Annotated in this window: 52 protein-coding genes (1 of these 52 cut by a window edge); 34 read left to right on the top strand and 18 right to left on the bottom strand. The window is 60.8% G+C overall.

Annotation, left to right across the window (positions count from 1 at the left end; translation table 11 throughout):
* The 3 genes from der to AAEZ05_RS22410 all read left to right on the top strand — a co-directional run.
* On the top strand, positions 1-1253 hold the 3' portion of the coding sequence (gene der / locus AAEZ05_RS22420; protein WP_045057729.1) for a ribosome biogenesis GTPase Der. 217 nt of this gene lie to the left of the window's left edge; 1253 of the gene's 1470 nt are visible here — the last part of the coding sequence; its start codon lies beyond the left edge, outside the window; the stop codon is at positions 1251-1253.
* Between the two features lie 224 nt (positions 1254-1477).
* Complete coding sequence (locus AAEZ05_RS22415; protein ID WP_350648930.1) at positions 1478-2626, top strand: pyridoxal phosphate-dependent aminotransferase; 1149 nt, start codon at positions 1478-1480, stop codon at positions 2624-2626.
* Positions 2614-3405 (top strand): amidohydrolase, encoded by a 792-nt coding sequence (locus AAEZ05_RS22410; protein WP_350648928.1) that lies wholly within the window; start codon positions 2614-2616, stop codon positions 3403-3405. The genes AAEZ05_RS22415 and AAEZ05_RS22410 overlap by 13 nt, the downstream gene beginning before the upstream one ends.
* A gap of 149 nt (positions 3406-3554) precedes the next feature.
* On the opposite strand, the gene leuA is transcribed toward AAEZ05_RS22410, so the two are convergent.
* The 3 genes from leuA to AAEZ05_RS22395 form a co-directional block, all read right to left on the bottom strand.
* The gene (gene leuA / locus AAEZ05_RS22405; RefSeq protein WP_350600819.1) at positions 3555-5234 is read right to left on the bottom strand and encodes a 2-isopropylmalate synthase; all 1680 of its coding nucleotides are present in this window, start codon (positions 5232-5234) and stop codon (positions 3555-3557) included.
* Between the two features lie 364 nt (positions 5235-5598).
* Positions 5599-6102, bottom strand: coding sequence for a L,D-transpeptidase family protein (locus AAEZ05_RS22400; RefSeq protein WP_205893958.1), 504 nt, complete (start codon positions 6100-6102; stop codon positions 5599-5601).
* 110 nt (positions 6103-6212) lie between these two features.
* Entirely contained in the window at positions 6213-6764 is a 552-nt protein-coding gene (locus AAEZ05_RS22395; RefSeq protein ID WP_045057734.1) for an NUDIX hydrolase, read from the bottom strand.
* A gap of 146 nt (positions 6765-6910) precedes the next feature.
* On the opposite strand from AAEZ05_RS22395, the gene AAEZ05_RS22390 reads away from it, so the two are divergent.
* The 5 genes from AAEZ05_RS22390 (at position 6911) to purT (ending at position 10176) form a co-directional block, all read left to right on the top strand.
* Positions 6911-7510, top strand: coding sequence for a CoA pyrophosphatase (locus tag AAEZ05_RS22390; RefSeq protein WP_350648926.1), 600 nt, complete (start codon positions 6911-6913; stop codon positions 7508-7510).
* 53 nt (positions 7511-7563) lie between these two features.
* Positions 7564-8088 carry a gamma carbonic anhydrase family protein gene (locus tag AAEZ05_RS22385; protein ID WP_075946640.1) on the top strand — a complete coding sequence of 175 codons (525 nt, stop codon included), beginning with the start codon at positions 7564-7566 and terminating at the stop codon, positions 8086-8088.
* Positions 8085-8288, top strand: a complete 204-nt coding sequence (locus tag AAEZ05_RS22380; protein WP_205893960.1) for a DUF1289 domain-containing protein — start codon at positions 8085-8087, stop codon at positions 8286-8288. The genes AAEZ05_RS22385 and AAEZ05_RS22380 overlap by 4 nt, the downstream gene beginning before the upstream one ends.
* A gap of 138 nt (positions 8289-8426) precedes the next feature.
* Positions 8427-8894 (top strand): VUT family protein, encoded by a 468-nt coding sequence (locus AAEZ05_RS22375; RefSeq protein WP_045057738.1) that lies wholly within the window; start codon positions 8427-8429, stop codon positions 8892-8894.
* Between the two features lie 100 nt (positions 8895-8994).
* Positions 8995-10176, top strand: a complete 1182-nt coding sequence (purT, locus tag AAEZ05_RS22370; RefSeq protein ID WP_350600821.1) for a formate-dependent phosphoribosylglycinamide formyltransferase — start codon at positions 8995-8997, stop codon at positions 10174-10176.
* A 115-nt stretch (positions 10177-10291) separates the two neighbouring features.
* Here purT and AAEZ05_RS22365 read toward each other — a convergent pair whose 3' ends face one another.
* From AAEZ05_RS22365 to AAEZ05_RS22355, 3 genes are all read right to left on the bottom strand, one after another.
* Entirely contained in the window at positions 10292-11608 is a 1317-nt protein-coding gene (locus AAEZ05_RS22365; RefSeq protein ID WP_205893962.1) for an MFS transporter, read from the bottom strand.
* Positions 11609-11819: 211 nt separating this feature from the next.
* On the bottom strand, positions 11820-13064 hold the full coding sequence (locus AAEZ05_RS22360) for an HlyC/CorC family transporter (protein WP_350648924.1): 1245 nt from the start codon (positions 13062-13064) through the stop codon (positions 11820-11822).
* 12 nt (positions 13065-13076) lie between these two features.
* Positions 13077-13889 (bottom strand): cytochrome C assembly family protein, encoded by an 813-nt coding sequence (locus AAEZ05_RS22355; RefSeq protein ID WP_045059143.1) that lies wholly within the window; start codon positions 13887-13889, stop codon positions 13077-13079.
* A gap of 195 nt (positions 13890-14084) precedes the next feature.
* Here AAEZ05_RS22355 and ffh point away from each other — a divergent pair, with 195 nt between their 5' ends.
* From ffh to AAEZ05_RS22305, 10 genes are all read left to right on the top strand, one after another.
* Positions 14085-15461 carry a signal recognition particle protein gene (gene ffh / locus AAEZ05_RS22350; protein WP_007897558.1) on the top strand — a complete coding sequence of 459 codons (1377 nt, stop codon included), beginning with the start codon at positions 14085-14087 and terminating at the stop codon, positions 15459-15461.
* A 249-nt stretch (positions 15462-15710) separates the two neighbouring features.
* The gene (rpsP, locus tag AAEZ05_RS22345) at positions 15711-15962 is read left to right on the top strand and encodes a 30S ribosomal protein S16 (protein WP_045059142.1); all 252 of its coding nucleotides are present in this window, start codon (positions 15711-15713) and stop codon (positions 15960-15962) included.
* A 5-nt stretch (positions 15963-15967) separates the two neighbouring features.
* On the top strand, positions 15968-16504 hold the full coding sequence (rimM, locus tag AAEZ05_RS22340; RefSeq protein ID WP_008014731.1) for a ribosome maturation factor RimM: 537 nt from the start codon (positions 15968-15970) through the stop codon (positions 16502-16504).
* Positions 16486-17259 carry a tRNA (guanosine(37)-N1)-methyltransferase TrmD gene (gene trmD / locus AAEZ05_RS22335; RefSeq protein WP_154503229.1) on the top strand — a complete coding sequence of 258 codons (774 nt, stop codon included), beginning with the start codon at positions 16486-16488 and terminating at the stop codon, positions 17257-17259. Before rimM ends, trmD begins: the two co-directional genes overlap by 19 nt.
* Positions 17260-17304: 45 nt before the next feature.
* A complete protein-coding gene (gene rplS / locus AAEZ05_RS22330; RefSeq protein WP_003175895.1) occupies positions 17305-17655 on the top strand; it encodes a 50S ribosomal protein L19 in 351 nt (116 codons plus the stop codon).
* A gap of 196 nt (positions 17656-17851) precedes the next feature.
* Complete coding sequence (xerD, locus tag AAEZ05_RS22325) at positions 17852-18748, top strand: site-specific tyrosine recombinase XerD (RefSeq protein ID WP_045059141.1); 897 nt, start codon at positions 17852-17854, stop codon at positions 18746-18748.
* A 253-nt stretch (positions 18749-19001) separates the two neighbouring features.
* The gene (gene dsbC, locus AAEZ05_RS22320) at positions 19002-19733 is read left to right on the top strand and encodes a bifunctional protein-disulfide isomerase/oxidoreductase DsbC (RefSeq protein ID WP_205893963.1); all 732 of its coding nucleotides are present in this window, start codon (positions 19002-19004) and stop codon (positions 19731-19733) included.
* Between the two features lie 133 nt (positions 19734-19866).
* Positions 19867-21171, top strand: coding sequence for a homoserine dehydrogenase (locus AAEZ05_RS22315; RefSeq protein ID WP_045059147.1), 1305 nt, complete (start codon positions 19867-19869; stop codon positions 21169-21171).
* Between the two features lie 66 nt (positions 21172-21237).
* Complete coding sequence (gene thrC, locus AAEZ05_RS22310) at positions 21238-22647, top strand: threonine synthase (RefSeq protein WP_045059139.1); 1410 nt, start codon at positions 21238-21240, stop codon at positions 22645-22647.
* A gap of 221 nt (positions 22648-22868) precedes the next feature.
* Complete coding sequence (locus AAEZ05_RS22305; protein ID WP_045059146.1) at positions 22869-23156, top strand: DUF3509 domain-containing protein; 288 nt, start codon at positions 22869-22871, stop codon at positions 23154-23156.
* A gap of 257 nt (positions 23157-23413) precedes the next feature.
* On the opposite strand, the gene AAEZ05_RS22300 is transcribed toward AAEZ05_RS22305, so the two are convergent.
* Both AAEZ05_RS22300 and AAEZ05_RS22295 read right to left on the bottom strand, forming a co-directional pair.
* Positions 23414-23548 (bottom strand): hypothetical protein, encoded by a 135-nt coding sequence (locus AAEZ05_RS22300; RefSeq protein WP_269082889.1) that lies wholly within the window; start codon positions 23546-23548, stop codon positions 23414-23416.
* Complete coding sequence (locus AAEZ05_RS22295) at positions 23529-24728, bottom strand: CaiB/BaiF CoA transferase family protein (protein WP_045059138.1); 1200 nt, start codon at positions 24726-24728, stop codon at positions 23529-23531. Before AAEZ05_RS22295 ends, AAEZ05_RS22300 begins: the two co-directional genes overlap by 20 nt.
* Positions 24729-24873: 145 nt before the next feature.
* On the opposite strand from AAEZ05_RS22295, the gene AAEZ05_RS22290 reads away from it, so the two are divergent.
* The 3 genes from AAEZ05_RS22290 (at position 24874) to AAEZ05_RS22280 (ending at position 28618) form a co-directional block, all read left to right on the top strand.
* Positions 24874-25416 carry a YaeQ family protein gene (locus AAEZ05_RS22290; RefSeq protein WP_007897614.1) on the top strand — a complete coding sequence of 181 codons (543 nt, stop codon included), beginning with the start codon at positions 24874-24876 and terminating at the stop codon, positions 25414-25416.
* Between the two features lie 66 nt (positions 25417-25482).
* Positions 25483-27192, top strand: a complete 1710-nt coding sequence (gene recJ / locus AAEZ05_RS22285; RefSeq protein WP_045059137.1) for a single-stranded-DNA-specific exonuclease RecJ — start codon at positions 25483-25485, stop codon at positions 27190-27192.
* Positions 27193-27511: 319 nt separating this feature from the next.
* The gene (locus AAEZ05_RS22280; protein ID WP_045059136.1) at positions 27512-28618 is read left to right on the top strand and encodes an NADH:flavin oxidoreductase/NADH oxidase; all 1107 of its coding nucleotides are present in this window, start codon (positions 27512-27514) and stop codon (positions 28616-28618) included.
* A gap of 69 nt (positions 28619-28687) precedes the next feature.
* Here AAEZ05_RS22280 and AAEZ05_RS22275 read toward each other — a convergent pair whose 3' ends face one another.
* Positions 28688-30313: a glucan biosynthesis protein D gene (locus AAEZ05_RS22275; RefSeq protein WP_205893964.1), complete on the bottom strand. Its 1626-nt coding sequence runs from the start codon at positions 30311-30313 to the stop codon at positions 28688-28690.
* A 389-nt stretch (positions 30314-30702) separates the two neighbouring features.
* Between AAEZ05_RS22275 and AAEZ05_RS22270 the strand changes: the two genes are divergently transcribed.
* The 3 genes from AAEZ05_RS22270 to AAEZ05_RS22260 all read left to right on the top strand — a co-directional run bounded on the left by AAEZ05_RS22270 (position 30703) and on the right by AAEZ05_RS22260 (position 31678).
* Entirely contained in the window at positions 30703-30888 is a 186-nt protein-coding gene (locus tag AAEZ05_RS22270) for a hypothetical protein (protein WP_045061012.1), read from the top strand.
* Between the two features lie 137 nt (positions 30889-31025).
* The gene (locus tag AAEZ05_RS22265) at positions 31026-31277 is read left to right on the top strand and encodes an AbrB/MazE/SpoVT family DNA-binding domain-containing protein (RefSeq protein WP_045061013.1); all 252 of its coding nucleotides are present in this window, start codon (positions 31026-31028) and stop codon (positions 31275-31277) included.
* The gene (locus AAEZ05_RS22260) at positions 31277-31678 is read left to right on the top strand and encodes a type II toxin-antitoxin system VapC family toxin (protein ID WP_045061014.1); all 402 of its coding nucleotides are present in this window, start codon (positions 31277-31279) and stop codon (positions 31676-31678) included. Before AAEZ05_RS22265 ends, AAEZ05_RS22260 begins: the two co-directional genes overlap by 1 nt.
* Before the next feature lie 227 nt (positions 31679-31905).
* Here the strand turns inward: AAEZ05_RS22260 and AAEZ05_RS22255 are convergent, their stop codons facing one another.
* The 9 genes from AAEZ05_RS22255 to AAEZ05_RS22215 form a co-directional block, all read right to left on the bottom strand.
* Positions 31906-33768, bottom strand: coding sequence for an NAD(P)-binding protein (locus AAEZ05_RS22255; RefSeq protein WP_350648919.1), 1863 nt, complete (start codon positions 33766-33768; stop codon positions 31906-31908).
* A gap of 63 nt (positions 33769-33831) precedes the next feature.
* A complete protein-coding gene (locus AAEZ05_RS22250; protein WP_045061015.1) occupies positions 33832-35313 on the bottom strand; it encodes an APC family permease in 1482 nt (493 codons plus the stop codon).
* Positions 35314-35565: 252 nt separating this feature from the next.
* The gene (locus tag AAEZ05_RS22245; protein WP_122841731.1) at positions 35566-36990 is read right to left on the bottom strand and encodes a gamma-aminobutyraldehyde dehydrogenase; all 1425 of its coding nucleotides are present in this window, start codon (positions 36988-36990) and stop codon (positions 35566-35568) included.
* Positions 36991-37160: 170 nt separating this feature from the next.
* The gene (locus AAEZ05_RS22240) at positions 37161-37988 is read right to left on the bottom strand and encodes an ABC transporter permease (protein ID WP_045060782.1); all 828 of its coding nucleotides are present in this window, start codon (positions 37986-37988) and stop codon (positions 37161-37163) included.
* The gene (locus AAEZ05_RS22235) at positions 37978-38925 is read right to left on the bottom strand and encodes an ABC transporter permease (protein ID WP_205894152.1); all 948 of its coding nucleotides are present in this window, start codon (positions 38923-38925) and stop codon (positions 37978-37980) included. The genes AAEZ05_RS22240 and AAEZ05_RS22235 overlap by 11 nt, the downstream gene beginning before the upstream one ends.
* 1 nt (position 38926) lies before the next feature.
* The gene (locus tag AAEZ05_RS22230) at positions 38927-39964 is read right to left on the bottom strand and encodes an ABC transporter ATP-binding protein (RefSeq protein ID WP_045060780.1); all 1038 of its coding nucleotides are present in this window, start codon (positions 39962-39964) and stop codon (positions 38927-38929) included.
* A 201-nt stretch (positions 39965-40165) separates the two neighbouring features.
* Positions 40166-41317: a putative ABC transporter substrate-binding protein YdcS gene (gene ydcS, locus AAEZ05_RS22225; RefSeq protein WP_045060779.1), complete on the bottom strand. Its 1152-nt coding sequence runs from the start codon at positions 41315-41317 to the stop codon at positions 40166-40168.
* An 89-nt stretch (positions 41318-41406) separates the two neighbouring features.
* The gene (locus tag AAEZ05_RS22220; RefSeq protein WP_045060778.1) at positions 41407-42864 is read right to left on the bottom strand and encodes a gamma-aminobutyraldehyde dehydrogenase; all 1458 of its coding nucleotides are present in this window, start codon (positions 42862-42864) and stop codon (positions 41407-41409) included.
* A 132-nt stretch (positions 42865-42996) separates the two neighbouring features.
* The gene (locus AAEZ05_RS22215; RefSeq protein WP_045060777.1) at positions 42997-43911 is read right to left on the bottom strand and encodes a LysR family transcriptional regulator; all 915 of its coding nucleotides are present in this window, start codon (positions 43909-43911) and stop codon (positions 42997-42999) included.
* 184 nt (positions 43912-44095) lie between these two features.
* Here AAEZ05_RS22215 and AAEZ05_RS22210 point away from each other — a divergent pair, with 184 nt between their 5' ends.
* The 10 genes from AAEZ05_RS22210 to lysS all read left to right on the top strand — a co-directional run bounded on the left by AAEZ05_RS22210 (position 44096) and on the right by lysS (position 56280).
* A complete protein-coding gene (locus AAEZ05_RS22210; protein ID WP_045060776.1) occupies positions 44096-44818 on the top strand; it encodes a tellurite resistance TerB family protein in 723 nt (240 codons plus the stop codon).
* 143 nt (positions 44819-44961) lie between these two features.
* Positions 44962-46584: a methyl-accepting chemotaxis protein gene (locus tag AAEZ05_RS22205; RefSeq protein ID WP_045060775.1), complete on the top strand. Its 1623-nt coding sequence runs from the start codon at positions 44962-44964 to the stop codon at positions 46582-46584.
* Positions 46584-47120, top strand: coding sequence for a chemotaxis protein CheW (locus AAEZ05_RS22200; RefSeq protein WP_350648916.1), 537 nt, complete (start codon positions 46584-46586; stop codon positions 47118-47120). The genes AAEZ05_RS22205 and AAEZ05_RS22200 overlap by 1 nt, the downstream gene beginning before the upstream one ends.
* The gene (locus AAEZ05_RS22195) at positions 47117-48388 is read left to right on the top strand and encodes a CheR family methyltransferase (protein ID WP_350600677.1); all 1272 of its coding nucleotides are present in this window, start codon (positions 47117-47119) and stop codon (positions 48386-48388) included. The genes AAEZ05_RS22200 and AAEZ05_RS22195 overlap by 4 nt, the downstream gene beginning before the upstream one ends.
* The gene (locus tag AAEZ05_RS22190) at positions 48385-49068 is read left to right on the top strand and encodes a chemotaxis protein CheW (RefSeq protein WP_350648914.1); all 684 of its coding nucleotides are present in this window, start codon (positions 48385-48387) and stop codon (positions 49066-49068) included. Before AAEZ05_RS22195 ends, AAEZ05_RS22190 begins: the two co-directional genes overlap by 4 nt.
* Entirely contained in the window at positions 49065-51362 is a 2298-nt protein-coding gene (locus AAEZ05_RS22185; protein ID WP_350648912.1) for a hybrid sensor histidine kinase/response regulator, read from the top strand. The genes AAEZ05_RS22190 and AAEZ05_RS22185 overlap by 4 nt, the downstream gene beginning before the upstream one ends.
* Positions 51359-52369 (top strand): chemotaxis response regulator protein-glutamate methylesterase, encoded by a 1011-nt coding sequence (locus tag AAEZ05_RS22180; RefSeq protein WP_350648910.1) that lies wholly within the window; start codon positions 51359-51361, stop codon positions 52367-52369. The genes AAEZ05_RS22185 and AAEZ05_RS22180 overlap by 4 nt, the downstream gene beginning before the upstream one ends.
* 48 nt (positions 52370-52417) lie before the next feature.
* Positions 52418-53419, top strand: a complete 1002-nt coding sequence (locus AAEZ05_RS22175) for a diguanylate cyclase domain-containing protein (RefSeq protein ID WP_350648908.1) — start codon at positions 52418-52420, stop codon at positions 53417-53419.
* Between the two features lie 137 nt (positions 53420-53556).
* A protein-coding gene (prfB, locus tag AAEZ05_RS22170) for a peptide chain release factor 2 (RefSeq protein ID WP_122837662.1) occupies positions 53557-54652 on the top strand; the annotation gives its coding sequence in 2 pieces (ribosomal slippage) (positions 53557-53628 and positions 53630-54652; 1095 coding nt in all).
* A gap of 125 nt (positions 54653-54777) precedes the next feature.
* Positions 54778-56280: a lysine--tRNA ligase gene (lysS, locus tag AAEZ05_RS22165; RefSeq protein ID WP_045060768.1), complete on the top strand. Its 1503-nt coding sequence runs from the start codon at positions 54778-54780 to the stop codon at positions 56278-56280.
* The last annotated feature ends 82 nt before the right edge of the window (positions 56281-56362 follow it).

Genomic DNA, 56362 nt, shown 5'->3' with positions numbered 1-56362 from the left:
AGCAGTCGCTGCTGGCCATTGAAGAAGCGGATGTGGTGTTGTTCCTGGTAGATGCCAAGGCCGGTTTCACCGCCGCCGACCAGATGATCGCCGAGCATTTGCGCAAACGTAACAAGCGCTCCTACGTGGTTGCCAACAAGGTCGACAACATCGACCCGGAAATGGCCCGCGCCGAATTCGCCCCGTTGGGCATGGGTCACGCGATCCCGATCGCTGGCGCCCATGGTCGTGGCATTACCCAGATGCTGGAAATCGCCCTCAGCGACTTCCCGAGAGACGAGGAAGAGCCGGAAGACGGCGAAGAAGAGATCGTTGCCGAAGGTGAGGAAGCCAAGCGCATTCCTGGCCCAAGCGAAAAAGACGGGATCAAGATCGCTATCATCGGCCGTCCGAACGTCGGCAAGTCGACCCTGGTCAACCGCATGCTCGGTGAAGACCGGGTAATCGTCTATGACCAGCCGGGTACCACTCGCGACAGTATCTACATCCCGTTCGAGCGTAACGACGAGAAGTACACGCTGATTGACACCGCGGGTGTGCGCAAGCGCGGCAAGATCCACGAAGAAGTTGAAAAATTCTCCGTGGTGAAAACCCTGCAGGCGATCAAAGACGCCAACGTGGTGATCTTCGTCATGGACGCCCGCGAAGGCGTGGTAGATCACGACCTCAACCTGCTGGGCTTTGCCATCGAGTCGGGTCGTGCGCTGGTTATCGCGATCAACAAGTGGGACGGCATGACGCCGAGCGAGCGCGACTTCGTGAAGATCGAGCTGCAACGTCGACTGTTCTTCGTTGACTACGCCGACATCCACTTCATCTCGGCGCTGCACGGTACCGGCGTGGGTAACCTCTACGCTTCCGTACAGAACTCGTTCAAGTCCGCGGTTACCCGCTGGCCGACTAACCGCCTCACCCAGATCCTGGAAGATGCGGTCGGCGAGCACGCGCCACCGATGGTCAACAACCGCCGGATCAAGCTGCGCTATGCCCACTTGGGTGGTGCCAACCCGCCGATCATCGTGATCCACGGTAATCAGATCGAAAAGGTGCCGAAGTCTTACGTTCGTTACCTGGAAAACACTTATCGCCGTGTCCTGAAGCTGGTCGGTACGCCGATCCGCATCGAGTTCAAAGGCGGCGAGAACCCGTACGAAGGTAACAAGAACTCGCTCACTGACCGCCAGGTCAACAAGAAACGCCGGATGATGTCGCACCACAAGAAGGCCGACAAGAAGCGCCGCGACAAGCGCTGATTCAAGGCTTGTCCGGCTCCTGTGGGAGCGGGCTTGCCCGCGATGAACGAAAACGCGGTGTATCTGTTACATCGTGGTGCGGCCATCGCGGGCAAGCCACGCTCCCACAGGATCGGGTTCCAAAAAGGGCGCTTATGGCGCCCTTTTTTTATGGGCGCCGTATGGGCTATCCTCGGGCTCTCCCGCGCCGCCGTTAGAGCCGGGTGCAGAGCAGGGAACCACCGATGATCACCAGTAAGCTGCCGAATGTCGGCATCACTATCTTCACTCAGATGTCGCAGCTCGCGGCGCAAACCGGCGCGTTGAACCTGTCCCAGGGTTTTCCCGATTTCGATGCCCCGCAGGCGCTGTGCGACGCGGTCGGCCGGCACATCGCCCAGGGCCACAACCAGTATTCGCCAATGACCGGCCTGCCGGCCTTGCGCCAGCAGGTCGCCACCAAGATCGCTCGCAGCTACGGTATCAACGTCGATGCCGACAATGAGGTGACGATTACCCCGGGCGCCACCCAGGCGATCTTCTGCGCGATCCAGGCGGTTATCAACAGCGGCGACGAAGTCATCGTATTCGACCCGTGCTACGACAGTTATGAACCGTCGGTCGAGCTGGCCGGCGGTCGTTGTGTGCACGTGCAGCTGGGCCTGGATGATTTCGCCATCGACTTCCAGAAACTCGCTCAAGCCATTACGCCGCGTACGCGGATGATCGTGCTCAACACCCCGCACAATCCGAGCGGCGCACTGATCAGTCGCGCCGAGCTGGATCAACTGGCCCAGTTGATCCGTGATCGTGATATCTACCTGATCAGCGACGAGGTCTACGAGCACCTGGTGTTCGACGGCGTGCCCCATGTCAGCGTGCTGGCGCATGAAGAGCTGTACCAGCGCGCCTTCGTGATCAGCTCCTTCGGCAAGACCTATCACGTCACCGGTTGGAAAACCGGCTACGTGGTCGCTCCACCGGCCCTCACCGCGGAAATGCGCAAGGTTCACCAGTACGTCAGCTTTTGCGGCGTCACTCCGCTGCAGTTTGCCCTGGCCGACTTCATGGCCGAGCACCCTGAGCATGTCGAGGAGCTGCCGGCGTTCTATCAGGCCAAGCGCGACCTGTTCTGCGATTTGCTGGCGCCCTCGCGCTTGAGCTTCAAACGGGTCGCGGGCACTTATTTCCAGCTGGTCGACTATTCGCAGATTCGCCCGGACCTCAATGACGTCGACATGGCGCTTTGGATGACTCGCGAACAAGGCGTGGCCAGTATCCCGATCTCGGTGTTCTACCAGAGCCCGCCTGCAGGCCAGCGCCTGATACGCCTGTGCTTCGCCAAACGCGAGGAGACCCTGCGTGAAGCAGCGGAAAAACTATGCGTGATCTGAGTGCCTTGCCGAACCTGACCATCGCGTTGATCCAGACCACGCTCGCCTGGCATGATCGCCAGGCCAACGTGGAGCACTTCGAGCAATTGCTGGAGCAGGCGCGGGGCGCCGACCTGATCATCCTGCCGGAAATGTTCACCACCGGTTTCTCCATGGAATCCCAGACCCTGGCCGAGCCGGAGAACGGCCCCACCAGCAAATGGTTGCGGCTGCAGGCGGCGAAGTTCGACGCGGTGATTACCGGCAGTGTCATCGTGCAAGCCAGTGATGGCAGCCATCGCAATCGCCTGTTGTGGGCGCGCCCGGACGGCGAGGTGCTGCACTACGACAAGCGCCATCTGTTTCGCATGGCGGGTGAGCACAACCACTACACCCCGGGCGAGCGCCAGGTGCAGTTCGAATTGAAAGGCTGGCGGGTGCGGCCGCTGATTTGTTACGACCTGCGATTCCCGGTCTGGAGCCGTGACGCGCAGGACACCGACCTGTTGCTGTACACCGCAAACTGGCCTGGTGCACGGCGCCAGCACTGGAACCGCTTGCTGCCGGCGCGGGCGATTGAAAACCTGTGTTATGTCGCGGCGGTGAATCGCGTGGGCACCGACGGCAAGGGCTTTGCCTACACCGGGGACAGCCAGGTGCTGGATTTCCAGGGTGAGACGTTGCTGGGCGCGGGGGAGGCCGATGGAGTGTTTCAGGTGGTGCTGGATGCGGCGGAGCTTGCGGCGTACCGCACGCGGTTTCCAGCGAATCTGGATGCGGATACGTTCGAGTTCACCTGATACCCGAAAAGATCGCAGCCTTCGGCAGCTCCTACGGGGGACCGCAAGGTAGGAGCTGCCGAAGGCTGCGATCTCTTGATCTTCAAACAGCACAAACAAAAAGGCCCCCAGGTTCTCACCCAGGGGCCTTTTGCATTACAGCCAAAGCCTTACGCCGCTTTCGCTTCCGGCTGGCTCAGCGAGCGGTTCAGCGCGCTGAACAGGGCCTTGAAGCTGGCGGTGGTGATGTTCTCGTCGATACCCACACCGTGCACAGCACGCTCACCATTGACTCGCAGTTCGATGTAGGCCGCTGCCTTGGCATGGGTGCCCGCGCCGATCGCGTGTTCGTTGTAGTCCATGATTTCCACCGGAATCGGCAAGCCGGCCACCAGGGCTTCCAGGGCGCCGTTGCCCTTGCCGTTCCAGCGCAGGTTGTTTTCACCCTGGCCTTTGCTCGACACTTCGACTTCCACCGAGCTGTTGCCGTTCTCTTCCTGCAGGCGATGGCTGACCAGCGCATAAGGGGTGTTGGCTTGCAGGTATTCACGCTGCAGCAAGGCGTAGATCTGTGGTGCGGTCATCTCCAGGCCAACGCGGTCGGTTTCGGCCTGGACAACCTGGCTGAACTCGATCTGCATGCGACGCGGCAAGCTGATGTCGTATTCCTGTTCCAGCAGGTAGGCGATACCGCCTTTGCCCGACTGGCTGTTGACGCGGATCACCGCCTCATAGCTGCGACCAATGTCGGCCGGATCGATCGGCAAGTACGGCACTTCCCACAGGGTGCCTTGTTTCTGCTGGGCAAAGCCCTTGCGGATAGCGTCCTGGTGCGAGCCGGAGAACGCGGTGTGGACCAGATCGCCGACGTACGGGTGACGCGGGTGCACCTGGATCTGGTTGCATTCCTCGACGACCTTGCGCACGCCGTCGATGTCCGAGAAGTCGAGCTCAGGGTGTATGCCCTGGGTGTAGAGGTTCAGTGCCACGGTCACGAGGTCGACGTTACCGGTGCGCTCGCCATTGCCGAACAGGCAGCCTTCGACGCGATCCGCGCCGGCCATCAGGCCCAGTTCGGTAGCGGCAACGCCGGTGCCGCGGTCGTTGTGGGTGTGCAGGCTGATGATCACGCTGTCACGACGGTTGATGTGACGGCCGAACCATTCGATCTGGTCGGCATAGATGTTCGGGGTGGCGCATTCGACGGTGGCCGGCAAGTTGAGGATCATCTTGTGCTCGGGCGTCGGGTTCCAGACCTCGATCACGGCGTCACAGACGTCCTTGGCAAACTCCAGCTCAGTGGCGCTGAAGGTTTCCGGCGAGTATTCGAAGGTCCACTCGGTGTCCGGCTGCTGGGCGGCGTATTTAACGAACAGCTTGGCCGCGCTGACGGCGATTTCCTTGATGCCGTCCTTGTCCTGGTTGAACACGATGCGACGGAAAGACGGCGAAGTCGCGTTGTACAGGTGAACGATGGCTTTTTTCGCCCCGCGCAAAGATTCGAAGGTGCGCTCGATCAGGTCTTCACGGCCCTGGGTCAACACCTGGATGGTGGTGTCGTCCGGGATGTGGTTGCCTTCGATCAAGGTGCGCACGAAGTCGAAGTCGGTTTGCGAAGCGGCCGGGAAGGAGGCTTCGATTTCTTTCACGCCGACCTGCACCAGGGTTTTCCAGAAGCGCAGCTTTTTAACCGCGTCCATAGGCTCGATCAGCGACTGGTTACCGTCGCGCAGGTCCGAGCTGCACCAGATCGGCGCCGCGGTGATGGTCTTCGACGGCCAGGTGCGGTCCGGGATGTCGATGGTCGGAAACGCGCGGTACTTCGAAGACGGGTCTTTGAGCATGCTCATCGGGAAATCCTTGTTGTAGGGGCCGAAAAAAGGCGGCCTGCCGGTGGATCAAAAGTTCTGGGGATGAAGCGTAGGACGAGGCACCGCGGTTCAGCCCGGCAGTCGTGCACTGACAAGGCACAGACTGCGGTGCTGGCGAAGCTGAATGAGGGTGTGAGAGGTTTTCATGCCTTCAACCCTAACCGCGAGGGTGAAGGTTGGCAAGCGGTCGAAAAAAATTGAGAGAAATACTCTTGGGTAAGCCTTTAGCGAGATTTAATTGCTTGGATCAGCCCTGATTGTCCTAATGATTGCTGGCGGTTTAAACACCGCGCAATCGAACTGGCGTGCTTTGCAGTCTCCAGGTCCGGGTTGCAATGGGCCGTTACGGACGAATCTCGATCATCGTTCCATCCGGCACCAGGCCCCACACTTCTCGCATGTCCATATTGCGCATGGCGATGCAGCCGTCGGTCCAGTCCAGGGTATGAAACAGGTTCTCCGGGTAGTCGTAGGAATCGGGCGTGCCGTGGATCATGATCATGCCCCCCGGTGGTACGCCTTCGCGCAGCGAGCGCGCAGAGTCGGCCGCATTCGGGTAGGAGATGTGCATGGCCAGGTTAAAGCGGTCGCTGACCTTGCGCCAGTCCACCCAGTAGAAGCCTTCCGGGGTGCGCTTGTCGCCTTCCATCAGCTTGGCGCCCTTCGGTTGCTTGCCCAGGGAAATGCGGTAGGTTCGCAGCGCCTGGCCGTCGGCAATCAATTGCAATTGATGAGCGGATTTAAGCACCAACACTTTTTCGATCGGTTTGCCATCCAGGGTCACCACGGTGGAAGCCTGGGACACGGCAATGAACGACAGGCAGAACAGGGCAAGCAACCAGCGCATTAAAACGATATCCCTAAGAGGTGTTGCGACTATCTAATTGTAGGTGTTGCCTCAGGCTTGAGCCGCAGGCGGACGATCTTTTGCTTTTGCAAAAAATTTCACATTCCGAATCAAACAATAACCGGCTGGGCCAACGGCGGAATCGATTCCGACCGCACGGGGTAGACCTCCGACCGCCGGTCAGCGAAGAAGTATTCTAAAGTACGCCCCACCGTGCGGAAAGCCAGGTCTGACCAAGGGATGTCCGCTTCTTCAAAAAGCTGGACTTCGAGGCTTTCTATGCCTGCTGCGAAATCCAGGTCCACCAGTTCGGCGCGGTAGAACACATGCACCTGGCTGATGTGCGGCACGTCGATCAGTGTATAGATGCAGAGGTCGCGGACCCTGGCACAGGCTTCTTCGGCGGTTTCGCGAATGGCGGCCTGTTCGATGGTCTCGCCGTTCTCCATGAACCCGGCGGGCAGGGTCCAGTAGCCCAGTCGCGGCTCGATGGCCCGTCGGCACAACAATACCTTCGAGCCCCAGGTGGCCACGCAGCCGGCGACGATGTTGGGGTTCTGGTAGTGGATGGTGTGACAGCTGTCACAGACAAACCGCAGGCGCGAATCGCCCTCGGGAATGCGTTGTGTCACCGGGTTGCCGCACTGGCTGCAAAATTTCATGCTTGGGTTCCTGAATGCTGTGCCTATCTTGGCGTGCGGCGGTGTCGGTCGGCAAGTTGTCGTTTCGCGACAGACGGCCGTTCGGGGCTTGGGCGGTCGGTGTGATTGGTGCATGATGCAGGGTAAGGCACAGATCGAGATCACTCATGCTGGACGAGCTACTGCATCGGGTAAGCAACCACACGCCGCGAACCCTGGAAACCGACAAACGTTTTCCCGAGGCCGCCGTATTGGTGCCCATCACCCGCAGTGACGAACCGGAACTGGTTCTGACCCTGCGCGCCAGCGGGCTCTCGACCCATGGCGGCGAAGTGGCGTTTCCCGGAGGCCGCCGCGACCCTGAAGACCCGGACCTGATTTTCACCGCCCTGCGCGAAGCCGATGAAGAGATTGGCCTGCCACCCGGGCTGGTCGAGGTGATCGGGCCTCTGAGCCCGCTGATCTCGCTGCATGGCATCAAGGTCACGCCTTATGTCGGGGTGATCCCGGATTTTGTCGAGTATCGGGCCAACGATGCCGAGATCGCGGCAGTGTTCAGTGTACCGCTGGAGTTTTTTCGCGAGGACCCGCGCGAACACACCCACCGCATCGATTATCAGGGCCGCAGCTGGTATGTGCCGAGCTATCGTTACGGCGAGTACAAGATCTGGGGCCTGACGGCGATCATGATCGTCGAGTTGATCAACCTGCTGTATGACGCGAAAATCAGCCTGCACCAGCCGTCCAAAAGCTTTATCAATACCTGAAGCCATCATTCGTATGGCAATACCCGAGCCGGCCTGGCCCTGAGGACAACAAGATGAAATACCGCCTGGGCGACGCCCGAGTCGAAACCCACCCGCAGAGCTGGGTAGCCCCCAACGCCGTGCTGGTGGGCAAGGTCAAACTGGAAGAGGGCGCCAACGTCTGGTTCAACGCGGTGCTGCGTGGCGACAATGAATTGATCCTGATCGGCAAGAACAGCAACGTCCAGGACGGTACGGTGATGCACACCGACATGGGCTACCCGTTGACCATCGGTACCGGCGTGACTATTGGCCACAATGCCATGCTGCATGGCTGCACGGTCGGGGATTACAGTTTGATCGGCATTAATGCGGTGATTCTCAACGGCGCGAAAATCGGTAAAAACTGCATCATCGGTGCCAATTCGCTGATCGGCGAGGGCAAGGAAATTCCCGATGGCTCCCTGGTGATGGGCTCGCCGGGAAAAGTGGTGCGCGAGTTGACCGAACAGCAAAAGAAAATGCTCGAGGCCAGCGCTGCTCATTACGTGCACAACGCCCAGCGCTATGCCCGCGACCTGGCTGAGCAGGAAGAATGACCACTGCAGAACCACCGGTTCGCTCACCGTGCGTGAATGTCTGTGCGCTGGATGACGATGACCTCTGCACCGGTTGCCAGCGCACGGTCGAGGAGATCACGCGCTGGAGCCGGATGGATAATGACGAGCGGCGCAAGGTTTTGGGGCTTTGCCATGAAAGGGCGAAGTCCAGCGGGCTGGTGTGGATGCTTGGCAAGTAACTCCGGACATTCATCGCGCCCCTTGTAGGAGCGAGCTTGCTCGCGAAAACCTGAGGGCGCTGCGGGGTACCTGATTTTACGCGTAATCGTTAACGTCCTTCGCGAGCAAGCTCGCTCCTACAGGTGTCTTTTCGTCCCATGCTTTTTTTGATCGCCTACATCAGCAGCGTCGTGCTGATCAATTACGCCTTTTCCACCGCCCCGCACCTGGACATCATCTGGTCGGCCTGGGGTGGCCTGGTATTCGTGCTGCGCGACATGGTGCAAACGCGCTTTGGGCACGGCGCAATCATCGCCATGCTCGCCGCGCTGGTGTTGTCCTATGTCACCTCCGATCCATCCATCGCTCTCGCCAGTGCCACGGCGTTCGCGGTCTCCGAGTGCATTGACTGGCTGGTGTTCAGCATCACCAGGCGCCCGCTGCACGATCGCCTGTGGATAAGTTCGGCGCTGAGCATCCCCCTTGATACGTTCATCTTCTTTGGCATGATCGACGCGTTCACCCCAGCCGTGATCCTCACCGCCATGGCCTCGAAGTTCGCGGGCGTGACGGCCGTCTGGTTGATCATGGCGTGGCGCCTGCGCAAACAGGCTGTCGCCAGCTGAAGCCAAAACCGCAGGTTCATGTAAAATGCCGCGCTTTCTCCCCATGGGAAGCGCGCCTGGCGCTGCCTCCCTCGATGATCCGCTTCTTTGAGGACTTGAGATGACCCGTATCGGAACTCCATTGTCGCCGACCGCGACCCGCGTATTGCTGTGTGGCTGTGGCGAGTTGGGCAAGGAAGTGGTGATCGAGCTGCAACGCCTGGGCGTTGAAGTGATCGCGGTGGACCGTTATGCCAACGCACCCGCCATGCAAGTGGCGCATCGCAGCCACGTGATCAACATGCTCGACGGTGCCGCCCTGCGTGCGGTCATCGAAGCAGAAAAACCGCACTTCATCGTGCCGGAAATCGAAGCCATCGCGACCGCCACCCTGGTCGAACTGGAAGCCGAAGGTTTCACTGTGATCCCTACCGCGCGTGCCGCGCAGCTGACCATGAACCGCGAAGGCATTCGCCGCCTGGCAGCTGAAGAGCTGGACCTGCCCACTTCGCCGTACCACTTCGCCGACACTTTCGAGGATTACAGCAAGGCGGTCGAAGACCTCGGCTTCCCGTGTGTGGTCAAGCCAGTGATGAGCTCGTCAGGCAAGGGCCAAAGCCTGCTGCGCAGCGTCGATGACGTGAAGACCGCGTGGGACTACGCGCAAGAAGGTGGCCGTGCCGGCAAGGGGCGAGTGATCGTCGAGGGCTTCATCGATTTCGACTACGAAATCACCTTGCTCACCGTGCGCCACATCGGCGGCACCACGTTCTGTGCTCCGGTGGGGCATCGCCAGGAGAAGGGCGATTACCAGGAGTCCTGGCAGCCACAGGTCATGAGCCCGATCGCGCTGGCGGAGTCCGAGCGTGTCGCCAAAGCCGTGACCGAAGCCTTGGGTGGCCGCGGCCTGTTTGGCGTCGAGTTGTTCATCAAGGGCGACCAGGTGTGGTTCAGCGAAGTGTCGCCGCGTCCACACGACACGGGCCTTGTGACTCTGATTTCCCAGGACCTGTCGCAGTTCGCGCTGCACGCCCGGGCCATTCTTGGCCTGCCGATCCCGTTGATCCGTCAGTTCGGGCCTTCGGCTTCGGCGGTGATCCTGGTGGAAGGGCAGTCGACCCAGACGGCGTTCGCCAATCTTGGCGCTGCGCTGAGCGAGCCGGATACGGCGTTGCGGTTGTTCGGCAAGCCTGAGGTCAACGGCCAGCGCCGCATGGGCGTGGCGCTGGCGCGGGATGAGTCGATTGAAGCGGCTCGGGCGAAGGCTACCCGTGCTTCCCAGGCCGTCGTAGTAGAGCTCTAAACCGAGGCGCGGCATTCGCGGGCAAGCCCGCTCCCACATGGGATTGGGGTCGTACACACAATTTGTGGACAACCCGAAATCCTGTGGGAGCGAGCTTGCTCGCGATGGCGGTCTATCAGGCCACCCGATTCAAATCGTTATCGCGCGTTTCCTTCAAGCACAGCACCGCAATCAGGCTTAACACCGCCGCCCCCGACACATACCCCCCGACATAACTCAGCCCGCCCATCGCCACCAGCTTCTGCGCGAAGAACGGCGCCGCCGAGGCTCCGACGATGCCGCCCAGGTTGTAGGCCGCCGACGCGCCGGTGTAGCGCACATGGGTCGGAAACAGCTCGGGCAACAGCGCCCCCATCGGCGCAAACGTTACGCCCATCAGAAACAGCTCGATGCACAGGAACAGCGCAACGCCCCAGGTCGAACCCTGGGTCAGCAGCGGTTCCATCAGAAACCCCGACAAAATCGCCAGCACGCCGCCGACAATCAACACCGGTCTACGCCCGTAGCGGTCGCTGGCCAAGGCAGAGAGCGGCGTCGCGGCTGCCATGAACAGTACGGCGAAGCACAGCAGGGCCAGGAAGGTTTCGCGGGTGTAGCCCAGTGTCGATACGCCATAGCTCAGCGAAAACACGGTCGAGATGTAGAACAGCGCGTAGCAGACCACCATCGAACCGGCACCCAGCAACATCGGCGCCCAGTACTGGCTGAACAGCTCCACCAGGGGGATTTTCACCCGTTCCTGGCGCGCCATGGCATTGGCAAACACCGGGGTTTCGTGGAGTTTGAGGCGTACATACAGGCCCACCATGACCAGTGCCGCACTCAGCAGGAAGGGAATCCGCCAGCCCCACGAGCGGAACTGCTCGTCGCTCAGGGTCATCGCCAGGGTCAGGAACAGGCCGTTGGCAGCAAGAAAGCCGATCGAAGGCCCCAGTTGGGGAAACATGCCGAACCAGGCTCGTTTGCCTTTGGGCGCATTTTCCGTCGCCAGCAGTGCTGCGCCGCCCCATTCGCCGCCAAGCCCCAGGCCCTGGCCGAAGCGCAGGACGCAGAGCAGGATGGGCGCCCAGGCGCCGATGCTGGCGTAGCCCGGGAGTACGCCGATCAGCGTGGTGCACACGCCCATCAGCAATAGCGAGGCCACCAGGGTCGATTTGCGCCCGATGCGGTCGCCGAAATGGCCGAACAGCGCTGAACCCAGGGGCCTCGCCAGGAAGGCGATGCCGAAGGTCAGGAAGGCCGACAGCATTTGCGCAGTGCCGGAGGTCTGGGGGAAAAATACCGGACCGATCACCAGCGCCGCAGCGGTGGCATAGACATAGAAGTCGTAGAACTCGATGGCGGTGCCGATAAAGCTCGCCGTGGCCACCCGGGTGGCGGAGTTGGTGGGTTGTGCTGGCGTGGTTTCGCTGTAAGTCGTGCTGGTTGTCATGCGTTTATCCCTGACAGTCATGTGCCCCAGTGGAGCGAATTATTATGGTTGAACACCCAGGGATGTGGGTTTAACGCGGAGTGCGGGTAGCACTGGGGTGGGGCGGCGCTTGGGTAAGCGGCTCGATTATAGGAAGGTGGCTAACGATTCAACAAGAGGCAAAAAGATCGTCCGATCGCGGCCCGAGCCTTCGGACGATCTTTTTGGTTATCTAGCGCACGGCCACGACCGCAGGCACCGAGCTGGTGTGCCAGACCAGCACCTGGGTCACGCGGTTATCCTCGGTCTCGAGAATCTCCAGCCGATAACGGCCGATCTTCAGGCATACCGAGCTCTCCGGAATGGTCTCCAGGGCTTCGGTTACCAAGCCGTTGAGCGTCTTCGGCCCGTCGCTGGGCAGGTGCCAGCCCAGGCTCTTGTTCAGCTCACGAATCGACGCGGCGCCTTCGATCATCAGTCGGCCATCAGGCTGTGGATGAACGTGGGGGTTGTCCAGGCTGTGCTGGCTTTCAAACTCGCCAACGATTTCTTCGAGGATGTCTTCCAGGGTGACGATGCCGAGCACTTCGCCGTATTCGTCCACCACCATGCCCAAGCGTCGCTGTTGCTTGTGGAAGTTCAGCAGTTGCAGCTGCAGCGGCGTGCTCTCCGGCACGAAATAGGGCTCGTGACAGGCCGCCAGCAGCGCTTCGATCGTCAGGCTGGCATCGGCCAGCAGATGGCGGATCTGCCGGGTATTGAGCACCGCTTCAACCTGGTTGATATCGCTGTGGAACACCGGCAGGCGTGTGCGCCGGTTGTTGCGCAGCTGCTCGATGATCTCCTGGAGATCGTCGTCGAGGTTGATCCCGTCGACATCGCTGCGTGGCACCAGGATGTCGTTGACCGTGATGTTATCCAGCGCATGGATGCCCGCCAGCACGTGCGGGCGGCAGGATGCGTGTTCCTGGTCTTCGTGCCTATCCGAGGTGGCTTCGTCTTCGCTCTGCTGAACCACTTTGATTTTGCGAGCGAACGGGCGCATCAGCAATTGGCTGAGGCCATTGAGCAGCCAGGCGACTGGGTAGACGATTTTCAATGGCACGCCGAGCAAGGTGTTGCCCAGGCTCAGGACGGCATCTGGATAACGCACGGCGAGGGTCCGCGGCAGGTATTCGGCGAACACCAGCAGGATCGCGCCCGCGCCGAGGCACGCTGCCCAAGGGCCATTCTCGGCCCAGGTGAAGATCGCCAGCAGGGTGCTGATCACCATCACCAGCGCGCGGCACAGGGTATTACAAAGGATCAGGCTGTTGAGTGCGAAGCTCAGCCTGGCCACGGGCTTGTCGCTCGAGCGCGAAGCGGTGCGCTGGGCCAGCAGGTGCTGCTGCGCGACTTCAATGGCGGTGAACAGCCCCGACCACAAAATCAGCAGGGCGATCACTGCGAGCATCGGCCCTATGGGCAAGTCGTCCATTATTGCCGCCCGTCAGATGTGCAGAATGTATTCACGAACCAGCTTGCTGCCGAAGTAGGCCAGCATCAGCAGGCAGAAGCCGGCCAGGGTCCAGCGGATGGCCTTGTGTCCGCGCCAGCCGAGGCGATTGCGGCCCCACAGCAGCACGCTGAACACGATCCAGGCCAGGCAGGCCAGCAGGGTCTTGTGCACCAGGTGCTGGGCAAACAGGTTCTCGACGAACAGCCAGCCGGAAATCAGCGACAGCGACAGCAGCGTCCAGCCGGCCCAGAGGAAGCCGAAAAGCAGGCTTTCCATGGTTTGCAGCGGCGGGAAGTTCTTGATCAGGCCGGAGGGGTGCTTGTGCTTGAGCTGATGGTCCTGGACCAGCAGCAGCAACGCCTGGAACACCGCGATGGTGAACATTCCGTACGCCAGGATCGACAACAGGATATGCGCCAGGATACCCGGCGCTTCGTCGATGATCTGCACGGTGCCGGCGGGGGCGAATTGCGCGAGCAGCACCGTGGCGGCGCCCAGCGGGAACAGCAGGATCAGCAGGTTCTCCACCGGGATGCGCGAGCAGGCCAGCAGGGTCAGGGCAATGACCGCTGCAGCAATCAGGCTGGCGGCGCTGAAGAAATCCAGGCCCAGGCCGATCGGCGTCAACAGGTGGGTCAGCAGGCTGGCGCTGTGGGCCAGTACGGCCAGTACGCCGAGCGTGACCAGCAGGCGTTTGTTCGCCTTGGCGCCGGACGCCAGGCGAGTGCCCTGATATATGGTCGCAGCGGCATAGAGGCAGGCGGCGGCGAGGGTAGTTAGCAAGCTGGGTGACAAGGGGAGCATAAATCCTGTTAGGCAAGCCCGAAAGGCGCTGAGTTTGGCATAGAACCCTCATCACACGAAAGTGCGAGGTGTCCGCCAGACGCAGTCTTCGCTATAATCCGCGACCTGCCCACGCCGCAGGCTCGCCGAGCACATGTTTATTCCGGTCTGGGCCGCCATTATCCCGGTCTACACAGGGCCTGAAAGGATCGCGCAATGTTTGAAAACTTAACCGACCGTCTCTCGCAGACGCTGCGCCATGTTACCGGCAAGGCCAAGCTGACCGAAGACAACATCAAGGACACCCTGCGTGAAGTGCGCATGGCGCTGCTCGAGGCCGACGTGGCCTTGCCGGTGGTCAAGGACTTCGTCAATTCGGTCAAGGAACGTGCCGTCGGCACCGAAGTGTCACGCAGCCTGACCCCGGGCCAGGCGTTCGTGAAGATCGTCCAGGCCGAACTCGAAAGCCTGATGGGCGCGGCCAACGAAGACTTGAACCTGAGCGCCGTGCCGCCTGCTGTTGTGTTGATGGCCGGTTTGCAGGGTGCGGGTAAAACCACTACCGCCGGTAAACTTGCGCGCTTCCTTAAAGAGCGCAAGAAGAAGTCGGTGATGGTCGTGTCTGCGGACGTTTACCGTCCGGCAGCGATCAAGCAGCTGGAAATGCTTGCCGGCGAAGTGGGCGTGACCTTCTTCCCGTCCGACCTGAGCCAGAAGCCGGTCGAGATCGCGCAAGCCGCTATTAAAGAAGCAAAGCTCAAGTTCATTGATGTGGTCATTGTCGATACCGCCGGTCGCCTGCACATCGACGAAGAGATGATGGGCGAGATCAAGGCGCTGCACGCCGCGATCAACCCGGTTGAAACCCTGTTCGTGGTCGATGCCATGACCGGCCAGGACGCCGCCAATACGGCCAAGGCCTTCGGCGACGCATTGCCGCTGACCGGCGTTATCCTGACCAAGGTTGACGGCGACGCCCGTGGCGGTGCCGCACTGTCGGTCCGCGCCATCACCGGCAAGCCGATCAAGTTCATCGGTATGGGCGAGAAGAGCGAAGCGCTCGAGCCGTTCCACCCCGAGCGTATTGCTTCACGCATCCTTGGCATGGGCGACGTGCTCAGCCTGATCGAGCAGGCCGAACAGACCCTCGACAAGGACAAGGCCGACAAGCTGGCCAAGAAGCTGAAGAAGGGCAAGGGCTTCGATCTCGAAGACTTCCGCGATCAGTTGCAACAGATGAAGAACATGGGCGGCCTCGGCGGCCTCATGGACAAGCTGCCGAACATCGGCGGTGTGAACCTGGCGCAGATGGGTAATGCCCAGGGCGCGGCAGAGAAGCAATTCAAGCAGATGGAAGCCATCATCAATTCCATGACCCCGGCCGAGCGCCGCGACCCTGAGCTGATCAGCGGTTCGCGCAAGCGCCGGATCGCCATGGGTTCCGGCACCCAGGTGCAGGACATCGGTCGCTTGATCAAGCAGCACAAGCAGATGCAGAAGATGATGAAGAAATTCTCCGCCAAGGGCGGAATGGCCAAAATGATGCGCGGCATGGGCGGTATGTTGCCCGGCGGCGGCATGCCCAAGATGTAAAGAATCTGCGCAAGGGCTTGCCCTTGCGCTGCCCACAGCGATGTGGGATCAACAGCAAACCCGCACTTGGCGGGAGCTGACTGGCCGTTTTAAACGACGGCTCTATAGCAAATCTGCATGGCGTCCGATAGGCCGCCGGAAAAAGACATTTGCAAAAGTCCGGATATTCCTTAGAATATGCGGCCTTTCGGGCACCTATGCCCGCTGTGCCTTTAGATTTGCAGCACCGACTACAGGAACGATGTTCACATGCTAACAATCCGTCTTGCCCTTGGCGGCTCCAAAAAGCGCCCGTTTTACCACTTGACCGTAACCGACAGCCGCAACCCGCGCGACGGTTCGCACAAGGAACAGGTTGGTTTCTTCAACCCTGTTGCTCGTGGTCAAGAAGTCCGTCTGTCCGTGAACCAAGAGCGCGTAGCCTACTGGCTGAGCGTTGGTGCACAGCCTTCTGAGCGTGTTGCTCAGTTGCTGAAGGACTCGGCTAAGGCTGCGGCCTGAGCAATATGAACGCGACGCCTGCTGTTGCTGATGATTTGATCGTTATCGGCAAGATCTACTCTGTTCATGGCGTTCGCGGCGAAGTGAAGGTGTATTCCTTTACTGATCCGACTGAAAACCTGTTGCAGTACAAAACCTGGACGCTCAAGCGCGAAGGCAATGTGAAACAGGTTGAGCTGGTCAGTGGACGCGGGAACGACAAGTTCCTGGTCGCAAAGCTCAAAGGTCTTGATGACCGTGAAGAAGCTCGTCTTCTGGCCGGTTATGAGATCTGTGTGCCGCGCAACCTGTTCCCTGAATTGACCGACGGCGAGTACTACTGGTACCAGCTCGAAGGTCTGAAGGTTATTGATCAACTGGGGCAATTGCTCGGGAAGATCGATCATCTTCTGGAAACCGGCGCCAATGATGTAATGGTGGTCAAGCCTTGCGCTGGCAGCCTGGACGATCGCGAACGCCTGTTGCCCTATACGGAGCAATGCGTGTTGGCCGTTGACCTTGCCGCAGGCGAGATGAAGGTGGAATGGGATGCGGACTTCTAAGCGTGGCTAACTTGCGCGTAGAAGTGATCAGTTTGTTTCCCGAGATGTTCTCCGCCATCAGCGAGTACGGCATCACCAGTCGTGCGGTGAAACAGGGGCTGTTGCAGCTCACCTGTTGGAATCCGCGAGACTACACGACGGATCGACATCACACTGTGGACGATCGCCCATTTGGCGGTGGCCCGGGCATGGTGATGAAGATCAAGCCCCTGGAAGATGCTCTGGTTCAGGCCAAGGCAGCAGCCGGGGAGGCGGCGAAGGTGATTTACCTGTCCCCCCAAGGCCGTCAACTGACACAGTCGGCGGTACGCGAGTTGGCGAATTTGGATGCATTGATCCTGATTGCCGGCCGCTATGAAGGCATTGACGAGCGTTTTATAGAGGCTCATGTCGATGAAGAGTGGTCGATTGGCGACTATGTACTGTCTGGCGGCGAGCTGCCGGCGATGGTCCTGATCGATGCGGTTACACGACTGCTGCCTGGAGCTTTAGGGCATGCGGACTCCGCCGAGGAAGATTCCTTTACGGATGGTTTGCTGGATTGCCCGCACTACACCCGACCTGAGGTGTATGCGGATCAGCGTGTTCCCGACGTGTTGCTAAGTGGCAATCACGCGCATATCCGGCGTTGGCGTTTACAGCAGTCCCTTGGTAGGACCTTTGAACGACGCGCCGATCTTCTGGAAAGCCGCTCGCTTTCTGGAGAAGAGAAGAAGCTGCTCGAGGAATACATCCGCGAGCGGGACGATAGTTAACAACGTATCGATGGTAAGTCCGTTGATTTACCTTAGGAGCACAGCATGACTAACAAAATCATCCTTGCACTCGAAGCAGAGCAGATGACCAAAGAGATCCCTACCTTTGCCCCGGGCGACACCATTGTCGTTCAGGTGAAAGTGAAGGAAGGCGACCGTTCGCGTCTGCAAGCGTTCGAAGGTGTTGTAATCGCCAAGCGTAACCGCGGCGTAAACAGTGCTTTCACCGTTCGTAAAATCTCCAACGGTGTTGGCGTAGAGCGTACTTTCCAGACCTACAGCCCGCAAATCGACAGCATGGCCGTTAAACGTCGCGGTGACGTACGTAAAGCCAAGCTGTACTACCTGCGTGACCTGTCCGGTAAAGCAGCTCGCATCAAGGAAAAACTGGCTTAAGTCCAGCTTCCGATGCAAAAAAAGCAGCCTGCGGGCTGCTTTTTTGTTGCCTGCGATTTACGGGTGGGAGCGTGCGATGCGGCCATCCGACTTGCACGCGAATCGATCGACCAGGCAGCGCGTTGACATCAGGTTCTATAAACCCCCAGCAGTCTATGAAAGACTTACCGACAGTTTATCTGTCACCTGAGCCTTTATGCCCGCCATCGAACATCCATTGATAGACCAATTCCTCGACGCGTTGTGGCTGGAGAAAGGCCTGTCGGACAACACGCGCGATGCGTATCGCAGTGACCTGGCCTTGTTCAACGGCTGGCTGCAGGAGAAGGGCCTGGAGTTGATCAACGCCGGCCGCGAGTTGATCCTCGATCACCTGGCCTGGCGCCTGGAGCAGAACTACAAGCCACGGTCCACGGCGCGGTTCCTCTCGGGAGTGCGTGGCTTTTATCGCTATTTGCTGCGGGAAAAGTTGATCGCTGTCGACCCGACCTTGCGTATCGACATGCCGCAACTCGGCAGGCCATTGCCCAAATCCTTGTCAGAGGCCGATGTCGAGGCGCTGTTGAAAGCGCCGGACCTGAGCGAGGCCATCGGCCAGCGCGACCGCGCCATGCTCGAGGTGCTGTATGCCTGTGGCTTGCGGGTAACGGAGCTGATCAGCCTGACCCTGGAGCAGGTCAACCTGCGCCAGGGCGTGCTGCGGGTGATGGGCAAGGGCAGCAAGGAGCGGCTGGTGCCGATGGGGGAGGAGGCGATTGTCTGGATCGAGCGCTACATGCGCGACGCTCGAAGCGAGTTGCTCGGCGGGCGTCCCAGTGATGTGCTGTTTCCCAGCCTGCGCGGTGAACAGATGACCCGCCAGACGTTCTGGCATCGCATCAAGCACCAGGCGAAGGTGGCCGGTATCGGCAAGTCGCTGTCGCCGCACACCCTGCGCCACGCGTTTGCTACGCACCTGCTCAACCACGGCGCTGACCTGCGGGTGGTGCAGATGTTGCTCGGCCACAGCGACCTGTCGACCACCCAGATCTACACCCACGTCGCCCGTGCCCGCCTGCAGGACCTGCACGCCAAACACCATCCCAGAGGCTAGACACAATCCCTGTGGGAGCGGGCTTGCCCGCGAATGCGATATGTCGGCCAGCATCAGTATTGAATGTGCCGGCCCCTTCGCGGGCAAGCCCGCTCCCACAGGTTCGGCGTTGGCCCCAAGTCTTGCGTCAGGCGCATTCGGCCCCACGAGCCTTATGTGGTAGGCTTTGCCGGTTTGCACGGTGGGCGGTTGTGACCCGGTGCCTTGGCACGGGCGTTCTGATCGTCCCATTTGTCCGCCTTCAGGAGTTCTCATGCGTCTGACCCAGATTTTCGCCGCCGCAGCCATTGCGTTGGTCAGCACCTTTGCCGTCGCCGATGACGCGGCCGATAAAGCCATTCGTAAAAGCCTGGAGAACCTCCAGCTTGAGGTTCCGGTAGAAAGCATCTCCGCCAGCCCCCTGGCAGGCCTGTACGAAGTCAGATTGCAGGGCAGCCGGGTGCTCTATGCCAGCGCCGATGGCCAGTACGTGGTTCAGGGCTACCTGTTCCAGCTCAAGGACGGCAAGCCGGTCAACCTGACCGAAAAAACCGAGCGCCTGGGCGTCTCCAAGCTGGTCAATGCCATTCCGGTCGCTGAAACCGTGGTCTACCCGGCCATCGGCGAAACCAAGTCGCACATCACCGTATTTACCGACACCACCTGCCCGTACTGCCACAAGCTGCACGCCGAAGTGCCTGAGCTGAACAAGCGTGGCATCGAAGTGCGTTATGTCGCGTTCCCGCGCCAGGGCCTGGGCTCGCCGGGCGACGAACAGCTGCAGGCGGTCTGGTGCTCCAAGGACAAGAAAGCGGCCATGGACAAGATGGTCGATGGTAAGGAAATCAAGGCCGCCAAGTGCGAGAACCCGGTTTCCAAGCAGTTCGCGCTCGGTCAGTCGATCGGCGTGAACGGTACACCGGCTATCGTTTTGGCTGATGGCCAGGTCATTCCGGGCTACCAGCCTGCGCCACAAGTCGCCAAACTGGCGCTGGGCGCGAAGTAAATTCGCATCGTCACGGTCAGCCTTTGACGATCATGGTCCGGCGGCAGTTGCGTCGGGCCATTAATAGAGAACCGCGAGCATGCGGTTGTTTTCACGGCCGACCTTGCGTCGGCCGTTTTATGGGGAGTTCACAGTGAAACCGGTCAAAGTAGGCATCTGTGGGTTAGGAACCGTCGGTGGCGGTACCTTCAACGTACTTCAGCGCAACGCCGAGGAAATTGCTCGTCGTGCCGGGCGTGGGATCGAAGTGGCACAAATTGCCATGCGCACGCCAAAGCCTCAGTTCCAAACGACCGGTATTGCGATTACCAACGATGTCTTCGAAGTGGCCACGAACCCTGAGATCGACATCGTCATAGAGCTGATGGGCGGCTACACCGTTGCCCGCGAGCTGGTACTCAAGGCCATCGAGAATGGCAAGCATGTGGTCACCGCGAACAAGGCACTGATTGCCGTTCACGGTAACGAAATCTTCGCCAAGGCACGCGAGAAAGGCGTGATCGTGGCGTTCGAAGCAGCAGTGGCCGGTGGCATCCCGGTGATCAAGGCCATCCGTGAAGGCCTCTCGGCCAACCGCATCAATTGGGTCGCCGGTATCATCAATGGCACTGGCAACTTCATCCTCACGGAAATGCGCGAGAAGGGTCGCACCTTCGAAGACGTGCTCGCCGAGGCGCAGGCACTGGGTTACGCCGAAGCCGATCCGACTTTCGACGTCGAAGGCATCGATGCAGCCCACAAACTGACGATCCTGGCCTCCATCGCGTTCGGCATTCCGCTGCAATTCGACAAGGCCTACACCGAAGGCATCACCAAGCTGACCACCGCTGACGTGAACTACGCCGAAGCGCTGGGCTATCGCATCAAGCACCTGGGTGTCGCCCGTAGCACTGCAGCGGGTATCGAGTTGCGCGTGCACCCGACGCTGATTCCGGCCGATCGCCTGATCGCCAACGTCAATGGTGTGATGAACGCTGTGATGGTCAACGGTGATGCCGCCGGTTCGACCCTGTTCTATGGCGCGGGTGCCGGCATGGAGCCGACTGCATCGTCGGTGATCGCCGACCTGGTGGACGTGGTTCGCGCCATGACCTCCGACCCGGAGAATCGTGTGCCGCACCTGGCCTTCCAGCCGGACTCGCTGTCGGCCCACCCGATCCTGCCGATCGAAGCTTGCGAAAGTGCCTACTACCTGCGGATTCAAGCCAAGGACCACCCGGGCGTACTGGCCCAGGTGGCGAGCATCCTGTCGGAGCGCGGCATCAACATCGAATCGATCATGCAAAAAGAAGTCGAAGAGCATGACGGCCTGGTGCCGATGATCCTGCTGACTCACCGTGTGCTGGAACAGCACATGAATGATGCTATCGCTGCCCTGGAAGCCTTGGCGGGCGTGGTCAGTCCGGTTGTACGGATCCGCGTCGAGCACCTGAACTAAGCCGTTATCGTTCACCGGGCTCGCGTGCGGGCCCGGGTTTGCGAACACTGTCTATTGGAGCCAGTCATGCGTTATATCAGTACCCGCGGCCAGGCACCGGCCCTGAATTTCGAAGATGTCCTGCTGGCCGGTCTCGCCACCGACGGCGGTCTGTACGTCCCGGAAAACCTGCCACGTTTCACCCAGGAAGAAATCGCTTCCTGGGCCGGCCTGCCGTATCACGAACTGGCTTTCCGGGTGATGCGCCCGTTCGTGACCGGCAGCATTCCCGATGCGGATTTCAAGAAGATCCTGGAAGAAACCTACGGCGTGTTTTCGCACAGCGCCGTGGCGCCGCTGCGTCAGTTGAACGGCAACGAGTGGGTTCTGGAACTGTTCCACGGCCCGACCCTGGCGTTCAAGGACTTCGCCCTGCAGCTGCTCGGGCGTCTGCTCGACTACGTGCTGGAAAAACGCGGTGAGCGCGTGGTGATCGTCGGTGCAACTTCCGGCGACACCGGCTCGGCCGCCATCGAAGGCTGCAAGCACTGCGAAAACGTCGACATCTTCATCCTGCACCCGCACAACCGCGTGTCCGAAGTACAGCGTCGGCAGATGACCACCATCTTCGGCGAGAACATCCACAACATCGCCATTGAAGGCAACTTCGACGACTGCCAGGAAATGGTCAAGGCCAGCTTCGCTGACCAGAGCTTCCTCAAAGGCACTCGCCTGGTGGCCGTGAACTCGATCAACTGGGCGCGGATCATGGCCCAGATCGTTTACTACTTCCACGCGTCCCTGCAGTTGGGCGGGCCGGCCCGTTCGGTATCGTTCTCGGTGCCTACCGGTAACTTCGGCGACATCTTCGCCGGCTACCTGGCGCGCAACATGGGCCTGCCGATCAACCAGTTGATCGTCGCCACCAACCGCAACGACATCCTCCACCGCTTCATGAGCGGCAACCAGTACGTCAAGGAAACCCTGCACGCCACGCTGTCGCCGTCGATGGACATCATGGTTTCGTCGAACTTCGAACGCCTGCTGTTTGACTTGCACGGTCGTAACGGTGCGGCGATTGCCGGGCTGATGGACAGCTTCAAGCAAGGTGGCGGTTTCAGCGTCGAAGAAGAACGCTGGAGCGAAGCGCGCAAGCTGTTCGACTCCCTGGCCGTGGACGACGCACAAACGTGCGAAACCATTGCCGAAGTCTACGAACAGACTGGCGAGTTGCTCGACCCGCACACCGCGATCGGCGTCAAGGCCGCCCGCGAGTGCCGTCGCAGCCTGGACATCCCGATGGTGATCCTGGGCACCGCGCACCCGGTCAAGTTCCCGGATGCGGTGCTGAAGGCCGGCGTCGGCAAGGCCCTGGAACTGCCGGTGCACCTGACCGACCTGTTCGAGCGCGATGAGCGCTGCACCGTGCTGCCCAATGACCTGAAAGCCGTCCAGGCGTTCGTCAGCCAGCATGGCAATCGCGGTAAACCGCTGTAAGGGTCAAAGCCTCGAACTGAAAAGCCCGTCTTCTGACGGGCTTTTTTGTTCATGCACTGCGCCGCTGTTTTTTTCCTGTCATCTTCGTCATGCATGCTTCAACTAGCAGAGGCGTCGACGTCCCTGCGGATACCATTCAGAACTTTCTTCTGAGGCCGATGGTCATTTACAGTAGACCTGCCCCAGGCACTTTGTTTTCGGACTAATGAGTGGTGATCGATTTGGAAAGTATCAGTCTATTGCTCGCAGAGGCGCTGAGCCCGTATCAAGTTACGCTGACCCCATCGGGTCTGCACGGTGAATGCCTGGTGACTCTGAAGAGTTCAACCGGCGCGATCGTGGTCGAACGGGCTTTCAACCAGGCTCAGTTGAGCGACAAGCGCTTGCTCACGGACGTGGTCGACGGTTTACGCCGCGACTTGATGATTGCCGAAGGTCGTCTGGAACCTTGTGTTATCGCGGCGTTGCGCAACGCTGCACAGGACAAGCTGCTCGCCAGTCGAAATTGAATTGCATCTTGCGGGAACCTAATCCCGGGATCGCCAGTCAGAGTATGTAACAGCAGGAACAAGCATTGTGCTCCGGTGCTTGCGGCTTGCTGTTACTGGTCTTTATGTAGGCCACGTTTAACCCCGAGTCGTCTCCCCACTTCTCGGGGTTTCTTTTTGCCTGCGATTTGTCACGGCAGCGCCGGGTGCTGGAAAAATGCTCGAGTGTCCTTCAGGCTGCCGGTGGCCACATTGCCATGGTGGAAGGCGCGCAGCACCTAGATCAGCGTGTCCCTGGCCTGCGCGAGGTTGGGCGAGACCAGCCCGGCCAGTAACGCAGGAGCCGCCAGGGCCAGGCGGTTGTGCGGGGCGGGTGGCAACAGACGTTTGAGGTTAAATGGCTCCGTCTTCACGCAGTTTGGTGATCTGGGCCTGGTCGTAGCCAAGGTCGTTGAGTACCTGCGAGTTGTGTTCGCCCAGTTGGGGGCCGACCCATTCTGCGGATCCCGGGGTCTCGGAGAGTTTTGGGACGATCCCGGGCATCTTGAAGTCTTTGCCATCTGGCAGTTTGGCCTGGAGGAACATCTCCCGGGCCAGGTATTGCGGGTCCGCGAACATGTCTTCGGCACTGAAGATTCGGCTGGCCGGTACTTCGGCCTGATTCAGTTGCTCGATGATGGCGTCCAGGGGCAGTGAGTTGGCCCAGCGGTCGATGACCCCGTAGAGCTCGTCGCGCCGGGTATCGCGCCCGTCGTTGCTGGCCAGGATTGGGTCATTGGCCAGGTCCTCGCGGCCGATGATCAGCATGAAGCGCTTGAAGATCGCATCGCCGTTGGCGCCGATCTGCACGTGCTTGCCGTCGGCGCTGGTGTGGATCGAGGAGGGCGTGATGCCCGGCATGATGTTGCCGGTACGTTCGCGGATGAAGCCGAACACGTCGAACTCCGGCACCATGCTTTCCATCATGGCGAAGATCGCTTCATACAATGCCACGTCGACTACCTGGCCCTGGCCACCGTTGACCTCACGATGACGCAACGCCATCAGCGCGCCGATCACGCCCCAGAGGGCGGCGATCGAGTCACCAATGGAAATGCCGGTGCGCACGGGGGGGCGATCCTCGAAGCCGGTGATGTAACGCAGACCGCCCATGGACTCGCCAACCGCACCAAACCCTGGCTGATCTTTCATTGGCCCGGTCTGGCCGAATCCCGACAGCCGCACCATCACCAGCTTGGGGTTCAAGGCGTGCAGGACATCCCAGCCCAGGCCAAGCTTTTCCAGGACGCCGGGGCGGAAATTCTCGATGAGGATGTCTGCTTCGCCGAGCAGCTTTTTCAGGACGGCCAGGCCCTCGGGGTGCTTGAGGTTCAGCGTCAGGGACTTTTTATTGCGCGCCTGGACGAACCACCACAGCGAGGTGCCTTCATAGATTTTGCGCCATTTGCGCAAGGGATCACCGCCATCGGGCGATTCGACCTTGATCACCTCAGCGCCGAACTCGCCGCAAATCCGCGACGCAAAGGGCCCGGCGATCAGGGTGCCCAATTCGATGACTTTCAGACCTGAGAGCGGTTTGGCGGTGAACGGCATGCTGGATCCTGTAGGACAAGGGCTGGCTGGTAGAGCGTTTTAGCATAGCCCGGTGTCAGTCGCCCAAGGTTCATCGCTACAATTCGTTGATTGGTGGTCGCATCGGTTAGACTTGCCGCCTTTCCTCGTATCAAGAAGCCCGTTCATGGCCCAGCCGTCCACGACCTACAAGTTTGAACTGAACCTTACCGACCTCGACCGCAGCGTTTACGAGAGCGTGAAGCAGACCATCGCCCGTCACCCTTCGGAAACTGAAGAGCGCATGACTGTGCGACTGCTGGCCTACGCCTTCTGGTACAACGAACAGCTGTCTTTCGGTCGCGGTCTGTCGGACGTAGATGAGCCTGCCCTGTGGGAAAAGAGCCTGGACGATCGCGTTCTGCACTGGATCGAAGTCGGCCAGCCAGACGCCGATCGCCTGACCTGGTGCTCGCGTCGCACCGAGCGCACCAGCCTGCTGGCCTACGGCAGCCTGCGGGTCTGGGAAACCAAGGTGATCCCGGCGATCAAGAACCTGAAAAACGTGCACATCGCTGCTGTTCCGCAGGAAGTTCTCGAGACCCTGGCCAAGGACATGCCCCGCGTCATCAAGTGGGACGTGATGATCAGCGAAGGGACAATTTTTGTCACCGACGACCGTGGTCAGCACGAAGTCCAGCTGCAGTGGCTGAGCGGCGAACGCGGCTGATTGGCCTCGGCCTGTCGCGATAATCGGTTTTTTTCCCAAGTATTCAAGAGAAGCACCCGTCACCCCATGCGCATCGAACCTCGCCAGCTGCCCGACATCCTGCCTTTTCTCGGTGATATCCCGCCCCTGTTGACCCGCTTGTACGCGGCACGGGGCGTGCAGTCCGAGGCCGAACTGGACAAGAGCCTGGCGCGGCTGATCCCGTTCCAGCAACTCAAGGGCATCGACGCAGCGGTGGAGTTGCTGGTGACTGCCCTGGAGCAGCGCCAGCGCATCCTGATCGTTGGCGACTTCGATGCCGATGGCGCGACCGCCAGCACTGTAGGCGTGCTGGGGCTGCGCCTGCTGGGCGCCGCCCACGTCGACTATCTGGTGCCCAACCGTTTTGAGTACGGCTACGGCCTGACGCCGGAAATCGTCGAAGTGGCGTTGACCCGGACCCCGCAGTTGCTGATCACCGTGGACAACGGCATCTCCAGCGTTGAAGGCGTCGCGGCGGCGAAAAAGGCCGGGCTGCAGGTGCTGGTCACCGATCACCACTTGCCCGGCGATGAGTTGCCGCTGGCCGATGCCATCGTCAATCCGAATCAGCCAGGGTGCACTTTCCCGAGCAAGGCGCTGGCGGGTGTCGGGGTGATTTTCTACGTGCTGATGGCCCTGCGGGCGCGGTTGCGCGACCTCGGCTGGTATGCGACCAAACCGCAGCCGAACATCGGTGAATTGCTGGACCTGGTGGCGCTGGGCAGCGTCGCCGACGTGGTGCCCCTGGATGCCAATAACCGGATCCTGGTGCATCAGGGCCTTGAGCGGATTCGCGCCGGGCGCGCGCGGCCAGGGGTCAAGGCGATTCTCGAAGTGGCCAAGCGCGACCACGCCCGCATCACCTCCACCGACCTCGGTTTCATCGTCGGCCCGCGCTTGAACGCGGCGGGGCGACTGGATGACATGAGCCTGGGCATTGAGTGCCTGCTGACCGACAGCCAGGCCCTGGCCCGGGAAATGGCCGTGCAGCTCGACGGCATGAACCAGGACCGTAAATCCATCGAGCAGGGCATGCAGCGCGAGGCGCTGGCCCAGCTCAAGGATCTGCCGGTGGAGTCCATGCCGTTCGGTTTGTGCCTGTTCGATCCCGAGTGGCACCAAGGCGTGATCGGCATCCTCGCGTCGCGGATGAAGGAGCGTTACTTCCGTCCGACCATCGCTTTTGCCGATGCCGGTGATGGCCTGCTCAAGGGTTCGGGGCGCTCGGTGCAGGGGTTTCACATCCGTGACGCCTTGAGCGTGGTGGCGGCGCAGCATCCGACACTGATCAGCAAGTATGGTGGCCATGCCATGGCGGCGGGTCTGACCCTGCCCGAGGAAAATTTCCCGTTGTTCGCCGAAGCGTTTGACGCTGAAGTGCGTCGACAACTGCGCGAAGAGGACCTGACTGGCCGCCTGCTGTCGGACGGCACCCTGGCGGTCGAGGAGTTTCACCTGGAACTGGCCCGGGCCCTGCGTCATGCCGGCCCATGGGGTCAGCATTTCCCCGAGCCGCTGTTTCACGGAGTGTTCCAGCTGGTGGAGCAGCGTGTGGTCGGTGAACGTCACCTCAAGGTGGTGCTCAGGAGCGAGTGCGGCTCGGTGAAACTCGATGGCATCGCCTTCGGGGTCGATCGCGACATCTGGCCCAATCCGACCATCAAGTGGGTGGAGCTGGCGTACAAGCTCGACCTCAACGAATTCCGTGGCAACGAAACCGTGCAGTTGATGATTGCCCACATCGAACCGCGTTGAGCCCATCGCGAGCAGGCTCGCTCCCACAGGATTTGTGTCCATCAAGTGACCAGTATGGGCAGGCTGGAACCGGGGTTTGTGAGCTCCACATGTCCAGTGTGTGAGCGAGCCTGCTCGCGATTCGATCTTTCTGACACCCATTACATCTGAACCCTCCCCGATCCCCCGTTGTCGACTAGGCTCTAAGCACTGCTTGATTTTCCTTGTGACGTCTTGTCGAATTTTTTGCCCGCGGGGGCGGGTGCTGCATCTCTTTACTGTCACTCGTCGACTTTCAAACAGAACCCTGGAGCCTGCCCACTGATTTGAGAGGTGCCCCATGAGTCTGCTGCTTGAACCCTACACGCTGCGCCAGCTAACCCTGCTCAACCGCATCGCGGTATCACCCATGTGCCAATATTCGAGCGTCGATGGCCTGGCCAATGACTGGCATCTGGTTCACCTTGGCAGCCGCGCGGTGGGTGGCGCTGGCCTGATTTTTACCGAAGCCACGGCCATCACCGCCGATGGCCGTATCACTGCTGAAGACCTTGGCCTGTGGAATGACGAACAGATCGAACCCTTGCAACGCATTACCCGCTTTATCGCCGCCCAGGGCGCGGTGGCGGGCATTCAGCTGGCGCACGCCGGGCGCAAGGCCAGCACTTATCGGCCGTGGCTCGGCAAGCACGGCAGCGTAAAACCGGACGACGGCGGCTGGGTGCCTGTCGGCCCTTCGCCAATCGCCTTCGACCCGCAACACACCCAGCCCACGCAGCTGGATGAGGGGGCCATCGCCGACATCGTCCAGGCCTTTGTCGATTCGGCAAAACGCGCCCTGGTGGCCGGTTTCAAAGTGGTGGAGGTACATGCTGCCCATGGTTACCTGCTGCATCAATTCCTGTCGCCGCTGAGCAACCAGCGTCGGGATCAATATGGCGGGTCGTTCGAGAATCGCATTCGCCTGGTGCTTCAGGTGACTGAAGCGGTAAGGGCGGTGTGGCCGCAAGAGCTGCCGCTGTTTGTGCGAGTGTCGGCCACCGACTGGGTGGAAGATGGCTGGAACCCGGATGAGACCGTCGAGCTCGCGCGCCGCCTGCAGGCACTGGGGGTGGACCTGATTGACGTGTCTTCGGGAGGGACCGCGGTCAACGCGGAAATTCCGATCGGCCCGGGTTACCAGACCCGCTTCGCCGAGCGAGTGCGCAAGGAGTCAGGCATCGCAACGGGTACTGTAGGAATGATCACCGAACCTGCGCAAGCTGAGCACATCCTGCGCACGTGCCAGGCGGATATCATTTTCCTGGCGCGGGAGCTGTTGCGAGATCCGTATTGGCCGCTGCATGCCGATGATGACCTGGGAGGTCGCAAGGCCGTCTGGCCCGCGCAATATCAGCGGGCTACGCATCGGGATCAGCCGATTCATGAGTCGGATTTACGCGACTGAATGAGGCTGTAAAAACAAAAAGCCCCGGCCGGTTGGGTCGGGGCTTTTTAACGTTTGATTTTTGCTACATCAGGTGTACTTGCGCTTGTCCGGCGCAGGCGGGAAGTACTGATACAGCCAGGTCTCGCTCAAGGTCCGGTCATTGGTACGGATGAACAACCGCAGCTCCACCGGCTCTACGCTGTCGTTGGTCGGGTACCAGTCAAAGAGAATGCGAAAACCCTTGATGTCATCCAGCACCAGCACGCTGAAGTCCTTCACCTCGCCATTCGAACACGTCACCACCGGCTCGATCCCGGTGCCCTCCGGCAGGCGATCCAGACCGCCGCCATTGAAGTCCACGGCAAACCGTCGCGCCCAGACTTGCGGGTAATGCTCGCCCGGCGCCCAGCCCTCGGTGAAGCCGCCCATGCCCGAGCGGGTCGCATTGACTCGCGCCAGTGGCGTGCCCACCGGTGGCAAGGCGCTCCAGTAGAGCTTGTAGCCGTAGTTCATCGAGTCCCCGGCGGCCACAGGTTTCTTCGGCGTCCAGAACGCGACAATGTTATCCAGAGTCTCGCCGGTCGTAGGAATTTCCAGCAAATCGATAGAGCCTTCGCCCCATGAGGTTGTAGGTTCTACCCACAGGCTTGGACGCTTGCTGTACCAGTCGACAGTGTCCTGGTAACTGGCGAACTCGTGATCGGTCTGCACCAGGCCGAAGCCCTTGGGGTCGGTGTCGGCAAATGCGTTGAATTGCAGGGTCGCCGGGTTGTTCAGTGGCCGGCAGATCCACTCGCCATTGCCGCGCCACATGGACAGTCGATCGGAGTCGTGAATCTGCGGATGAATGGTGTCGCACATGCGCCGCTCATGGGTGCCGCAGCTGAACATGCTGGTCATCGGCGCAATGCCCAGTTGTTCGATGGCGGTGCGGGCGTTGATGTAAGCGTCCACGGCCATGACCACCTGAGTGGCCTGGCAGTCTATATCGAACCGATAAGCACCGGTGGCGCTCGGCGAGTCCAGCAGGGCGTAGACCACAAAACGGGTGCTGTTCTTGTCCGGGGTCTCGAACCAGAACTTGGTGAAATCGGGGAATTCCTCACGCTTTTTGGCGTAGGTGTCGATCGCCAGGCCGCGTGCCGACAAGCCGTACTGGCCAGTCGCGTCGACTGCACGGAAATAACTGGCGCCCAGGAATGACAACACGTCGTGCCGATCCAGCTCGGGTGCCTTGAACAACTTGAATCCAGAGAACCCCAGGTCGCCCTTGAGTTGCTGGGTGTCGACCGTGGTTTTCTCGTAATTGAACAGGGAAGGGCGGAAATGCACTTCACGGGCCTGACGCGTCTTGGGATCGACGCTGTACATGCGCACGGGCTGCTTGAACCCCATGCCGACGTGGAAGAACTGCACGTCGAGCTGACCGTTGAGGTCATTCCACAGCGAGTGATCAGCGTCGTAACGGATTGCATTGAAATTTTGCGGCGTCATGGTCGCCAGGGTCGGCGGCAGCACCTGCTTGGTGTCCTGGTAGCGATTGCCGGCAAGTTGCTTGGCCTGGATCTTCAGTGTTTCGAAGTCGAACGCCTGGGCATCGCCATCGGCTGTGCCATTAGCGGCCCAAGCCCGGGATGCCAGCAGTCCGGTAGCGGACAAGCCAGTGTAGGCCGCAATGGCCATGGACGCTTTGAGCAAATTCCTGCGGTGCATAAGTAAACCTGTCGTGAACAATCCCGCGCCGTTCCTGGCACGTGCTGGATCAAAAATAGGGTTCGGACATGCCTTCGGCCAAACGCAACGGACTCTAAACAGATGCCATTTAGCTTAAACCGTTCGGTAGCAGAGCAAAATTGATTGATGGCATTAGGACAGTTCGGCAATGAAACAAAAAATGTCGGTTAACTTTTCTGACAGACCGTTCTGAATTTGAGGGCATTTCTGCTGTTTTCGACTAATTACTCTAAAAACTGCTTTTCAGCGCTGATTAACTTTCTATTCTATGGGCATGACCGGTTTCTGCCCTTCAGGCCGGTGGCTGCACAATTGGATAGGGGCGATGGGTATTTTGGTTTTCTCTTACATATGGAAGGACATCGTCCATGGCGAAAGTACAAGGCATTACCGAAATGTTAGGAATCTTTCCTTGCTTCAATGTCAGTCGTCGAAGGCGTCGATTGAGTTCGGATGAAATGAAACTGGTGGAGCAATACCGCGACCTGTCGGAAAGCGACAGGATCGCCATGCGTTACCTCGTGGATGCGATGCGAACCGTGTCGCGTTTTTGATGAGAATGGGATCGGCCGCGACGGGAGTTGCGGCCGAATCCTCTGAACGATGAGAATTTTCCTACGATCAGTGGCGGTTGCAGTCTCGAGAGCTAAGTATTACTTTCTGAGATCTGGTAATACTTCTGGAGCGCAATATGACGACGAGAATGACGAGCAAGGGGCAGGTAACGATTCCCAAGCCCATCCGCGACGCACTATGTCTTCTGCCTGGTTCGGCCATCGAGTTCAGTGTTAACGCCCAAGGCGAAGTGGTACTGCATAGTTGCAAACCAAAAGCTGATCCTGCCAAATCAGTCATTCCGGACCGGTTTGAAGCGGCGCGTGGCAAGGCCGATATCAAATGGAATACCGACGAGTTGATGGCATTGCTGCGAGGTGAGGACTGATGATATTGGTCGACACGAACGTGTTGATTGATGTCCTGGAAGACGACCCTGTCTGGGCTGATTGGTCTATACAACAGCTACGCGCTCAATCCCAGATCCATGAGTTGGCCATCAATCCAATAATCTACGCCGAACTGTCCCATACATTTACCACGTTCGAAGCGCTGGATGATGCGGTGACTCTGCTCGGTTTGGAGATGCAGGAAGTCCCACGTCCCGCATTGTTTTTGGCCGCAAAGGCTTTTGTTCGCTATAGGAAAGTAGGGGGCGGAAAAAGTAACGTGTTAGCGGATTTTTTCATCGGTGCGCATTCCGCTGTGAAAGAGCTTCCGTTGCTGACTCGTGATGCCAAGCGTTACCGCAGCTATTTTCCTTCGGTTGAACTGATAGTGCCGACGTGAGCCCCAAAGCGGGATGAAAACAGCACGTTGTTTTATCGCATATCCTTGCTGAAGCACGATCAAACAGAGCTGTTGCTTGAATAGATTTCTCTTGGTTTGATTCCCCCTTCCCTAGCCGTGTGAGAAAAAGGGCTAGTTCGATTCCTGCGCGTAACGGCGCTGGGGGGCAGTATTTACCAACGAACTGCCCAAAACCGTGCCCGCATTTCTACGGGCAGGTCATTCAATCAACCGACTTCCCCCACCGCTCGATACGCCTCATCAATCGCCGCATGCGCATAAGCGCTCCACGCCGCGTCCGAGTTGGCGATGCTGACTCGGCCCACTGGCTGACGCGCCAGGTTCATCAGTTTTTCGCTTTCATCCGCATCGTCATACAGGCTGTTGGAGAAATAGGCGTAGCCGTGCGACCAGCGATTGACCGTGATCGCCAGGATGTCGGTCTGGTGGTTGAAACCGCCAGGGCCGAGCATGCGTTGCAGTTGATCGCGCAGTTGTGCTTCGAGTTGTTCGAACGACTGGCCGTACAGCCGACCACGGCCGGCGCGAGCCTGGTCGCGGGCGTTCATGCCGCTGTTGGGGCTGGTGGGGACGTAGACCATGTGCAGGCCGATGGGTTGTTTCGGGTCGCGAGGATGGTCGTAGCCACCCATGCTGACCGGGTAATCGAGCTTGATGCGGCTGTAGGGTTGGGTCGCGGCATAGATTTCGTGCACGCCCAGCTTCTGGAACGACTCCCAGTTGCGGATCACGACTTTGGTGTAGACCAGCGGGAACTTCACATTCTGGCTCAGCGCGTGCGACTGCTCGGCTGACAGGTCCCGCAACAGGTACGGGATGACCATGTTGTAGCAGGCCATGATGCAGTGTTTGCCGCGCACCTGGTTGAGTTGACCGCCACGGCTGTAGCCTACGTTCACGCCATTGCCGACGTTGCGTACGCTGACCGCCGTACTGTTGAGGCGGATGCGCACGGCGGCCTTGGGCTGATCGAGCCTGGCGTAGTCGAACGGGGCGAGGACCACATCGTCCATGGTGTGTCCCGGTGCGACGGACGGGATCAGACTGCGCACCAGCAGGCGGGCAAGCGATGCGTTGCCGTCGGGGAAGTGGTAGATGTAGGGCTCTTCCATTTCCGCCCGGGCTTCTTCGCTGATGGGTTCCAGATTCATCGCGCTAAAGCCTGGGAAACCGACCGAGTAGGCGTCGGAAGCGGCGACGGCGTCGATGCTCAGCGCCATGAAATCATTGGTGCGACTCTGGAAGTACTTCACCGCCTGGGCTGACAGTCCTACGTCCTTGAGCAGGAAATCCTGGTAGCTGGTGGCTTCCAGGTGCGAGTTTTTTTCCTCGTTGGTCTTGCCGGCCAGATAGTCCTTGGGCGTCATGTGCAGCGCAATCAGCGCCTGGCGATCGGCTGGCGGTAGCGGGAAGTCGTTGATGAAGTCGGTGATGGAGCGGGCGTGGAGCTGATCGGGGGCAATGTCGTCAGCCACCATCGGTGTCGGGTCGCCGCTGACCAGTTTGTCTTCGCCGAAGTTTTCCTTGTCGAAGAACACCGCGCGGGACAAGCCCAGGTCGGGATAGAACTGGCGGTCGAAGGCGGTCTCGAAGCGCTTGATGTCGACACCCAGTTTTTTCAGCAGGCCGTTCACCTCCTTGCTGTACAAATGATTGGGCGACTGGAAGGCTTCGCTGCCGCCGTAGCCGATGATTGTACGACCGCCGGCCGAGAACTCGTTGCGCTTGGCGTGACCGCCAAAGTCATCGTGGTTTTCCAGAATCAGGATGCGTGCTTTTGGATGTTTCTCACGGTAAAACCAGGCCGCGGACAGACCGCTGAGGCCTCCTCCGACAACCACCAGGTCATATTCCTCGGTGATGGGCAGCTTGTCGGTGTCGAAGACCTTTTTCTCCCAGCCCATCTGGTGGGCAATTTCGAAGGAGCCAACGTGGCTGCCGCGCAGGCCGGTGAGGGCAGGTGGGTAATAGCGTCCATCGGGCGCAGCCTGAAGAATCTGCAGTGGCGTCATGCCGGCAGCGATAGTGACTGCAACGCCGTTGAGGAAGTCGCGGCGGGTGATATCCATGTTCAATCCTTGTGGGGTTTGATAATCACCCCGGCACCCGCTCAGGTGCCGGGGCGAGAGCCGTTACCGGCTGATTTTCCAGGCATCGCCCGCAGGCGCGGTGCCGTGGTCGTAAGGTTTGGCGAGCCACATGTACAGCAGGCCCAGGCCGATGACGATGGCGGTGCTCAATACCATGGCGTAGTTGACGTACCAAGCCGCATCCGGGGTGCGTGGCCAGGCCATGTTGATGATAGCGGCGACACCATAGACCAGCGCGCCGATATTGATCGCCCAGCCCCATGCGCCCAGGGTGAATTTGCCACTCGGCTTCCAGCCTTTCATGCGTGCATACAGCGCCGCCAGCACGATCATCTGGAAGGCGAGGTAAATACCGATTGCCGCGAAGCTGACGATCGTTGCGACCGCATCCTGCAGGAAGAAGCCCAGCACTATGATAAGCGCGGGCAGAACGCCGGACACGAACAGCGCAGCAACCGGCACCTGGGTCGTAGGAGAGATCTTCTTCAGCAGCGAACTGCCGATGACCATTTCATCTCGCGCGTAGGAGTACAGCAGGCGACTCGCCGCCGCTTGCAGGCTGATGACGCAGGAGATGAAGGAAACCATCACCACGGCCATGACCACTTTAGAGCCCACCGGGCCGAAGGCGTTGTTGAGGATGGTGGTGACCGGGTCCTTGTCGGTGCCATTGATGACCGCTTGCATGTCAGGCACGGCGAGGATCAGTGCCAGGCAGGCAAACATTGCCGCGATGCCACCGATGTAGATGGTCATGCGCATGGCCACCGGGATCTGCTTGCTGGGGTTTGGGGTTTCTTCGGCGACATCGCCGCAGGCCTCGAAGCCGTAGTACAGGAACATACCCGCCAGCGAGGCGGTGAGGAAGGCGGGCAGGTAGGAGCCGTTGATGCTGATGTCGAAGGTGTTGAACAGCACGCTCAGCGGTTGATGGCGCTCGAACACTAGCAGGTACACACCCACGATCACCGCGCCTGCCAGCTCACACAGGAAGCCGAACATGGCGATGCGCGCCAGCACTTTAGTGCCGCTGAGGTTGACCAGGGTGGCGAACAGCGTCAACACCAGCGCGATGATGATGTTGGTGTTGTTGCTGGGCTCGAAACCGAGCATGGCCGCCAGGTACGGGCCGGCGCCGACGGCCACTGCCGCAATGGTTACGCACAGCGCGATGGAGTAGATCCAGCCGACCATCCACGCCCAGCGCTTGCCCACCAGACGACGCGCCCATGGGTAGACGCCGCCGGAAATGGGGAACTGCGAGACCACTTCACCGAAGATCAGGCACACCAGCAACTGGCCGCAACCGACCAGCAAATAGGCCCAGAACATCGGTGGTCCGCCGGCGGCCAGGCACAGGCCGAACAGGGTATAAACCCCGACGACCGGGGATAGATAAGTGAAGCCCAGGGCGAAGTTTTCCCACAGGCTCATGCTGCGGTTGAAGTTGGAGGTATAACCCAGCTTGCGTAGCTGCTCGGCATCGCTGTCGGCGGCTGTGGGGAGATCGGTTGATGCACTCATGGTCTGTCAGCTCCGGAAAATCGGCAGATTTCGGATGTCCGATGCCGTGGCGTGGCTGTGACAGCGCGCCCGGTTCGGTGGTTTTTGTTTTGACTTCTTTGGGGTGGTGCCTGGTGGTGCGTATTGCCGGTTTCTGCCTTGAAACCGAGGTGACGCCATCGCTGGCAAGCCAGCTCCCACAGGATTTGTGGTTGACCGCAGAGTTGGGTACGTCCCAACCCTTGTGGGAGCTGGCTTGCCAGCGATGCTTTTTTAGTGCTTGAACATCACATGCCGTACCACGGTGTAGTCCTCCAGCCCATACATCGACATGTCCTTGCCATAGCCGGACAATTTCTGACCGCCATGGGGCATTTCGCTGACGAGCATGAAGTGCGTATTGACCCAGGTGCAGCCGTATTGCAGGCGCGCCGACAACCGATGCGCGCGGCCGACGTCGGCGGTCCACACTGACGACGCCAGGCCGTAGTCCGAGTCGTTGGCCCAGCCCAGCACCTGGGCCTCGTCAGTAAACCTGGTCACCGACACCACCGGGCCGAACACCTCGCGGCGAACGATCTCGTCATCCTGCTGTGCGTCCGCCAGCACCGTCGGCTCGAAGAAGAAACCGTTGCCGTCTACCGCCTTGCCACCGGTGATCAGGCGGATGTGCGACTGCGCCACGGCACGTTCGACGAACCCAGCCACGCGGTCGCGGTGCTGCGCAGTGATCAGCGGGCCGAGCTCGGTGGCCGGATCGTCTTGCAGGCCGTACTTGATGCTGCTGACCGCGGCACCGAGCTTCTCGACGAACTTCTCGTAGATCCCGGCCTGGGCGTAGATGCGGCAGGCCGCCGTGCAATCCTGGCCGGCGTTGTAGAAACCGAAGGTGCGAATGCCCTCCACGGCGGCGTCGATGTCGGCGTCGTCGAAGATGATCACCGGGGCCTTGCCGCCCAGTTCCATGTGCATGCGCTTGACGCTGTCGGCGGTGCTGGAAATGATGTTCGAGCCAGTGGCGATCGAACCAGTCAGCGAGACCATGCGCACTTTCGGGTGGGTTACCAGCGGGCTACCCACCGTTGGACCGCGCCCGAACACCAGGTTGAGGACACCGGCGGGGAAAATTTGCGACGCCAGTTCCGCCAGGCGCAACGCGGTCAGCGGGGTTTGTTCCGACGGCTTGAGCACCACGGTATTACCGGCGGCGAGGGCCGGAGCGATTTTCCAGGCGACCATCATCAGCGGGTAGTTCCACGGCGCGATCGAGGCAATCACGCCCACCGGATCGCGGCGGATCATCGAGGTGTGGCCGGGCAGGTATTCACCGCCAGCCGAACCGCTCATGCAGCGGCTGGCGCCGGCGAAGAAGCGGAACACGTCGGCAATCGCCGGGATCTCGTCATTCAGAGCGGCGCTGTAAGGCTTGCCGCAGTTGTCCGATTCCAGCTTGGCCAGCTCTTCGCCGTGGGCCTCGATGACGTCGGCGAGCTTCAGCAGCAGCAGGGCGCGATCTTTCGGCGGGGTCTGTGACCAACCATCGAACGCCGCATCGGCGGCCCGCACGGCAGCATCGACCTGGGCTTCGCTGGCTTCGTTGATCTCCACCAGGACTCGGCCCAGTGACGGGTTGAACACGGCTTGGGCGGGGCCTTCGCCAGTGATCAACTGGCCGTTGATCAGGAGTTTGGTTTGCATGGGGTTGTCCTCTCTGAAGCAATTCTTGTTTTCAAACCGGACCCTTGTAGGAGCGAGCTTGCTCGCGATGGACGTCAACGATGACGAGGGCTGCCTGAATGCACGCGGCGCCCTCAGGTTCATCGCGAGCAAGCTCGCTCCTACAAGGGATTGTTGTGTCAGTCCTGGGATTATTTCCCGCCACTGCCCGCCACGCTTTCGCCGCCACGAGTCAGGTAATACGCGCCGAGGATCGGCAGCATGGTCACCATCATCACCAGCATTGCGACGACGTTGGTCACCGGCACGTCCCGTGGGCGGCTGAGCTGGTTGAGCAGCCACAGCGGCAAGGTGCGTTCGTGGCCGGCGGTAAAGGTGGTCACGATGATTTCGTCGAACGACAGGGCAAACGCGAGCATGCCGCCAGCCAGCAATGCCGAGCCCAGGTTCGGCAGGACGATGTAGCGGAAGGTTTGCCAGCCATCGGCGCCGAGGTCCATCGAGGCTTCGATCAGGCTGTGGGAGGTACGGCGCAAGCGGGCGATGACGTTGTTGTAGACGATCACCACGCAGAAGGTCGCGTGGCCGACGATGATGGTGAACATCCCCGGCTCGATCCCCAGCGTCTTGAACGTCGCCAGCAAGGCAATCCCGGTGATGATTCCCGGCAATGCGATCGGCAGGATCAGCATCAGCGAGATGCCTTGCTTGCCGAAGAAATCCCGCCGGTACAGCGCTGCAGATGCCAGGGTGCCGAGCACCATCGCAATCAACGTCGCAATTGAGGCAATCTGCAGTGACAGCTTGATCGCTTCCAGCACGTCAGGGCGCGAGAACGCCACGCCGATCCACCTCAGGGTGAAGCCCTTGGGCGGAAAACTGAACGCTGCTTCTTCGGTGTTGAAGGCGTAGAGGAAGATGATCAGGATCGGGAAGTGCAGGAAAACCAACCCGCCCCAGGCTGCGATTCTCAAGCCTAATGAAGCTTTCTCCCCCTGCTTGTCTGAATTAGAGTGCATCGAAGGCCCCCAGGCGTTTGACGATAGACAGGTAAATGGCGATCAGCACGATCGGTACCAGGGTGAAGGCGGCGGCCATCGGCATGTTGCCGATCGCCCCTTGCTGGGCGTACACCATGCTGCCGACGAAGTAACCAGGCGGCCCCACCAGCTGCGGCACGATGAAGTCGCCCAGGGTCAGGGAGAAGGTGAAGATTGAACCGGCGGCAATGCCCGGGATCGACAACGGCAGAGTCACCTGCATGAACGTCTGGCGCGGCTTGGCCCCGAGGTCGGCGGAGGCTTGCAGCAGCGAAGGCGGCAGCCTTTCCAGGGACGCCTGGATCGGCAGGATCATGAACGGCAGCCAGATGTAGACGAACACCATGAAGCGGCCCAGGTGCGAGGTCGACAAGGTGCTGCCGCCGACGCCGGGAATACCCAGCACGAACTGCAGCACCGGCTCCAGTCCCAGGTGCTGGACGAACCATTGCGCCACCCCGCCCTTGGCTAGCAACAGCGTCCAGGCGTAGGCCTTGACGATGTAGCTGGCCCACATCGGCATCATCACCGCGATGTAGAAAAACGCCTTGGTCTTGCCCGTGGTGTAGCGCGCCATGTAGTAGGCGATCGGGAAGGCCACGACGGCGCTGGCAATCGACACCACGATGGCCATGCCCAGGGTGCGCATGATGATGTCGAAGTTCGACGGCTGGAACAGCGCAGCGAAGTTCGCCAGGGTCAGGTCGGGGGTGACCGCCATGGTGAAGTCGTCGAAGGTGTAGAAGCCTTGCCACAGCAGGGTCAGCAACGAGCCGAGGTAAATCGCGCCGAACCAGATCAGCGGCGGCACCAGCAACATCGACAGATACAGGTTGGGTCGGCGGTACAGCAGGTTGGCAAACTTGCGCAACGGCGAGCCACCCGACGGGGTTTGGGAGATAGCCAAGGTGTTCATCTCACACCCCGCCGACTGCATGGTCTTGCAGCGGGATCATTGCTTCCCTGGCCCAGCGCGCGATGATTCGCTGGCCGGTCTGGTGTTGGGCGCTGGTGTCCAGCCATTGGTTGTTGGCCTGGCTGATATTCAGGGTCTGGCCGTTTTCCAGCTTCAGTTCGTAACGCGTGGCGCTGCCCTGATATTGAATGTCGTGGAGCAGGCCACTGACTTCGATTTCGTGGCTGGCCAGCGGCCCTTCGGCGAAACGCACGTGTTCCGGGCGAATGGAAAATGGTTGTGGATGGCCGCTCAACTGTTGCGCCAGATCGCCGCGAATCACGTTCGAGGTGCCGACAAACTCGGCAACGAAAGTGGTCGCCGGCTTCATGTACAGGTTGCGCGGGGTGTCGACCTGTTCGATGCGTCCTTTATTGAACACCGCAACACGGTCGGACATCGACAGGGCTTCGGTCTGGTCATGGGTGACGAAGATGAACGTAATGCCGAGTTGGCGTTGCAGCTTCTTCAGCTCGCTTTGCATTTGCTCGCGTAACTTCAGATCGAGGGCACCCAGGGGTTCGTCGAGCAGCAACACTCGAGGTCGATTGACCAAGGCGCGCGCCAGGGCCACGCGCTGGCGCTGGCCGCCAGACAGTTGCACCGGCTTGCGTTCGCCATAGCCGCCGAGGGCGACCATGTCGAGGGCTTCTTCAGCACGTTTGAGGCGCTCGGCCTTGCCCACGCCCTTGACCTTGAGGCCGTAGGCGACGTTGTCTCGCACATTCATGTGGGGGAACAGCGCGTAGTCCTGAAATACGGTGTTGACGTCACGTTGATACGGCGGCAGCCCGGCGGCTTCTTCGCCATGAATACGAATGGAGCCTGCGCTCGGTTGTTCGAAACCGGCGATCAGGCGCAGACAGGTGGTTTTGCCCGAGCCGGAAGGGCCCAGCATGGAGAAGAACTCGCCGTCCTGGATGTCGATGGAAACCCGGTCTACGGCTTTCACTTCGCCGAATAGACGGGAAACGTTGGTGAACTGGACTGCAAGCGTCATGGTGCGGTGCTCCGAAAAGGCGCGCTTTCTATAAAAATTGAATCGGTGGTGTTATCGAAAAAACCGTCCGAACGCGGCTCGCGCCTGCGGCAGCTCCTACGGGACTTGCAGAAGACGCCATATTTGTAGTGCCTGCGGTCGGCGTGGGAGCTGCCGCAGGCTCGGGCCGCGTTCGGACGATCTATTGATCGTGAGAGAGTGTTATCTGCCGCCCATGATCGCGATGTAATCCTGGGTCCAGCGGCTGTACGGCACGAACTTGCCGCCTTCAGCCTGCGGGGTTTTCCAGAAAGCGATCTTCTCGAACTGGTCGAAACCGTTGGTCTTGCAACCTTCGGCGCCCAGCAGCTCGCTGCCCTGGCAAGCGGCAGGTACGGCTGGCAACGAACCGAACCAGGCGGCTACATCGCCCTGGACCTTCGGTTGCAGCGACCAGTCCATCCATTTGTAGGCGCAGTTGGGGTGCTTGGCTTCGGCGTGCAACATGGTGGTGTCGGCCCAGCCCGTGGCGCCTTCTTGCGGGATGGTGGAGGCGATAGGCTGTTTTTCGTTCATCAAGCCGTTGACCTGATAGGGCCAGGCGCTGGACGCGACCACGCCTTCGTTCTTGAAGTCACTCATCTGCACGGTGGTGTCGTGCCAGTAGCGGTGGATCAATGGCTGCTGGGCGCGGAGCAGATCGAGCACTGCCTTGTACTGGGTTTCGGTGAGTTCGTAGGGGCTCTGGATGCCGAGTTCCGGCTTGGCGGTTTTCAGGTACAGCGCCGCATCGGCGATGTAGATCGGACCGTCATAGGCCTGCACGCGACCCTTGTTGGGCTTGCCGTCCGGCAGGTTTTGCGCGTCGAACACCACGTTCCAGCTGGTAGGCGCGGTCTTGAATACGTTGGTGTTGTACATCAATACGTTCGGGCCCCACTGATACGGGGTGCCGTAGGTCTGCTTGTTGACCACGTACCACGGCGCATCCTTGAGGCGCGGGTCGAGGCTTTTCCAGTTCGGGATCAGGTCGGTGTTGATTGGCTGCACGCGCTTGCCCACGATCAGGCGCAGCGACGCATCACCCGACGCCGTCACCAGGTCGTAACCGCCCTTGGCCATCAGGCTGACCATTTCATCGGAGGTTGCGGCGGTTTTCACGTTGACCTTGCAGCCGGTTTCCTTCTCGAAACCGGTCACCCAGTCATAAGCCTTGTCGCTTTCGCCCCGTTCGATGTAGCCGGGCCAGGCCACGATATCCAGCTGGCCTTCGCCGGCACCCACGGCTTTCAGCGGTTCGGCGGCCTGGATGGAGGCACTGGCCAGCAACGCGGTGGTGATTGCACTGAGCAGTGCGGTCTTGTGCACGAACATGGGGTTTCCCTCTTCTTTAATTATGGTCGGGGCAGTTTTAACGGGGTCAAGCCAATGCCTTTACGGCTAATTGTTAGCGTAGTGCGCTTTTATAAATGCTGTCCGTGGCGAGCCATGATGTGCCGTACCACGCTGTAGTCCTGAAGCGAATCGCTGGACAGGTCCTTGCCGTAGCCCGAACGCTTCAGGCCGCCATGGGGCATTTCGCTGACCAGCATGAAATGACTGTTGATCCAGGTGCAGCCGTATTGCAGGCGTGCGGCGACCTGCATGGCCTTGTCGAGATTTTGCGTCCACACCGAAGAGGCGAGGCCGTATTCCGAGTCGTTGGCCCAATCCACCGCTTGTTCCAGCTCCTCGAAGCGGGTCACGGTCACGACCGGGCCGAATACCTCGCGCTGGACGATTTCATCGCTCTGTTTGCAGCCGGCCAGCAGGGTTGGCTGGTAATAGAAGCCGGCACCGGAATGCACGGCCGCGCCGGTGACGCGTTCGATATGCGGTTGGCCGAGGGCTCGTTCGACAAAACTGGCCACGCGATCACGCTGGCGGGTGCTGATCAGCGGCCCAATCTCGTTATCGGCATCGCGCTTGCCGGCGAAGCGCAGGCTGCTGACGGCGGCGCCGAGTTCGGCCACCAGGCGGTCGTGAATCCCGGCCTGTGCATAGAGGCGGCAAGCTGCGGTGCAATCCTGCCCGGCGTTGTAGTAGCCATAGGTGCGCACACCTTCGACCACGGCCTGGATATCGGCGTCGTTGCAGACGATCACCGGTGCCTTGCCGCCGAGTTCCAGGTGTGTGCGTTTCAGGGTTTTCGAAGCGGCCTGGAGTATTTTCTGCCCGGTGACAATATCGCCGGTCAGCGACACCATGCGCACTTTGGGGTGGCTGACCAGGTGACTGCCAACGCCTTCGCCCCCACCGCATACGATGTTGATCACGCCGCGCGGCAGGATCTCGGCCAGGGCAGGGGCCAGGGCCAGGATCGACAGCGGCGTGTGTTCGGAAGGCTTGAATACCAGGGTGTTGCCGGCGGCTAGGGCAGGGGCGATTTTCCACGCGGCCATCATGATCGGGTAGTTCCAGGGCGCAATCGACGCCACGACGCCGATCGGATCGCGTCGCACCATGCTGGTGTAGCCCGGCAGGTATTCGCCGCTGAGTTGGCCGGTCTGGCAACGCACGGCGCCAGCGAAGAAGCGGAACACATCAACCGTCGCGCTGAGGTCATCCTGGCGGGCCAGGTGCAGTGGCTTGCCGCAGTTCAGCGATTCCAGGCGGGCCAGCAGGTCGGCGTTTTTTTCGATGGCGTTGGCGATATCAAGGAGCAGCACCGAGCGCTGTTGCGGGGTGGTACGCGACCAGGTGCCAAAGGCGCGATGGGCCGCAAGGATGGCGGCTTCGACCTGCTCGGTGCTGGCTTCGGCAATGTGGGTCAGCACTTCGCCGGTAGCCGGGTTGAGAATCGGCTCGACAAAGCCTTCGCCCGCGACCAGTTCGCCGTCGATCAATAACGCGGTGAAGATCGGAGTCTGCGCGCCAGCCATTTTTCGGGTTCTCTTTTCTTGTGTGGCCATGGTGCTCCCAGCGACTGGGGCCCGGCCGTCTTATATAGATGTAACAAGACTAGTCTGAGGCCCCGAGGTCGACAAATACTAAATACTGAAGGTGGCGTTCGATTAAATAGATGGCTTGCGCCCGCCGTGGGGTTGTTCGCGGGCGACGGTCAGAAACGGGTCGACCAATGGAGGGCGGGCCGTACCGCGCCGCCAGGCCAGGCCGACGTCCAGGGTCTGGCTGAGATCGGCGATGGGGCGGGCTTCAATGATGTCGCCCTCCAGCGACCATGGGCGATAAGTCATGTCCGGCTGGATCGAAACCCCCAATCCGGCGGCGACCAGGCTACGCACCGCCTCGGTCGAGGCGGTTTTCAGGGTGATCCGCGGTTGCAGGCCGGCGCTGCACCACAGGCGCTGGGCGTTACGGTCCATTTCGTCAACGTTGAGCTGGATCAGCGGCTCGCGTGCGACGTCGGCCAGGTTGATGCTGTCGTGTTCCAGCAGTGGATGCTGGGCCGGTAACCAAAGGCGGTGGGGCGAATGGGTCAGGACCTCGGTCTGCAAGGCGTGGCGATCCTCCAGGTTGGAGAGAATCAAAACGCCGACATCAATCTCGCCGCTGACCAGCAGATGCTCGATATAGGGCCGTTCGTCTTCCATCACGCGCAGTTCCACGTTGGGGTAGGCGCGCTGGAAGCGAGTGAGCAAATCAGCCAGGTAGTAGCCGGCGACGAGGCTGGTCACGCCAATGATCAACTGCCCGGCGACCTGGTCGGTGCTCTGTTGCAGGCTGCGCTTGGCGTTGTCCACGGTTGCCAGGATCAGGTGCGCCTGGCGCAGGAACTGGTGCCCCTGATGGGTCAGCGTCATGCCCTTGGCATGGCGGTTGAATAGGCCGACGCCAATCTCCTGCTCCAATTGCTGGATGGCCAGGGTCAGCGTTGACTGGGAAATGAACGCGGTTTGCGCGGCGGCCGAGATCGAGCCGGTTTCGGCCACTGCAATGAAATGACGGATCTGACGCAAGGTCATCATGAAGAATTACCCGGTGGGCGTTATTTTTAGATGAGCTGGAGTGTATATCTTTTTTTCTGATGGTCAGCAGGACGGTCTGTGTAAGCACGCAACATTCCGAAGCACTCTCTCTGGCGGTCTTCGGGCACTTTCGCTCTAGGCTGATGGCCTTATTTGTCCATAGACCGAATGTTTGGAGGCACACATGATTACCCGTGGCTTACTCGATCAATTGCTCAAGTCCGGGCAGGACCTGCTGCAAAACAAGGCCGGAGGTTCCCACAACAAGTCATCCAGCGGCGGGCTGGGCGGTTTGCTCGGTGGTTCCGGCAAGTCGTCCGGCCTCGGCGGGCTGCTGTCCGGCGCCGGTGGTGGCGCTCTGGCAGCGGGCGCCATGGGTCTGTTGATGGGTAACAAGAAGGTGCGCAAGGTTGGCGGCAAGGTCGCCATCTATGGCGGCCTCGCGGCGCTCGGTGTTATTGCCTACAAGGCTTATGGCAACTGGCAGGCCCAGCAGGGCACGGCACCGAAGCAGGAACCGCAAACCGTGGACCGGGTGCCGCCCGCCCAGGTTGAGGAACACAGCCAGGCGATCCTCAAGGCGCTGGTGGCGGCGGCCAAGGCGGATGGTCATGTCGATGAGCGCGAACGTGAGCTGATCGAAGGCGAATTCACCAAGCTCGACAACGATCAGGAATTGCAGCACTGGTTGCACGCCGAGCTCAACAAGCCGCTGGACCCTGCAGACGTTGCCCGCGCCGCCAGAACCCCGGAGATGGCGGCCGAGATGTACATCGCCAGCGTGATGCTCGTGGATGAGGAAAGCTATATGGAGAAATCCTACCTGGAAGAACTGGCTCGCCAGCTCAAACTCGAACCGGGTTTGAAGGTTGAACTGGAAAAGCAGGTGCGCCAGGCTGTCGTGTAGGGTCTGGCTCGCTGGCGTGGTCATTTGCAGCCACGCCGCCTTCCTCATTCATCGGGATGAGAATTGGTCTGCATCTGTCTTATAAATGAAACAGCGCCCTCAGCTATACTCGGCAGCATTTGATATGGCTCCGAGGACTGACTGTGAAGAACTGGACGTTGCGCCAACGCATTTTGGCGAGCTTTGCGGTAATCATCGCCATCATGCTGCTGATGGTCATTGTCTCCTATTCCCGTCTACTCAAGATCGAGGAAAGTGAGGCCAGCGTCCGTGAAGATGCGTTGCCGGGGGTGTATTACAGCTCGATGATTCGCGGCGCCTGGTCCGACAGTTACCTGCATATCCAGCACATGCTCGGACTCAAGGAGGGGCAGGGTGTCAGTGCTGCGGACGAGGCCGAGTTCAATGCCTTCGAGGCCCGTTTGCTGGAGCAGATGAGCAACTACCAGGGCACTTTCACCACGGATGAGGACAAGATCGAGTACGCCACCTTCGAAAAACTGCACCAGGACTACAAGAAAACCCTTGCCGCAGTGCTCGACTTGCACAAGCGCAATCAGGAGGTCGAGGCGATCCGTCTGTTCGACGAGCAATTGACCCCGGCCTGGAAAGCCGGGCGGGTCAAGCTCAATGACATCATTCGCCAGAACAAGGCAGTGGCCGACCAGGACATCATCGCCATCGATAACGCGGTACTCACGGCCAAGATCATCATGGGCATCTCGCTGCTGATCGCAGTACTGGCCGCCGGCCTGTGCGGCCTGCTGTTGATGCGCGCCATCATGGCGCCGATGAACCGCATTGTGAACATCCTCGAAATCATGCGTACCGGTGACCTCAGCGGCCGTCTCAACCTGGATCGCAAGGATGAGTTTGGCGCCGTCGAAACCGGCTTCAACGACATGATGACTGAACTCACTGCGCTGGTGTCGCAAGCCCAGCGCTCGTCGGTACAGGTGACGACTTCGGTGACCGAGATCGCCGCCACGTCCAGGCAGCAGCAGGCCACGGCCACCGAAACGGCGGCCACCACCACCGAGATCGGCGCGACTTCCCGGGAAATCGCCGCGACGTCGCGGGACCTGGTGCGCACCATGACTGAAGTCTCCTCCGCCGCCGACCAGGCCTCGGTGGCGGCGGGTTCTGGCCAGCAAGGCCTGGCGCGCATGGAAGACACCATGCATTCGGTGATGGGGGCTGCCGACCTGGTCAACGCCAAGCTGGCGATCCTCAATGAGAAAGCCGGCAACATCAATCAGGTGGTGGTGACCATCGTCAAGGTAGCCGACCAGACCAACCTGCTGTCGCTCAACGCCGCCATCGAAGCGGAAAAAGCCGGGGAATACGGCCGCGGGTTTGCCGTGGTTGCCACCGAAGTCCGGCGCCTGGCGGACCAGACTGCCGTGGCCACTTACGACATCGAGCAAATGGTGCGCGAGATCCAGTCGGCGGTGTCGGCGGGTGTCATGGGCATGGACAAATTCTCCGAGGAAGTGCGCCGCGGCATGTCCGAGGTGCAGCAGGTCGGCGAACAGCTGTCGCAGATCATCCATCAGGTCCAGGCGCTGGCGCCTCGGGTGCTGATGGTCAACGAAGGCATGCAGGCTCAGGCCACCGGCGCGGAACAGATCAACCATGCGCTGGTACAGTTGGGTGATGCCAGCAGCCAGACAGTCGAGTCTCTGCGCCAGGCCAGTTTCGCCATTGACGAACTGAGCCAGGTGGCTGTGGGCTTGCGTGGCGGCGTGTCGCGATTCAAAGTCTGATGAGCGAACTCGCAGGCAGACGCGCCGCCGTGGCGCCGGCAAAACAGTCCTTGTTTCTGGTGTTTCGCATCGGCGACGAGCGCTATGCCTTACAAGCGATCGACGTGGCGGAAGTACTGCCGCGCGTGCCGCTAAAGCCAATTGCCAAGGCGCCGGCCTGGGTGGCCGGAGTGTTTGCCTATCGTGGCGCGGTCGTGCCGGTGATCGATCTCAGCGCGCTGACCTTCGGCCGACCGGCACAGCTACGTACCAGCACGCGGCTGGTGCTGGTGCACTACCGTGCTGATGAGACCGCGCCGGCGCAACTGCTCGGGCTGATCCTCGAGCAGGCCACCGACACCCTGCGCTGCCATCCTTCGCAGTTCCAGCCATATGGCCTGGACAATCGCCAGGCGCCGTACCTCGGGCCGGTGCGCGAAGATGCCCAGGGTTTGCTGCAATGGATACGGATCGCCGACCTGCTGGACGACTCGGTGCGCGCGCTGCTGTTTCCGGCCCAGCCTCTGGACCCGGCGCTGCATGAGGAGCGGTCATGAGCAGCGATCAGCGGTTTTTCGACTTCCTCAAGGAACGCATCGGCCTCGACGTGACATCGGTGGGGCCAGCCATCATCGAGCGCGCCGTGCGCCAACGCAGCACGGCCAATCATGCGCTGACCGCCGACGACTACTGGCACCGCCTGCAGGGCTCGCGGGACGAGCAGCAGGCGCTGATCGAAGCCGTGATCGTGCCCGAGACCTGGTTCTTCCGTTACCCGGAATCCTTCGCCACCCTGGCGAAGCTGGCGGCCACGCGCCTGGCGCAAATCAACAACCTGCGCGCCCTGCGGATTCTCAGCCTGCCTTGCTCAACTGGCGAGGAGCCGTACTCGATTGCCATGGCGCTGCTCGACGCCGGCCTCAAGCCGCATCAGTTCAAGGTCGAGGGCATGGATGTCAGCCCACTGTCGTTGGAAAAAGCCCGGCGCGCGGTGTATGGCAACAATTCGTTTCGCGGCCAGGACATCGAATTTCGCGAGCGCTATTTCACCGCTGAAGACGAGGGCTATCGCCTCGACGAGCGAGTCCTGGACCAGGTGCGGCTGCAGGTCGGCAATCTGCTCGATCCGACCCTGCTGGCCAACGAGCCCGCCTACGATTTCGTGTTCTGCCGCAACCTGCTGATCTATTTCGACCTGCCGACCCAGCAGCAGGTCTTTGAAGTGCTCAAGCGCCTGACCCACGTCGACGGCGTGCTGTTCATTGGCCCCGCCGAAGGCAGTCTGCTGGGACGTTTTGGCATGCGCTCGATCGGCATCCCGCAGTCCTTTGCGTTCAGTCGCCAGGCGGCACCCGAGCCGGTTGCGGCTTTCCTGCCAACCGTCCTGCCAACCCCGCAGGCCCAGCGCCAGCCGGTGAGCTACGTGGCGCCAGCGCGTCCCCGACCCTTTGCAACCGTGGCTCCCGCGCCGCGGGCGGTAAAAACACCGCCGTCGGACGCCGCCGCTTTGTTGGTGAACATCGCCGCGCTGGCCAACGAGGGCAAGAGCGCCGAGGCCCGCGCTGCATGCGAGAGCTACCTGCGCAGCCACGAACCGGTGGCTCAGGTGTTCTACTGGCTGGGCTTGCTCAGTGACATAGCCGGCAGCGCCCTGGAGGCCCAGGGCTTCTATCGCAAGGCGTTGTACCTTGAACCGCAACATCCCGACGCGTTGATGCACCTGGCGGTCTTGCTGCAATCCCAGGGCGATACGGCGGGTGCCAGACGATTGCAGGACCGCGCCGCGCGCAGCGAGCGCGCCGCTGACAGTGAGCGTAAACGATGAACGCCTCCGACACCTTGAGCTTCACTCATGCAGATGCCCAGGCCATCGACGACTGCTGGAACCGCATCGGGGTCCACGGTGACAGGTCCTGCCCGCTGCTGAGCGAGCATATACATTGCCGCAATTGTGCGGTGTATTCCGCTGCCGCTACGCGCTTGCTCGACCGCTACGCGCTGCAGCAGGAAGATCGCGGACAGGTTTCCAGTAGCGTTGAGAGCGACGTCAAAACACGTTCGCTGCTGATGTTTCGCCTCGGCGAAGAATGGCTGGGGCTGGCCACTCGCACGCTGGTGGAGGTGGCTCCGATGCAGGCGATTCACTCATTGCCGCATCAGCGTTCCCGGGCTTTGCTGGGCGTGGCGAATGTACGCGGCGCGCTGGTGGCGTGCCTGTCGCTGGTGGAGTTGCTCGGGCTCGACACTGCCGCTGTTGCGGTCCCCGGCGCGCGCACCATGCCGCGCATGTTGATCATCGCCGCACACGGTGGGCCGGTGGTGGTGCAGGTGGACGAAGTGGACGGCATCCATGCCATCGACGAACGGGTCCTGGAAGCGGCGTCCCGTTCCGGCACCCAGGCCAGCAGCAAATACACCCATGGTGTCTTGCAGTTCAAGGGTCGCAGCCTGCGTTGGCTGGATGAAGAACAATTGCTGTCTGCGGTGACCCGGAGCCTGACATGACCCCCGAACAGATGCGCGATGCCTCGCTGCTGGAACTGTTCAGCCTGGAGGCCGAAGCCCAGACCCAGGTACTGAGCGCCGGCTTGCTGGCACTTGAACGCGACCCGACCCAGGCTGATCACCTGGAGTCGTGCATGCGCGCCGCCCACTCGCTCAAGGGCGCGGCGCGGATCGTCGGCGTCGATGCCGGGGTCAGCGTGGCGCACGTGATGGAAGACTGCCTGGTCAGCGCGCAGGAAGGCCGCCTGTACTTGCGCCCCGAGCACATCGACGCCTTGCTGCAAGGCACTGACCTGTTGATGCGCATCGCCACGCCCGATAACGCACCGGGCATTGCGGACATCCAAGCTTACGTCGCGCTTATGGGGCTGTTGCTCGATCCTATGGCGCTCGCGTCCCCGATCAGCACGCCCATTGCGCCGTTCATGGCCGAGCCGGAACCCGAAGCGCTGGCGCCGGTGATCGAGGTCCCGGTTCCGGTGATCGAGCCACTGCCTGTTGCTCCCGCCGAACCCCCGGTGAAAAACCGCCGCACCACCGATACCGGCGAGCGGGTCCTGCGGGTCACGGCGGAACGCTTGAACAGCCTGCTCGACCTGTCGAGCAAGTCCCTGGTGGAAACCCTGCGCCTGAAGCCGCACCTGGCCACCATGCAGCGCCTCAAGCGCGTGCAGGGCAACGGCTTGCGCGCCCTGGAAAACCTCAATGCGCTTCTCAAGGATCAGGGCTTGAGCCTGGAAGCCCAGGAAGCCCTCGACGATGCTCGTCGGCTCCTGGCCGAATCCCAGCAACTGCTGGTGGAGAAAAACGCCGAACTGGACGAGTTTGCCTGGCAGGCCAGCCAGCGCGCCCAGGTGTTGTACGACACCGCGCTGGCCTGTCGCATGCGCCCGTTCGCCGATGTACTGGCCGGACAGGCGCGGATGGTCCGCGACCTTGGTCGCAGCCTGGGCAAACAGGTGCGTCTGGAGATCGAAGGGGAGAAGACCCAGGTCGACCGTGATGTGCTGGAAAAGCTCGAAGCGCCGCTGACGCACCTGTTGCGCAACGCTGTCGACCATGGCATCGAAACCCCCGAGCAGCGCGTGCTGGCGGGTAAGCCCGCTGAAGGTTTGATCCGCCTGCGCGCCTCGCACCAGGCCGGCCTGCTGGTGCTGGAGCTCGGCGATGACGGTAGCGGCGTGGATCTGGAGAAAGTCCGGCGCAGCATCATCGAGCGCCATCTGTCCCCGGCCGAGACCGCCGCGCAGTTGAGCGAAGAGGAGCTGCTGACGTTCCTGTTCCTGCCGGGCTTCAGCCTGCGCGACAAGGTTACCGAAGTCTCCGGTCGTGGTGTCGGCCTGGACGCGGTGCAGCACATGGTCCGCCAGTTACACGGCGCGGTGGTGCTGGAGCAGACGGCGGGCGAGGGCAGTCATTTCCATCTTGAAGTGCCGCTGACGTTGTCCGTGGTGCGTAGCCTGGTGGTGGAAGTCGGTGACGAGGCGTATGCCTTTCCGCTGGCGCACATCGAGCGCATGTGCGACCTCGAGCCCGCGGACATCGTACAGGTCGAGGGTCGCCAGCACTTCTGGTACGAAGGCCGGCACGTCGGCCTGGTGGCGGCCAGCCAACTGTTGCAGCGCCCTGCCAGCCAGGGCGGCCAGGAGACGCTAAAGGTCGTGGTGATCCGTGAGCGCGAGGCCATTTATGGGGTGGCCGTGGAGCGGTTCATCGGCGAGCGGACGCTGGTAGTCTTGCCGCTGGATGAACGCCTGGGAAAAGTGCAGGATATTTCCGCCGGAGCCCTGCTCGATGACGGTTCGGTAGTACTGATCGTCGACGTCGAAGACATGCTGCGATCCGTGGACAAACTGCTCAATACCGGGCGCCTGGAGCGGATCGCGCGCCAGGGTAATCAGGTCGTGGAGGCCGCTCGCAAGCGTATCCTGGTGGTCGACGACTCCCTGACCGTGCGCGAATTGCAGCGCAAGTTGTTGCTCAATCGTGGTTACGATGTCGCCGTCGCGGTCGATGGCATGGATGGCTGGAATGCCCTGCGCTCGGAGGATTTCGATCTGCTGATTACTGACATTGACATGCCGCGCATGGACGGCATCGAGCTGGTGTCTTTGTTGCGGCGCGACAACCGCCTGCAATCGCTGCCGGTGATGGTGGTTTCCTACAAGGATCGCGAAGAGGATCGCCGTCGTGGACTGGACGCTGGCGCCGACTATTATCTAGCCAAAGCCAGTTTTCATGACGATGCCCTGCTTGATGCAGTGGTTGAGCTCATCGGAGGAGCACGGGCATGAAAATCGCAATCGTCAACGACATGCCCATGGCGGTAGAGGCCCTGCGCCGCGCCGTGGCCTTCGATCCGACGCACCAGGTGATCTGGGTCGCCAGCAATGGCGCCGAGGCAGTGCAGCGCTGTGCCGAGCAGACGCCGGACCTGATCCTGATGGACCTGATCATGCCGGTCATGGATGGCGTCGAGGCCACTCGCCGGATCATGGCCGAGACTCCCTGCGCCATCGTGATCGTCACCGTCGACCGCCAGCAGAATGTGCATCGGGTGTTCGAGGCCATGGGACACGGCGCGCTTGACGTCGTCGACACCCCGGCGCTCGGGGCCGGCAACGCCCAGGAGGCCGCTGCGCCGTTGCTGCGCAAGATCATCAACATCGGCTGGCTGATTGGCGACAAGGGCAACCGCGAGCGCCCGGCCCCCAATACGTTACGCACCTCCGGCTCGCGCCAGCGGCTGATCGCCATAGGTTCTTCCGCTGGCGGGCCTGCGGCGCTGGAAGTGCTGCTCAAGGGTCTGCCGCGGGATTTTTCGGCGGCCATCGTGCTGGTGCAGCATGTCGACCAGGTGTTCGCCGCCGGCATGGCCGAGTGGCTCAGCAGTGCCAGCGGCCTCAATGTGCGCCTGGCCCAGGAGGGCGAGCCACCGCAAAGCGGCACGGTGCTGTTGGCCGGCACCAACCATCATATTCGCTTGTTGAAGAACGGCACCCTGGCGTATACCGCCGAACCGGTCAACGAGATCTATCGGCCCTCGATCGATGTGTTTTTCGAAAGCGTGGCCAGTCACTGGAATGGCGATGCGGTCGGGGTTTTGCTTACAGGCATGGGGCGCGATGGCGCACAGGGGCTTAAACTCATGCGTCAGCAGGGCTACCTGACGATCGCGCAGGACCAGCAAAGCAGTGCGGTGTACGGCATGCCCAAGGCGGCTGCAGCCATCGACGCGGCGGTAGAAATTCGTTCGCTGGAAAAGATAGCGCCCCGATTGCTGGAGATTTTCACAAAATGAAGACCTTCATCAGCATTCCGGGCCCAGGCAGTACTCAGGTGATCGCACATGAATGATTTACAGCTCGACGACTTCAAGACCGATGAAAACGCCGCCATGGTGTTGCTGGTGGATGATCAGGCGATGATCGGCGAGGCAGTGCGACGCGGCTTGTCGCACGAAGAAAACATCGACTTCCACTTTTGTGCCGACCCGCACCAGGCCATTGCCCAGGCGATGCGCATCAAACCGACCGTCATCCTGCAGGACCTGGTGATGCCCGGCCTCGATGGCCTGAGCCTGGTGCGTGAGTACCGCAATCACCCGGCGACCAAGGACATTCCGATCATCGTCCTGTCGACCAAGGAAGACCCGTTGATCAAGAGCGCGGCGTTTGCCGCCGGCGCCAATGATTATCTGGTCAAGCTGCCGGACAACATCGAGCTGGTGGCGCGCATTCGTTACCACTCGCGGTCCTACATGACCCTGCTGCAGCGGGACGCGGCTTATCGGGCATTGCGCGTGAGCCAGCAGCAGTTGCTCGACACCAATCTGGTGCTGCAACGCCTGATGAACTCCGATGGCCTGACGGGGCTTTCCAACCGCCGGCATTTCGATGAGTACCTGGAGCTGGAATGGAGAAGGTCGGTGCGTGACCAGACCCAGTTGTCGTTGCTGATGATCGACGTCGACTACTTCAAGTCCTACAACGACAACTTCGGCCACCTCGAAGGCGACGAGGCCCTGCGCAAGGTCGCCCTGGCGATCCGCGATGCAAGCTCCCGGCCGTCCGACCTGCCGGCCCGCTACGGTGGCGAGGAGTTTGCCCTGGTGCTGCCCAACACCTCCCCTGGCGGTGCCCGGTTGGTCGCGGAAAAACTGCGCCAGACCGTTGCGGACCTGAAAATCCCGCACATCGCACCGGCCGAAGGCTCCAGCCTGACCATCAGCATCGGCTTGTCGACCATCACGCCGGAGCACGGCAGCGACTGCCGGCAACTGATCCTGGCGGCGGACAAGGGGCTGTACCAGGCCAAGCACAATGGGCGCAATCAGGTGGGTATCTCGTAATGTGGGACCAAGCCCGCTCCCACTGGGACAAGCAGGGCAAATCATTCACCCTTAAAGCCGCCAGGCGGGCTGCCGTGACAGCCTGATTACGGTATACTCGCCGGCTTTCAAAAGTTCGCCAACGAGTGCCGCCCGCCATGGAAATCAACCCGATCCTTAACAGCATCAAGGACCTGTCCGAGCGCTCCGAAACTATTCGGGGGTATCTTTGACTACGATCAAAAGCATGAGCGTCTGACCGAAGTCAATCGCGAGCTTGAAGATCCGAGTGTCTGGAACAACCCTGCCTACGCCCAGGAACTGGGGCGCGAGCGCTCCCTGCTGGCGCAGATCGTAGAAACCCTCGACGAGATGCACTCGGGCCTGGCTGATGCCAAGGACCTGCTGCTGATGTCCGCCGAGGAAGAAGACCAGGCCGCCGTCGATGACGTTGCCGCCGAAGTCGAGCGCCTGCGCGAGTCCCTGGAAAAACTCGAATTCCGCCGCATGTTCAGCGGTGAGATGGATGCCAACAACGCCTACCTGGACATCCAGGCCGGCTCGGGTGGTACCGAGGCCCAGGACTGGGCCAACATCCTGCTGCGCATGTACCTGCGTTGGGCTGACAAACGCGGTTTCGACGCGACCATCATGGAGCTGTCCGCCGGTGAAGTCGCCGGGATCAAGGGCGCAACCGTGCATATCAAGGGCGAATACGCCTTTGGCTGGCTGCGTACCGAAATCGGCGTGCATCGCCTGGTGCGCAAGAGTCCTTTCGACTCCGGCAACCGTCGCCACACCTCGTTCTCGGCCGTTTTCGTTTCGCCGGAAATCGATGACAACATCGAAATCGACATCAACCCGTCGGACCTGCGCATCGATACCTACCGCTCCTCCGGTGCCGGTGGTCAGCACGTAAACACCACCGACTCGGCCGTACGTATTACCCACGTACCGTCCAACACCGTGGTCAGCTGCCAGAACGAACGTTCCCAGCACGCGAACAAAGACACCGCGATGAAAATGCTGCGGGCGCGCTTGTACGAGCAGGAAGTGCAGAAACGCAACGCTGCCTCGCAAGCCCTGGAAGACACCAAGTCGGACATCGGCTGGGGTCACCAGATTCGCTCCTACGTTCTGGATGCGTCGCGAATCAAGGATTTGCGCACTAACATCGAGCGCAGCGACTGCGACAAGGTGCTCGACGGCGACATCGACGAATACCTGGTAGCGAGCCTGAAACAAGGCCTGTAACACGTGCAATACGGGATCGCCTGAAAAAACGCGGCTCCTCCGGGAGCGGCGGTGCGGCGATCCGACTTGCCCGCGATCCCCAGCCGCAGGCTGTGGACAATGAACCTGATGGAATACTTAAAGACATGAGCGACCTAGAACTCGACCCGCAAGCCCTGCAACAGGAAGAAAACTCCCTGATCGCCCTGCGCAAGGAAAAGCTGGCTGCCGAGCGCGCCAAGGGCAATGCCTTCCCGAATGACTTCCGCCGCGACAACTACTGCGAAGACTTGCAGAAACAGTACGCGGACAAGACCAAGGAAGAGCTCGCAGAGGCTGCAATTCCGGTCAAGGTTGCCGGTCGCATCATGCTCAACCGTGGCTCGTTCATGGTGATCCAGGACATGTCCGGGCGCATCCAGGTCTACGTCAACCGCAAAACCTTGTCTGAAGACACCCTGGCCGCGGTCAAGACCTGGGATCTGGGCGACATCATTGCCGCCGAAGGCACCCTGGCGCGTTCCGGCAAGGGCGACCTGTACGTCGAAATGACCAACGTGCGCCTGCTGACCAAGTCCCTGCGCCCGCTGCCGGACAAGCACCACGGCCTGACCGACACCGAGTCGCGCTACCGTCAGCGCTACGTTGACCTGATCGTCAACGAAGATGTGCGCCAGACGTTCCGCATTCGCTCGCAAGTCATCGCCCACATCCGCAGCTTCCTGATGAAGCGCGACTTCCTCGAAGTCGAAACGCCGATGCTGCAGACCATCCCGGGCGGCGCGGCGGCCAAACCGTTCGAAACCCACCACAACGCCCTCGACATGGACATGTACCTGCGCATTGCGCCGGAACTGTACCTCAAGCGTCTGGTGGTTGGCGGTTTCGAGAAGGTCTTCGAGATCAACCGCAACTTCCGTAACGAAGGCGTCTCGACCCGTCACAACCCTGAATTCACCATGTTGGAGTTCTACCAGGCGTACGCCGACTACGAAGACAACATGGACCTGACCGAAGAACTGTTCCGCGAACTGGCACAGCTGGTCCTGGGCAGTACCGACGTGCCTTATGGCGACAAGGTGTTCCACTTCGGCGAGCCGTTCGCGCGCCTGTCCGTGTTCGACTCGATCCTCAAGTACAACCCTGAGCTGACTGCAGACGACCTGAACGACATCGACAAGGCCCGTGCCATCGCCAAGAAAGCCGGCGCCAAGGTGTTGGGCTTCGAAGGCCTGGGCAAACTGCAGGTGATGATTTTCGAAGAGTTGGTCGAGCACAAGCTGGAGCAGCCGCACTTCATTACCCAATACCCGTTCGAAGTGTCGCCGCTGGCCCGTCGCAACGACGACAACCCGAACGTCACTGACCGTTTTGAGCTGTTCATCGGTGGCCGTGAAATCGCCAACGCCTACTCCGAGTTGAACGATGCGGAAGACCAGGCCGAGCGTTTCATGGCGCAGGTGGCCGACAAGGACGCCGGCGACGACGAAGCCATGCACTACGACGCCGACTTCGTTCGTGCGCTGGAGTACGGCATGCCGCCAACGGCGGGTGAAGGTATCGGCATCGACCGCCTGGTGATGCTGCTGACCAACTCCCCGTCCATCCGCGACGTGATCCTGTTCCCGCACATGCGGCCGCAAGCGTAAGTGTTTGTCTAGTCCTGAAATAGGTTTACATCTGTTTCACCCCAACGCCCGATGCACCGCATCGGGCGTTTTGTATTTCAAG

The sequence above is a fragment of the Pseudomonas sp. HY13-MNA-CIBAN-0226 genome, from assembly GCF_040310305.1.
GTDB lineage: Bacteria > Pseudomonadota > Gammaproteobacteria > Pseudomonadales > Pseudomonadaceae > Aquipseudomonas > Aquipseudomonas gregormendelii.
This window is presented reverse-complemented; position numbering and strand designations above follow the sequence as displayed.

What these genes read in the sequence shown, in the direction of transcription:
- AAEZ05_RS22415 (WP_350648930.1), top strand. Translation starts at nt 1,478, where the DNA reads ATGATCACCAGTAAGCTGCCGAATGTCGGCATCACTATCTTCACTCAG.
- AAEZ05_RS22410 (WP_350648928.1), top strand. Translation starts at nt 2,614, where the DNA reads ATGCGTGATCTGAGTGCCTTGCCGAACCTGACCATCGCGTTGATCCAG.
- leuA (WP_350600819.1), bottom strand. Translation starts at nt 5,234, where the DNA reads ATGAGCATGCTCAAAGACCCGTCTTCGAAGTACCGCGCGTTTCCGACC.
- AAEZ05_RS22400 (WP_205893958.1), bottom strand. Translation starts at nt 6,102, where the DNA reads ATGCGCTGGTTGCTTGCCCTGTTCTGCCTGTCGTTCATTGCCGTGTCC.
- AAEZ05_RS22395 (WP_045057734.1), bottom strand. Translation starts at nt 6,764, where the DNA reads ATGAAATTTTGCAGCCAGTGCGGCAACCCGGTGACACAACGCATTCCC.
- AAEZ05_RS22390 (WP_350648926.1), top strand. Translation starts at nt 6,911, where the DNA reads ATGCTGGACGAGCTACTGCATCGGGTAAGCAACCACACGCCGCGAACC.
- AAEZ05_RS22385 (WP_075946640.1), top strand. Translation starts at nt 7,564, where the DNA reads ATGAAATACCGCCTGGGCGACGCCCGAGTCGAAACCCACCCGCAGAGC.
- AAEZ05_RS22380 (WP_205893960.1), top strand. Translation starts at nt 8,085, where the DNA reads ATGACCACTGCAGAACCACCGGTTCGCTCACCGTGCGTGAATGTCTGT.
- AAEZ05_RS22375 (WP_045057738.1), top strand. Translation starts at nt 8,427, where the DNA reads ATGCTTTTTTTGATCGCCTACATCAGCAGCGTCGTGCTGATCAATTAC.
- purT (WP_350600821.1), top strand. Translation starts at nt 8,995, where the DNA reads ATGACCCGTATCGGAACTCCATTGTCGCCGACCGCGACCCGCGTATTG.
- AAEZ05_RS22365 (WP_205893962.1), bottom strand. Translation starts at nt 11,608, where the DNA reads ATGACAACCAGCACGACTTACAGCGAAACCACGCCAGCACAACCCACC.
- AAEZ05_RS22360 (WP_350648924.1), bottom strand. Translation starts at nt 13,064, where the DNA reads ATGGACGACTTGCCCATAGGGCCGATGCTCGCAGTGATCGCCCTGCTG.
- AAEZ05_RS22355 (WP_045059143.1), bottom strand. Translation starts at nt 13,889, where the DNA reads ATGCTCCCCTTGTCACCCAGCTTGCTAACTACCCTCGCCGCCGCCTGC.
- ffh (WP_007897558.1), top strand. Translation starts at nt 14,085, where the DNA reads ATGTTTGAAAACTTAACCGACCGTCTCTCGCAGACGCTGCGCCATGTT.
- rpsP (WP_045059142.1), top strand. Translation starts at nt 15,711, where the DNA reads ATGCTAACAATCCGTCTTGCCCTTGGCGGCTCCAAAAAGCGCCCGTTT.
- rimM (WP_008014731.1), top strand. Translation starts at nt 15,968, where the DNA reads ATGAACGCGACGCCTGCTGTTGCTGATGATTTGATCGTTATCGGCAAG.
- trmD (WP_154503229.1), top strand. Translation starts at nt 16,486, where the DNA reads ATGGGATGCGGACTTCTAAGCGTGGCTAACTTGCGCGTAGAAGTGATC.
- rplS (WP_003175895.1), top strand. Translation starts at nt 17,305, where the DNA reads ATGACTAACAAAATCATCCTTGCACTCGAAGCAGAGCAGATGACCAAA.
- xerD (WP_045059141.1), top strand. Translation starts at nt 17,852, where the DNA reads ATGCCCGCCATCGAACATCCATTGATAGACCAATTCCTCGACGCGTTG.
- dsbC (WP_205893963.1), top strand. Translation starts at nt 19,002, where the DNA reads ATGCGTCTGACCCAGATTTTCGCCGCCGCAGCCATTGCGTTGGTCAGC.
- thrC (WP_045059139.1), top strand. Translation starts at nt 21,238, where the DNA reads ATGCGTTATATCAGTACCCGCGGCCAGGCACCGGCCCTGAATTTCGAA.
- AAEZ05_RS22295 (WP_045059138.1), bottom strand. Translation starts at nt 24,728, where the DNA reads ATGCCGTTCACCGCCAAACCGCTCTCAGGTCTGAAAGTCATCGAATTG.
- AAEZ05_RS22290 (WP_007897614.1), top strand. Translation starts at nt 24,874, where the DNA reads ATGGCCCAGCCGTCCACGACCTACAAGTTTGAACTGAACCTTACCGAC.
- recJ (WP_045059137.1), top strand. Translation starts at nt 25,483, where the DNA reads ATGCGCATCGAACCTCGCCAGCTGCCCGACATCCTGCCTTTTCTCGGT.
- AAEZ05_RS22280 (WP_045059136.1), top strand. Translation starts at nt 27,512, where the DNA reads ATGAGTCTGCTGCTTGAACCCTACACGCTGCGCCAGCTAACCCTGCTC.
- AAEZ05_RS22275 (WP_205893964.1), bottom strand. Translation starts at nt 30,313, where the DNA reads ATGCACCGCAGGAATTTGCTCAAAGCGTCCATGGCCATTGCGGCCTAC.
- AAEZ05_RS22270 (WP_045061012.1), top strand. Translation starts at nt 30,703, where the DNA reads ATGGCGAAAGTACAAGGCATTACCGAAATGTTAGGAATCTTTCCTTGC.
- AAEZ05_RS22265 (WP_045061013.1), top strand. Translation starts at nt 31,026, where the DNA reads ATGACGACGAGAATGACGAGCAAGGGGCAGGTAACGATTCCCAAGCCC.
- AAEZ05_RS22260 (WP_045061014.1), top strand. Translation starts at nt 31,277, where the DNA reads ATGATATTGGTCGACACGAACGTGTTGATTGATGTCCTGGAAGACGAC.
- AAEZ05_RS22255 (WP_350648919.1), bottom strand. Translation starts at nt 33,768, where the DNA reads ATGGATATCACCCGCCGCGACTTCCTCAACGGCGTTGCAGTCACTATC.
- AAEZ05_RS22250 (WP_045061015.1), bottom strand. Translation starts at nt 35,313, where the DNA reads ATGAGTGCATCAACCGATCTCCCCACAGCCGCCGACAGCGATGCCGAG.
- AAEZ05_RS22245 (WP_122841731.1), bottom strand. Translation starts at nt 36,990, where the DNA reads ATGCAAACCAAACTCCTGATCAACGGCCAGTTGATCACTGGCGAAGGC.
- AAEZ05_RS22240 (WP_045060782.1), bottom strand. Translation starts at nt 37,988, where the DNA reads ATGCACTCTAATTCAGACAAGCAGGGGGAGAAAGCTTCATTAGGCTTG.
- AAEZ05_RS22235 (WP_205894152.1), bottom strand. Translation starts at nt 38,925, where the DNA reads ATGAACACCTTGGCTATCTCCCAAACCCCGTCGGGTGGCTCGCCGTTG.
- AAEZ05_RS22230 (WP_045060780.1), bottom strand. Translation starts at nt 39,964, where the DNA reads ATGACGCTTGCAGTCCAGTTCACCAACGTTTCCCGTCTATTCGGCGAA.
- ydcS (WP_045060779.1), bottom strand. Translation starts at nt 41,317, where the DNA reads ATGTTCGTGCACAAGACCGCACTGCTCAGTGCAATCACCACCGCGTTG.
- AAEZ05_RS22220 (WP_045060778.1), bottom strand. Translation starts at nt 42,864, where the DNA reads ATGGCTGGCGCGCAGACTCCGATCTTCACCGCGTTATTGATCGACGGC.
- AAEZ05_RS22215 (WP_045060777.1), bottom strand. Translation starts at nt 43,911, where the DNA reads ATGATGACCTTGCGTCAGATCCGTCATTTCATTGCAGTGGCCGAAACC.
- AAEZ05_RS22210 (WP_045060776.1), top strand. Translation starts at nt 44,096, where the DNA reads ATGATTACCCGTGGCTTACTCGATCAATTGCTCAAGTCCGGGCAGGAC.
- AAEZ05_RS22200 (WP_350648916.1), top strand. Translation starts at nt 46,584, where the DNA reads ATGAGCGAACTCGCAGGCAGACGCGCCGCCGTGGCGCCGGCAAAACAG.
- AAEZ05_RS22195 (WP_350600677.1), top strand. Translation starts at nt 47,117, where the DNA reads ATGAGCAGCGATCAGCGGTTTTTCGACTTCCTCAAGGAACGCATCGGC.
- AAEZ05_RS22190 (WP_350648914.1), top strand. Translation starts at nt 48,385, where the DNA reads ATGAACGCCTCCGACACCTTGAGCTTCACTCATGCAGATGCCCAGGCC.
- AAEZ05_RS22185 (WP_350648912.1), top strand. Translation starts at nt 49,065, where the DNA reads ATGACCCCCGAACAGATGCGCGATGCCTCGCTGCTGGAACTGTTCAGC.
- AAEZ05_RS22180 (WP_350648910.1), top strand. Translation starts at nt 51,359, where the DNA reads ATGAAAATCGCAATCGTCAACGACATGCCCATGGCGGTAGAGGCCCTG.
- AAEZ05_RS22175 (WP_350648908.1), top strand. Translation starts at nt 52,418, where the DNA reads ATGAATGATTTACAGCTCGACGACTTCAAGACCGATGAAAACGCCGCC.
- lysS (WP_045060768.1), top strand. Translation starts at nt 54,778, where the DNA reads ATGAGCGACCTAGAACTCGACCCGCAAGCCCTGCAACAGGAAGAAAAC.